Origin of the sequence: Nostoc sp. (assembly GCF_036917675.1) — a bacterium.
Lineage (GTDB): Bacteria > Cyanobacteriota > Cyanobacteriia > Cyanobacteriales > Nostocaceae > Nostoc.
This window is the reverse complement of the sequence record NZ_JBALCT010000041.1, coordinates 1-48,396: the sequence shown is the minus strand read 5'-3', so window position 1 is coordinate 48,396 and position 48,396 is coordinate 1. Positions and strand designations below refer to the sequence as shown.

The following is a 48,396-nucleotide window of genomic DNA, read 5'->3' as shown; positions in this document are numbered from 1 at the left end:
GAGTGAGGAGTGAGGAGTGAGGAGTGAGGAGTGAGGAGTGAGGAGTGAGGAGTGAGGAGTGAGGAGTGAGGAGTGAGGAGTGAGGAGTGAGGAGTTAAAAGTTAAGAATTATTAATCGCGTCTCTCCTGTACAGACGCGATTAATCGCGTCTCCTCATTTTTTCAGCGCCACAGCACCTTAAAATTGTGACTTATAAGACAAAAATCCCAAAATGTCAGGAATTAAAGAATGGTAGCAACTGATAACGTTCAAAAGACACCACCAGAGGAAGCCACGTTTAACTTAGCAGTCTATCTGAAAGAGCGACAAAAGCTTTGTGATACTGCTTTAGATCAGGCTATCCCGATCATTTATCCAGAAAAGATTTATGAGGCGATGCGCTACTCGTTATTGGCTGGAGGCAAGCGTGTACGTCCCATTCTTTGCCTTGCTACCTGTGAAATGATGGGTGGAACTATCGAAATGGCCATGCCAACGGCTTGTGCTGTGGAGATGATCCACACAATGTCGTTGATTCATGACGACCTCCCAGCGATGGATAATGACGATTACCGTCGTGGCAAGCTGACGAATCATAAAGTCTATGGCGAAGATGTGGCGATTTTGGCTGGGGATGGCTTGTTGGCTCTCGCTTTTGAGTTTGTTGCCATTCAAACCCCCGAAAGCGTTAAGAGAGAGCTAGTCTTGCAGGTAATTGCCCGTCTTGGTCGGGCACTGGGGGCAGCTGGTTTGGTCGGCGGTCAAGTTGTCGATTTAGAATCGGAAGGTAAATCAGATATTTCCCTAGAAACGCTAAATTTCATTCATAAACACAAAACAGCCGCTCTTTTGGAAGCTTGCGTAGTTTGTGGCGGGATCATAACTGGAGCATCACCTGAAGATGTGCAGCGACTGACCCGTTATGCTGAAAATATTGGGCTAGCATTCCAAATCATCGATGATATTCTGGATATCACTGCTACTCAAGAGCAATTAGGCAAAACAGCTGGTAAAGACCAAAAAGCGAAGAAAGTGACCTATCCCAGCCTTTGGGGGCTTGAGGAATCACGCTCAAAAGCCCAAGAGCTAGTTAAAACAGCTTGCGGGGAATTAGAACCATTTGGAGACAGAGCCAAACCACTCCAAGCGATCGCTCATTTTATTACCAGCCGCAGTAACTAGTACCGCTTTGCGGAATTCGTAAATCGTAATTCCTATACTGTAAGCGTTTGATTTGGAATGGGTGGTTTATTCACGCTATGCTGTACTACACCGGCCAGAGGAATTCACTCATTCAAAATTAAAAAAGCTTATCAAATAAGCTTTTTGGCTGTTTGAATAATTGATCTTTTTCCGCCGTGATGTACTAGGTTAATTTTGGATTTTGGGTTGAATCTAAATGTTTCCTCAACCAACAACTGCTGCTAATATTTACTAACCTAACCAAAATACCATGCAGGACATAGGCAACATTTTAGACAACCGGGTGCTGCTGGTTGCTCTGGTCGCTTGTTTAATTGCTCAAGCACTAAAGCTCGTAATCGAGATCATCAAACATCGCAAACTGAATGTACGTGTTTTGGTGACAACCGGAGGGATGCCCAGTGCCCATTCAGCTTTAGTTACAGCTCTTGCGGCTGGTGTCGGGCAAACACTTGGTTGGGCATCTGGTGATTTTGCCGTTGCGATGATTTTTGCGATCATCGTCATGTATGATGCAGCCGGAGTTCGCCAAGCGGCTGGTAAGCAAGCTCGTATCCTGAATCAAATGATTGATGAATTATTTGATGAAAAACCAGACTTTAGCCAAGACCGTCTGAAGGAATTACTCGGACATACACCAGTTCAGGTAATAGCTGGGTCGGCTTTGGGTATAACTATCTATTGGTTAGCTAGGTCTGCTTATTAAGCTAGGGCAATGAATCTTTGTTTGAGCGGCTATTAATAATTAATAACTGGTAACTTGTCAACCAATTTGGAATTTTGGACTTCGGTTAGTTGACAAATTACCACCCTGGTAGATCGCATCAGTATTCCAGAAAACTTAATATCACTACAACCGCACAGTTGAGCGCAGCAGAATCACCTTACGACTATCTACTATGCTGGCAATAAAACCGCGATCGTTCAGCTTCTGCAATGTGTTGTATGCTTCAGTTTGGTTGGTGGTATAAACTGCCAACAAGTAAGGGCGTTGTCCATAAGAAACAAAACCTACCTTACCTCCCACTAATTGCTGCACACTATTTACTAGTTCTGGACGGTTGTAATAATCTACCAGCACTGCATAACCCTCTCCTAAGGCTTGAGGATTATAGCTGACTGTCTGCTGAGGTGGCTGTAACTGTGGCTGCACATCTGGGGTTGTTGGTCGAGTGGTAATTATGGCAGACAACCCAACAATATTGCTGACATATCTCGCCCAACGATTGGCATCGTCAATTTTATTAAAGCCCCCGACTCGCGTCACAGTTTCGTTGAGATATTTGCAGGTGATGGTCTTAAGTTCAGACGGTAAGGCACTACGCAACTGCTTTTGATTATTTGCTGTGGGACTGACTACTAATAAAAGATACTCACCTGTATTTGGTGGTTGACAAACGGGAATGGCTTGTTGGGCAAAGACAGAACTCATGCCACCAATCAAAAGAGCGTAAGCGAAGCTCGTCGTAGATATCGCTAATCCTAAAACACTTGGTAAAGTCTGAAATCTATGCACAAAAGTTAGATTATGTAAATCAAGGTGTTCTAGAAGATTTTATAAGAAAAAAGCTGAAAACCCAGCTACTTCAGTATGGGGATTAAAGGAGTGTTAAAAAATATATTTTGTTACTGAAAAATAAAATTAGGGAGTGAATACGGTTCGGTTAAGATCCCCCGCCTACTGCGACCCCCTTTTTAAGGGGGTAAAAGATGGTTATAAGCCCCCCCTTTTTAAGGCTACGGTGTACCACAAGTCGAAAAAAGCTCGATTGACCATTGTTCTCTGCTTCTCTTGTTCCCATGCAAAGCTAGGAATGGCTGATTAGGGGCTGCTGCCTCCAGCCAGACATTGAGCCAGAGACTCAATCAATGCATTCCCATACGGAGTATGGGAACGAGGAAAGCCTTATCAAGTTAGGTTTGGTTTTTAGGACTTGTGTGTACACCGTAGCGTTGGTAAGGAGAGGGATGTCCTTTCTTGACAGGCTGGGGTTTTTGTTTTGGGTAATTCGATGACTTGTGTGTATACCGTAGCTTTTTAAGGGGGGGTTGGGGGGATCTTCGAGGAATAAACACCTTAAGCGAACCGTATTGATTAGGGAGTGGGGAAGCCAGGGGGTTAGGTTTTTGATTACTGAATCGATGGTCTAGCGGAGTCAACAGTCCAAAATCCGGAGTTAAAATATTGATTCTTGACTTTTAACCATTATTGTGATCCTGTTTGATGTCGTAGCGTTTTTCTCAGAGTAAATCCATAATGTTTATTTTCTACTGACTTAATAAAACTAGAGACAAAGCAAGCAATGACGCAAAAATTTGCTCAATCGGTGGCTTTGATGGAACAAGCGAGAAATTTGTCCCTTTCGTTCTTATGCGGACACAGCATTGTTCCCTACCGCCTGGGGTTGATTTTTTTCTTGGTGGTGGGGCTTTGTAGTTGTGGTAGTTTGCCTTCGTCTGGCTTGAATGGGGCTAACTTAAAAATTGGCACTAATGTCACCCCAATTAGAGAAATTAAACCAAAACAAGACAATCAGGCTATAGTTTATATCCAAGGTCAGGTAGAAAAGCAAGCTCCTCTGATGAAGCAGTGGGCTTATCAAATTAATGACTCGACGGGCAAAATTTGGGTTGTCACCCATCAAAAGAATCTCGCCGAGGGAGCAGAAGTGGTGATTAAGGGTAAAGTTCGCTACCGAAGTGTCCCCTTAGCTGGTAAAGAATTGGGGGAAGTTTATCTAGAAGAAGAGTAATCAGCAATTAAAAATGAACATATAAAAATGAAGATATGAACAATCAATCGGTGCATGTAGCGATCGCAATTCTCTACCAAAAAAACAAGTTTCTCATGCAACTGCGTGACAACATCCCCGGTATTCTCTACCCTGGTTACTGGGCGCTATTTGGCGGTCATATCGAACCTGGTGAAACGCCAGAGGTAGCAGTGAAGCGAGAAATTTTAGAAGAAATCGGCTATATATTACCACCTTTTGTTGAATTTGGCTATTATCCCGGTGAAAGAGTTGTCCGTCATGTCTTTCATGCACCACTGTTGATGGAATTAAATCAACTGGTTTTGAATGAAGGTTGGGATATGGGATTATTGACCCCAGAAGATATTCGCCAAGGTAACTGTTATTCGCAAAAGGCTGGCGAAGTACGACCTTTAGGGAGTGTGCATCAGCGAATTATGTTGGATTTTATCGAGACAAATCAACAAGCCTAATCAAAGAGAATTACTGTTTGCTAAACGGTTAAAAAATCGACGGTTAGTAGTAGATGTGCCATTTAAGGTGTTAATGCTGGGATAATAGTTAAGCAACGTTGCCTGAGATCGCTGCATTACTCACTGCAATCAATAAAGGTGCAAATGCCACCACTACGATTATTTCCCAGTTCCCAGAAGCCAAAATAAAGTTATAACTCTTGTGGAGTCACCACTAATGCAATCAGCAAACAAACTGCCGCGATGGTTAACTATAGGATTGGCATTTCCCATTGCCATTCTCAACGGCTGGCTATTGCTCCAAGTTGTGCAGTATTTTCAACCGTTGGTGAGTATTATTGCCGCCGCTATCTTACTGGCTTTTGTCTTGAACTATCCAATCCACTTTCTCCAGGAACAAAGGGTAAAACGCAACCTAGCGATCGCCGGAGTGTTGCTTTTGACTGTGGTGGTTTTAGGAGCTTTAGGCATCACCTTGGTTCCCCTGATTATTCAACAGCTCGTAGAGCTAGCTAATATTTTGCCCAGTTGGATTGATTCTGGTACTGTGCAGCTGCAAGCTTTCCAGGATTGGGCGTTAAGTCAACAACAGCTTCCGATTAATTTAAGTGGTTTATTTACCCAAGTTCTGGAACGATTATCTAACCAACTTCAGTCTTTCACTGGTAGAATTCTTGGTTTTGCTGTTGATACCATTGGTATTGTCCTCAACGTGCTGCTGACGGTAGTACTGACTATTTATTTAATATTAAACGGCGAACGTCTTTGGGACGGAATTTTTCTGTGGTTTCCTCCTAACATTGGGTTAAAAGTGCGGGAATTATTGCGAGAGGATTTCCACAATTACTTCATTGGTCAAGCAACACTGGGAGCTGTGTTAGGAGTGACAATTACACTGGCGTTTTTGGCGCTGCAAGTTCCCTTGGCTTTACTTTTTGGCATCGGTATTGGTTTGTTTTCTCTCTTCCCCTTTGGTACAGGAGTAGGTATCGCCATAGTAAGTTTGTTGGTAGCGCTGCAAAACTTTTGGTTAGGAGTTGAAGTCTTAGGTGTAGCTGTTGCCATCGACCAAGTTAATTCTAATTTTATTGCACCTCGAATTCTTGGTAATTTGACTGGTTTAAATCCCGTGTGGGTGGTGATTTCTTTGCTGTTGGGGGCAAAGTTGGGAGGAGTGCTGGGTTTGTTAATCGCTATCCCTATTGCCAGTTTTATCAAGGATATAACAGATAGCTGGCGGGGTGGAGAGTTTAAGAAGCTAGATGATATCGAGTCAGAACCTGTTACGGTGACAACAATTGAGCCAGCAAGAACTTATAGTTAAAGTTCAATATGTAAGTGAACGAAAACTAATAATGTTGACTATTTATTTGTGAATTTTGAATTGTTATTGCTTGGTTTTTCTGAACTTGTTAAGAATTAAGGGGAACTGGAATTCTAATCATAAACTCAGTCCCTTCGCCAACAGCCGATATACATTGCAGTTGACCACCGTGTTTTTCCACAACAATTTGATGGCTGATAGATAGACCTAATCCAGTTCCTTTACCAACGGCTTTAGTGGTGAAAAATGGATCAAACAACTGCTTTTGGAAACTCTCTGGAATTCCTGGTCCATTATCGGAAATGCGAATAATTACTTGCTTGTCATTAGTGAGTTCGGTCTGAATGCAAATTTTTCCTTTATCCCTTACTAATGACGTAGGCGCTTCGCCTTCCCGCAGGGTATGATTAATGACTAATGACTCTTCTAGAGCATCAATAGCATTCGCCAAAATATTCATAAATACCTGATTGAGTAACCCAGCGTAGCACTGAATTTTGGGAAGATCACCGTATTCCTTAATTATGTTGATGCTTTCACCGATTTGGGGATTTTTGAGACGGCTTTGTAAAATTACCAAAGTACTATCAATACCTTCATGGATATCAACTGATTTTTTCTCAGATTCATCGAGACGAGAAAAATTTCGTAAGGAAAGAATGATTTGCTCGATTCGCTTGGTGCCAACCTCCATAGAGGTGAGAAGACGGGGGAGATCAGTAGTTAAAAAATCTAGTTCAATTTCTGCGATCGCAGTTTCAATTTCCGCTTTTGGTTCAGGATAACATTGTTGATACAATCTAATCAGATCGAGTAAATTTTGACTGTATTTGATGGCGTGGACAAGGTTGCCAGCAATAAAGTTGATGGGGTTATTGATTTCGTGGGCAATACCAGCAACGAGTTGTCCTAATGCAGCCATTTTTTCATTCTGAACTAATCGCGTATAGTTATGTTGAAGATCGTTAAAACCTGCTTTAGCGACTTTAGATTGTTCCTCTACCTGCTGTAGATCAATAAGTGTTAAAACATGAATTTTGGAGTAGGCTAAGAGTAATTGATGAAAATCAACCAGCTTATATTTTCCAGACATGGTTTTAACTAAAATCGGCTCATAAGCAACTTCAGGCGATCTTTCCAAAGTTGCCTGAGTCGCATTGACAATGAGCGTATCCTCAGAAAAGGCTAATATCTTTGGCTCGAAAAACTTGTAAAGAATTCTAATCGGTCTTTTAGAAAATAGTGCCAAACTATAAGGGTGGGTCATCTGCTCAAAAAATTTCCGCCGCGAAATTATCCCCACATACTGTTGATTATTATTTAGGATAATTCCCGGTAGTAAAGGCTGTTGGTTAAAGAGTATAGCTAAATCATTGCTCGGACACTCTACTTCGATGTCAACCTGCCAAAATGGTAATTCTTGCAAAGTTGACTTTAATCGCAGGTTGGATTCATTACCATTTGTCATGCCATCCATAGTCAGCATACTCTCAAGCCTTGGGTGCTGAGATAATATTTCTGGTAACATCTTGGATATCCGTGCCTATAATTTCAAAGTTTATCAATCGTTACAAACTTATCTTTCCCAGATTTCTAGGCAAAATTCACAGTGTAGATGTGGGAATATAGAGTATTTTAGCGAATCGAATATTTTAATTTTTTATTAACCGTTAGATAACTTACTCTTTACTTATTTTGCTAACAGAATGTGTTAAACACTTATCCTGTAACACTTCTGGTTATTGCCATTATTTAGTTAGTATGGAATCTAATCACTCATTGAAGCTAAACCGCCGCCAGTTTTTGATGCGTTCTACGATCGCAGCAGGTGGAATTATTGCCACAAATCTTGTATCCAAATCACAAGTTTTTGCTCAAGCACCTGGAATTATCACCTCTGATAAAATGCGTCCTGCCATACCTTATGGGGTAGCTAGCGGAGATATCTGCAATGATAGCATTGTCATTTGGAGTCGGAGCGATCGCCCTGCCAAAATGATCGTAGAATATTCTACCAGCGAATCTTTTAAAAATGTGCAGCGAGTTGTGGGGCCGAATGCTTTAAAAAATAGCGACTTTACAGCCCGACTTTATCTGAGGAACCTCCCACCAGACCAAAAATTATTTTTTCGGGTGATTTTCCAAGATTTAGATTATCAAGGCACCTACAGCGCTCCTGTTCATGGCACTTTCCGAACTCCCTCCAAATCTGGGCGAGATGTATTCTTTGTTTGGGGTGGAGACACTGCTGGTCAGGGATGGGGGATTAATCCTGAGTTCGGTGGGATGAAAATTTACGAAAGTATGCGTCAACTTAATCCTGACTTTTTCATCCATTCTGGCGATAATATTTATGCTGATGGCCCCATTCAAGCAGAAGTAACTTTAGACGACGGCACTATTTGGAAAAACATCACTACACCAGAAAAATCCAAAGTAGCAGAGACTCTAAGAGAATTCCGTGGCAACTATATTTACAATTTGCTTGATGAAAACATCAAGCGTTTCAACGCTGAAGTTCCCATATTGGCACAGTGGGACGACCACGAAACAAGAAACAACTGGTATCCTGGGCAAATTATCCTCAACGATGACCGTTATACAGTTAAGGATCTTAACTTGCTAGCCGAAAGGTCAAGACAAGCGTTTTTAGAATATCTGCCTATTGGGTATACAACCAATGAGCCAGACAAAACGAAAATTTATCGCTCCTTTAAGCATGGGCCATTACTAGACATTTTCATGCTAGATGAGCGCACCTATCGGGGGCCAAATAGCCCTAATAATCAGCCAGTACCAAGTAAAAAAACAGATTTTGCGGGCAGAACACAAATACAATGGTTAAAAAGGCAATTGCTGTCATCAAAGGCAACATGGAAAGTAATTGCTAGTGATATGCCTTTGGGGCTGATAGTTAGAGATGGTACTACAGACTTTGAAGCTTGGGCTAATGGAGACGGCCCGCCTTTAGGAAGAGAACTAGAACTTGCAGATTTACTGCGATATATCAAAAACAAGAACATCCAGAATGTTGTTTGGTTAACTGCTGATGTACATTATGCAGCAGCCCACTATTACGACCCCAGCAAAGCGCAGTTTAACGACTTTAAGCCTTTTTGGGAGTTCGTTGCTGGGCCTCTTAACTCTGGCACATTTGGGCCAAACGAGTTGAATAATACCTTTGGCCCACAATTAATATTTCAAAGTCTTCCTCCAGGTACAAAAGCAAATCGACCGCCAAGTGAAGGTTTGCAATTCTTTGGAGGAATCAAGATTGATGCTAATACAAAGGTGATGACGGTAACACTACGTAACTTGGTAGGGAAAACTCTTTACAGTGTAGATTTGCCACCAGAAGCATAAATCTCTAAAAGCACAAGGAAATTGAGCCAGTTAGATAGGGTAATTACGCAATTTTTTACTCTATCTGCTGGCTTTGTTGTTTTTTGCTGAGATATTGAAGGATGAAAAACCTTGTGCGATCGCCGAATCAAGCTATGATTTAATCACGCAGAGGCATAGAGAGAAGCTTGCAGTTAAGCAATGCCAAAAACCTTATAATAGAAGTAAAATCCTAGTATTTTTGGAGTTGATGATGCTTAAGCAACTCATCCTTGAAAATTGGAAAAGTTTCCGTTACGCAGAGCTTCCACTTGATCCGTTGACTGTTCTCATTGGGACAAATGCGAGTGGTAAGTCTAATGTGGTTGAAGCGCTGGAGTTTTTACAAAGAATAGCTAAAGGTGAGAATATTGAAGCAGCTTTAGCAGGAGATAAAACGCTTACTTCTATTCGCGGTGGTGTAGAATGGGCTGTAAGAAAATCAGAAAATAAGGAATCTGAGTTTACATTAAAGATATTAGTTCAGGGTGAGGATGAACAAACAGATTATTTGTATTTGATTAATATAAGCACATTACAAATAGTCCAAGTTAGAGAAGAATATATTGAATTTAAATCACTTAGTGAAACTCATATCTCTAACTATGTCAAGAAAATTTTTATGAAAAGTTATATTCCCTCTAGTAGAAGTGGATTAAAACAAATAGACTCTCGTATTGATATACATGAATTTCAACAATTTAATAATTTTTTAAATAAAAATGAAATTATTCCAGTATTAGAAATTAAAAGTGAAGAAGTTGAAAAAAGATATAATAAATATTTACCAATAAGGCAGCAGTTCAAAGATTGTATAATACACAATCTAGAAAATATTCTAATATTTAATCCCATTCCTTCTAAAATGCGTGATTATTCACGTCTTTCTGAAAATCTAGAGAGTGATGGTTCAAATATTGCTGGTGTAATAGCAGCATTGGATAGTGAACAAAAAACCAAAGTTGAATTAACTCTATCATCATATATTAAAGATTTACCAGAAGGCGATATTAAAAAAGTATTTGCAGAACCAGTTGGAAGACTTAAAACTGATGCGATGCTTTACTGTGAAGAAGAATGGAAACCTGGGGAAATAACACTAATAGATGCTAAAACTATGTCCGATGGAACCTTACGTTTTATAGCAATTCTCACAGCCCTGCTTACCCGACCAGAAGGTAGTCAACTAGTAATTGAAGAAATAGATAACGCGCTTCATCCCTCGCGTGCAGAATTACTGGTAAGAATACTACGAGAAATTGGCAGCAAAAGAAAAATTGATATTTTACTTACTACCCATAACCCCGCTTTACTTGATGCTTTAGGCCCAGAGATAGTTCCTTTTGTGGTTGTTGCACACCGCGATTCTGAAACTGGAGAAAGCAAACTTACTCTTTTAGAAGATATTGAAAATCTTCCTCTTTTATTAGCATCAGGGACTTTAGGCAGACTAGCAACTAAAGGTGCAATTGAAAAGAGTCTTTCTGATAAGAAGTAAAGTGAAATATGAGAAAGGTTCTGATTATTGACACATCAATACTCTGCGTCTACTTGGGTGTTCCTGGTAAAGAAACTTGTGGCTCTGATAATGATAAATGGGATCAGAAAAGAGTTAAAACCCGTTTTAAAGAAGAAGAAAAACAAAGTGCAAAGTTTATACTACCACTAGCTACAATTATAGAAACTGGTAATCACATTGCACAAGCTAACTCTAGGCGATATGAAATTGCTCAAGCTTTCGCTGATATTTTAGTGAAAGTAGCAGATGGAGTTATACCTTGGGGAATTTTTGAAACCCAAGTGGGTGAACTTTGGAATTCAGCACAATTGAAACAGTTGGCTACTGAATGGCCGACTCTAGCATCTAGAAAGTTTTCCATCGGAGATACCACAATTAAGATTGTGGCTGAATATTACGCTAAAACCAGTAGCACATTTCAAGTAGAAATTTTCACAGGTGATGGAGGAATGAAGGCTTATGAACCAGCTACCCCAGCACCTAAACGCCGAAGCAGCCGGACAAAAGCGTAAAATATCCTTGAGCGATGTTTAACTCTTCCGTAAATCAGTTGTTGCTGATTGCGTTATTTGCTTAATTGCCTCTAAATCAAGTGGTGGTGTTTCACTTTCCATTCCCAACCACAAAAGATATTCAATATTCCCAGCCGGTCCAGTGAGAGGCGACCAAGTTAAGCCTTTGTATTTCCATCCTAATTCGTGGGCTGCTTGCAACACCTGGAAAATAGCATCAGCTTGGTCGTTTGGATCTCGCACAACGCCTTTTTTACCCACACGCGATCTACCGACTTCAAACTGTGGTTTGACTAACAACACAGCTTCGCGATTAGCTTGAGTTAGTTGCCACAAAGCAGGCAGAATCTTGGTTAAAGAAATAAACGATACATCGACCACCGCCAAATCAGGAATCGGGTCATCCTCGCCATATAACTCATCTGGTCGTAGTTGTCGTAAATTGGTGCGTTCTCGCAAAATCACCCGCGAATCATTTCGCAACCGCCAGTCAACTTGTCCGTAACCGACATCAATACCATAAACTTGTTTTGCTCCAGCTTGCAAGAGACAATCAGTAAAACCACCAGTAGAAATGCCACCATCTAAACAAATACGCTCTGCTACGGGGATGGCAAATACTGACAAAGCTTTGGAGAGTTTTTCACCCCCTCTAGAAACAAAAGGCGATCGCACCTTAATATTTATTTGGGCTGAAATATCAACTTCTGTACCCGCTTTATCAACTAACTGCTGATTAACAGTGACTTCCCCCGCCTGAATTAGCCGTTGTGCTAAGGCGCGAGAAGAACATAAATTTAACTCTACTAATAGTGTGTCGAGTCGCTGTTTAGCCAATTAATTAGACTCTCCTGGTAAAATTAAACCCAAAGCACGATTGTTAATTTCTTCTTGGTTAACAACTTTTTCTAATTCTTCAGGCTCATAACGACCTTCTTCTACTTCTAAGGAAGCCTCATCAATGGCATTTAAATAGGCTTCTGCTAATATTTCTAACAATTCTTCTGGCGTGAGATAATAACCCCCCGCTTTACGCCGCTTATTTTCCCTCTGAATTTCCCGAACCGAATTCCGAATAGAGACTTCCCAAGAACGAGTCGTGCGATTTTCAGCTTGTTGTTTAATCAGATGCAACAATAGAATCACTGCATAGCTACGAATCGTTTTGATGATGTCATTTCGGCTCATTTCCTCTAATTCTTCCACGATAAGCAATGCTCCTTGAACATCGCCCTTAACAAGCAAGCCTTTCAAAGTTAATAATTCTTCCATAATCAGCGCCTCAAACATCGGCAACTTCTATTGTGGCTTATGGCGGTTCTAGTCCACTCTAGTAATTTATGAGCGATCGCATTCCTTAGCCAGTCTAATTCAACTGTCCAGCTTACAATAAACGCTAAAGGAGTTTTTCCTTCCTAACCAGTCGTCTAAGACTACGGAGGAAATATTATGGTATTACGGCAACTTCGTTACAGTAAAGAAGAATTTGCTCGTCGCGGTGATGAAATCTACGAATCTCAAGTGCGCCCACAAGTCGAAGCAGGTAATTATGGCAAGATTGTTGCAATCGACATTGAGACAGGTGCATGGGAAATGGATACTGATGAAATTAATGCCTCGAAGGGCCTTGAGACTCATTACCCAGATGCACAAATCTGGTTTGTGCGTGTTGGCTCTCGCTATGTCCGTCGGTTTGGGGCTGGTCGCATCTACAAACTAATTCGAGCAATTTAATAATTAAATAAACAATTCAAAGCGAAGGTCAAGTAATTACTATTAAGACATTAATCGGTTTCTTTTTTAAAAGCATCTATCAAAGGTTATCTTTAAAAACTTAATAGCTATTAGCATTTGCTAGTCTAAAACTCTAAAAAGAGTTTTGTTAAACATTATAATGTTTTAAATAAGTAAGTGGGTCAAATTAAATATAAAACCTCACCCTGCCTCCGGCTTCCCTCTCCGAACTCACGGAGAGGGATTGAGGGTGAGGTTTGATCTTATATTTAATTACGCTTACCTACTTATTTATATAGAAGTCCCATTGAATTTTTGCATAAATCTCAGTACACCTTTATTACTTCTTCGCCATTCTTGTCTCTGAAAGTGATTCAGGAATTAAATCCGATTGCTATATTGGCAAAAAAATAAACTTTTTTATTCACTATTATGGTGCGGTTAGCTCAAAGTCTGTGATTCTTGTCTACCTAGAATTTGTTTTTGAAGCAAATGAATTTTTCCTGTTAATTCTTGCCGAGTGGAATCTTTGAGCAAATAGCGGAAAGTAAACCAAATTGTGTAACCAAGTCCAATTAACTCTAGAATTAGATAAACTAGTGGAATATGATTGATTGCGTTCAGTACCGCTAGAAAAATTCTCAGTGCCGTAACCGTTATCACAAGCAAAGCAAAGCTGATAGTCGGTAGTTTATATTCTTGGTAGAACCTACCTATAGGAATCCGGTTTGATTTCTGAAAATATGCGTAGGATGTGTTAGCACGGAGAGTACGGCATCAAACCTGTGATAATAGTGCGTTACGAACTCCGTTCTAACACACTCTACAATACCTAATTTCGTTCAAAAATCAAATAGTAATCCTATATGTACTCAAGTAGTTTTGCCAAAAATATAGAAATCTGCCAAAAAGGCTAGAAACTAGTCACAAAAACAATAAAGCTGTTGGTAAAAATTAGTCTAGAAAAAGAGGTACGATAGTACTATAAATATCTGGAAGTAATATTTTTATCCTTATTGAACTATATTTAAATACTACTTTCGATACACATCCAAATAAATTAAATTAAATCTTTAGAGGGAAGATTTATCTAACTTGGATTGGCTAAAGTTAATTGCATAATTTAAAGAGTAAAAAAGATAAGATAATGCCACTCCAAAAAATAAGTGAATTTGATACAGATTACCATAATACTCTTGGCAAAGACATCAAAGGGATGGGTGTGTATGTTCAGGGAACTGATGAAAAGATTGGCACAGTAAGTGATGCTGTAGTAGATGATCAAGGAGCATTCCGGTATTTAATTCTTGACTTAGGATTTTTGATTTTTGGTAAGAAAGTATTGCTACCAATAGGTAAATCGCGTATTGACTCTACAGCAGACCGAATATATGTCGTTAGTATGACAAGAGAGCAAGCGGAAAATTTACCTGAATATCAAGAGAATACAGCGCTTGATTATGACTATGAAGAAAGGGTGCGCGGAGTATATCGCACGCCATCTGTAGAAAGTTCAGCGCCTCTTGATGCAATATCTACAGGTGCGGTAGCATCGACAGCTGGGCTTACGACTCCCACTTACGATCGCAACGCCTACAACTACGGGCAAGAGCCGGATCTTTACGATGTCAACGCTCACGAAGACCAAACGTTCAAACTCTACGAAGAAAGACTGGTTGCTAATAAACAGCGCCGGAAAACTGGAGAAGTAGCAATTGGTAAGCACGTTGAAACTGAAACAGTAACTGTTGCTGTTCCAGTGGAAAGAGAGCGAGTTGTGATTGAGCGAGTTACTCCTAAAGATGCAGGTAAAGTTGTGTCTGCTCAAACAGCTAACTTCGGTGAGGGCGAAGTAGTCCATGTGGAACTCTATGAAGAAGTTGCTGATGTCCACAAAGAAGCTTTTTTACGGGAAGAAGTTAGAGTGCAGAAAGTTGTAGACAGAGAAACCGTTGAAGTTGAAGAGACTATTCGACGTGAAGAGTTAGATGTTGATGCTGAGGGTCGTACTATTGAGGAAAAAACTGGTAAGTTGCCCAAAGACCGTATTTAAGAAGACTACTTTTAGCCTTCATCTATTGGGATCTTTCACTTATCATAGCCATCCTGACATTTTCCAAGAAGTGACGGCTGAACAACCAGTGTTGATTAAGTTTCTCAGTAATCCAGTAGTGGGAGCAGCTTTAGGAGCGATCGCGGCTAAATGGTTTGGTGGTCATAAATAAGGGATCATCTTAAGCATATACCCCCTAAATGGATACTCAACAGATTAAGGACAATTCTCAAAAAGTCATACTTTGAGGAATTGTCCTTATCAAGCTCTTTGTATTCCAATTTTGAGAGAAACTCAACACCAATTTAAGTGACTTTGATTAGGAATGCGAGAGCTTACGGACAAAGATTGTAAACAGAGCTCAAAGTGAGAAAAATCTTATGTTTCATAACGTGATTACTGCAATTAAATTGTGGAATTTACCGGAAATAGCACAAATTCCAGTAACAAGTGATGTTTTAACACCAGAACAAGCATCACTTGTTTTTTCTGGGCCGAAATTTTTGGTAGCATTGCTTGCTGGTGTATTGATGGCATTTGCCTTTCAATTACTATTAACAAACTTCTCAGTCGCTGTCGGAATTTCAGCTTTAGGCGGTAGCTCAAGTTCTGATGAATCTGAAAGCTTGGGCGGAACGATTCGCAAAGTTGAAACAGCCGTTGGCCTTTGGGTGCTTGTTACCGCAACTATTGCATTATTTAGCGCCAGCTTCTTAGCAGTGAAACTCAGCTTAATTGAAAGTGCGTTTTTAGGAGCAATTATTGGTGTAGTTATCTGGTCTGCCTTTTTCACAGTCATCATGTGGCTAGGTTCGAGTGCAGTCGGTTCCTTAATTGGTTCTGTTGCTAGTACCGTTACTACCGGTATGCAAGGAATCATGGGTACAGCAAGCGCGGCTTTAGGTGCGAATGCTGCTAAAAATCAATTGGTTTCTACAGCTGAAGAAATTACCGCCGCTGTCCGTAACGAACTCACATCAGGTTTTGACCCAGATAGTATCAAAAATACATTACAAAGTTCTTTATCTGCTGTACAGTTACCCCAACTCGATACCAAACAAATTCGCTCTCAATTTGAAAAACTGCTCAAAGAGGGAGACTTACAATCGATCGCTGATAGTGATTTACTAAAAAATGTTAATCGTCAGACTTTTGTCGATTTAATTAGCTCTCGTACAGACTTCTCAAAAGCAGATATCAATGGGATCGCCGAACAGTTAGAAGGTGCTTGGAACCAAGTTACTAAAGGGCAAAATTCTACTGAGCAAGTAATTAATTTGCTGCAACAAGCCTCTCCAGAAGAATTGCAACCCGAAAAATTAGTTGAAAAAATTCAACAATTGGCGGCAGTCGGGGGTGGAAATGGTAAGCAAGGCAATAGCATAATTAACCAAGCTATTGAAGTTGGCTTAGGTGCGGCTTTACCTGCGGCGTTGAAGCGGATAAACTTTGCAGAAATAGATGTAGAAAAAGTTACCCAACAGCTACAACAATTGTCTGGAAAAGTTCAGCAAGTAGATGTTGATAAAATTACACAGCAGTTGCAACAATTTAAAGATCAAGCAACACAACAAGCTAATAAGCTTGGTAGTTCTGTAGCTGAAAAATTGCCTGCGCTTCCGAATAATACTGTCAAGGCAGATATAGAAGAATACATTCTGAATTCCTTCCCTTGGCATTTTAATCGCATCACAATTAAAGATGAATTCCCAGAAGTTCTATATGATCCGAATGCTAACGCCGGAACTGTCAAACGGCAATTGGAGGAATTAAACTTAGAATATTTCACCAACTTACTCAAGCAACGGGGAGATATCAACGAAGCAAAAGTCAAAGAGATTTCTGAGCAGATGGAAAGCATTCGCACGGAAGTTTTAGAAACTGTTAAGCAGGCGAATGCAACAGAAAAATCACAAGACCTCCGCACCCGCCTAGAAGACTACCTGCGTTCAACTGGAAAAGCAGAACTCAACCCAGAAGGTATTGAGCAGGACTTGACAAAATTGCTGGAAGATCCAGAAGCTGGCGTTGAAGATTTGAGTCAGCGATTTTCGGAAGTTGACCGCGATACTTTAGTTAAGCTACTAGCCTCACGCGAAGATATTAACGAAGAAGAAGCTAACAACATTGTTGGTCAATTTGAACGTACTCGTGATAACGTCTTAAATCGGACACAAGAACTTCAAGAGCAAGCAAAAGCTAAAGCTGATGAAGTGCGGCAAAGGGTAGAAGAATATCTGCGAAATACCAACAAAGATGAACTCAATCCTGAAGGTATCAAGCGCGATTTTAAGACTTTGCTGGAAGACCCGCAAGCAGGACTTTCTGCTTTAGGAGGAAGATTATCACAATTTGATCGTGATACTTTGGTTAAATTATTAAGTCAGCGCCAAGATTTGAGCGAGGAACAGATTAATCAAAGCATCGACTCTTTGTTATCAGTCCGGGATAATGTTTTGCAAGCTCCGCAAAAAGCCGCCGAGACAGCGAAACAGCAGTACGAAAAAACCACGAGTACGATTAGTGAATATCTCCGTAATACCAACCTGGAAGAACTCAATCCAGAAGGTATTCAACAAGATTTGCAAAAATTACTAGCTGACCCCAAAGAGGGTGCTGATGCACTCAGAGAGCGTCTCTCACAAGTAGATAGGGAAACTTTAGTTAAGCTGCTGACGCAACGGGGAGACTTGAGCGAGGAGCAAGTCAACCGCACCATTGACTCAACACAACAAGCCATTAATAACATTGTCAAAGCACCACAACGCTTGGCAAACCGTGCTACTGAGAAAGCGCAGGAGTTTGAAGCTTATCTAGAAAACTATCTGCGGAATACCAATAAAGAAGAACTTAACCCGGATAGTATCAAACGCGATTTGCAATTGTTGCTGTCTTCTCCCCGCGCTGGTGTGTCTTCTTTAAGTGAGCGTGTTTCTAAATTTGACCGTTCTACACTTGTGGCTTTGCTGTCCCAGCGTGAAGATATCTCAGAAGAGGAAGCTAACCGCATTGTGGATCAAATCGATTCTGTGCGAAACTCGATTGTTGAACAATATCAGCAGATTCAGCAAAGAGTACAATCGGTGCTTGATGGTGTTTTTGCGAACATTCGCAACTCTCTCAACTCACTCGATCGTCCTGAACTCAATTATGAAGGCATCCAGCAAGATTTTGCTCAATTGTTTGATGATCCACAAACAGGATTTGAGGCTTTGCGCGATCGCCTTTCTTCTTTTGACCGTGATACTCTAGTTGCTGTCCTCAGTTCGCGTGAGGATATTTCCGAAGCTCAAGCTAACAAGATTATCGACAAAATCGAAGGCGCACGGGATAATGTACTACACCGAGCCGAACGCATTCAGAAAGAAACTCAAAAACGCCTGACTGCAATCAAAGAGCAAGCACAAAAACAAGCAGTTGAAACTAAAAAAGCTGTTGCAGGTGCTGCTTGGTGGCTGTTTAACACAGCTTTTGTCTCTTTGGCGGCTTCAGCAATAGCTGGAGCTTTGGCTGTATCAGGTTTTGACCTATTTGGTTAAAAGTTCTACGAGTTCATAGTTAAGCCTCTCAATAGAGAGGCTTTTTTATCTAATAACATGAACCACATTTTTGTTCATCTATTATTAAATTGCAGTTTAAATCAACACACTACTAATGTTAAAAACATTCTTTAGCCGAACTGGATAATTTAGAGCAGAGCATTAAAACCAATTAATTCGCTCCTGCTTTGAAGTTTTGGAGTCAGAAGCTTAAGAGCAAAAACTTTTCTGACTCCTCCCGGCTGGCTACCCAATTCTTAGGCAGTTAGCTTACTCTTTCACTTCTGTACACTTCGCTCCTATGTACGCGGGGGCTACGAGCTCCAACAGCAGCTCCAATCATTGAGGCGACTAAGCCTAATAAGGAACCGAATACAAACGACCACAATCCTTGACGTACATTTGATGCAATATCACGAGTTTCTTGGGCAGATACATTCGGTGTGTTTTGCGGTATATTCAGACCACCTGACTGTTGCACCTGGTTAATAACTTGCCCAGCATTTGAAGCAGCAATCCCAAAAGCACCTGATACACCACTTGCTAAAAGCCAAGAGCTTAAAGCCAAAGTTGTCGCCCAAAGAATTGCCCCATTGAGAAGAGCTGTGTTGCGATTCATTGGACCACAAGCACGGGCTGTTACCCAGCCCCCAGTTAATAGAGAAATCAATAAACCAATAATTGACCAAATTCCCACATGACCAGCAACGTCAGATGCAATTGTTCTAGGTCTACCTGATTCGGCTACAGAACCTGCACCGATTGCACCAAACAACGCGCTCAAAACTAACTGAGTTGCTACAGCAATTAATAGTCCAGATATTATGGGTCCCCAACGAACACGGTCATGATAATCGACTAATTGATTAGTAAGAACTGGTTCAGTAACGATATTATCTCCAGTTCGATCTACGTATGACATAGCCTATCCGTCCTTTACTTTTTTGCTTGTTTTTAAAGTTTCTTTATCAAACATTCTTCAGTGAAGTATACCAATTAAGTATTTCTGATTTCATCTCCACTGTTACTTTTAATCATGATCAGAAGCTTTCGTTTTTATTATATATCTTTCAAGATTGAATCAATCATCAAAATTTTAAGTTTTTCTGTAGCTTTTGGGTAAAGTTTAGATAATCTCCAATTTCATATTCATAAACTTTCTGTAATTTAGCTTGTAATTATTCCAAAGAAGTGAACCCTCTTATTGAAATTAATAATTGTTTTTGGAAGTGATAAACTAGATTTAATTAGAAATTTTCCTCTTGATGTTTAGTGGGTTATGAATTGAAAGTTTGTAATCCACCAAACAGCAAATATTAGGTAAGTCACCCCTTGATTGACTAGATTACGGGGTTGGATTTTTAGGACAGGGATAGCAATGATATTTCTGGGTGCTGGAGCAATGTTTGGATTTTTGATTTTAGGGATTCCCTCAGCCCTGCCATTAAGAATTATTGCACTTTGGTTTACAGCTATTTTCAGTTAATTGAACCACAGATTTTTGTAGGGACACGGCATTGCTATATCCCTAGTCTGTGGTTTACTTGAAAAATGCTGTCAGTTATTTTTTCTCAACTATCAGATTTTCTGTGTTAATTTTTAATGATTTTTAGGAGTATAATCTGGAAAGTGAGCAGATTTGGATTACAAAGTTTTAACTGATGTAGTTTTTGTTTTTCTGAAAAGATTGTCTTCTTATTATTCATTTCATCAATACCGTCGCCATGAAAAACTTGTTTCCACTATTATTGAGTGCGATTTTCTTGAGTAGCACAGTCGCTTGTAATAAAACTAGTAGCCAGAGCAACAGCACTCCTACTAATAATAAAACTGCAATAACTGACAGTATATCTAATCAGTCTAACAATCAAATATCCGTACCAGCTGGAACAAGTTTTGATACTGTTCTTCAAGAAAATATATCTACAGGAAAAAATAAAAATAATGACAGTTTTATCTTACAAATTAAGAATTCATTGAAAGGAGGAAATCAAGTTCTTAAAGATGGTCAAATTCAAGGACATCTGGAAGATTTAGTTAAAGCTGCGAAAGGTAAAAAAGCGAGTTTACATTTGGTTTTTGATGATATTTCGCTAAAAAATGGAGCATCTTATCCCATTGATGCTACTTTAACAAATACTCTCTTAGAAACAAAAACCAAAGGTAAGTTCATTCAAAATGCAGGCATTGTTTTAGGCGGTACAGTTGCCGGACATTTTCTTGGTAATCAAGCCAAATTCAAGCATGGTGGACTAGCAGGTGGTACAGCTGCGGCTGCTTTTGTTTTATCTAGCCCTGGTGGAGAAGTTGCTCTCAAAAAAGGTACAAACATTAAACTTAAACTTAATTCTCCTATTGGTAATACTCAATAAACCATGTATCCTGGTTCTGAGCAGATTGAAGCGTTGGGCGAGAAATTATTACCGGAATTTCATCAAGTGTTTGTGCTATTCTATCTCGCTGTTCACAAATCAAAATCCATCGGAACTTACCAACTTATGCATCTGCAGCAGTGCAGATAAATGTTATGAATCAGCCATCTAAAAAGTGCAAAAAAAACTAACTTTTGCGGGACTAGCTTCGCTGATCGCAGCCGGATTTCTTTTAACATTGCTAAGAGTCCGGCTGCTTAATAGCTGCGGCAAAGGTAATCAAAATACTGGGCTATCTCCGATTGACGATAGTCTTGGTATAAATAGCGAATTACTAGCTAGTTAGAGCATAAATCATGAATCGTTACTCATTAGCAAAACGATGTTTGGCGGAAGCTTTAGGTACAGCTTGGTTAGTTCTGATGGGCGTGGGTACTGCGGTGATCTCTGGTGCAGTACCTTGGGTTGGAGTTACTGGGGTAGCGATCGCTTTTGGCTTAAGTTTGTTGACTGCGGCCTATACTTTTGGTTCTATAAGCGGATGTCACATCAACCCCGCAGTCACAATTGGTTTTTGGGTAGCCAAGCAATTTTCTTCCAAAGACGTTTTGCCCTATATAGGAAGTCAGGTTCTCGGCGGAATTTGGGGGACTACTATCCTGTTTTTGATTTGTATGGGGAAGCCTGAGTTTACAACAGCTAACTTTGGTTCTAATGGAGTGGGAATTCACTCTCCTGGTAACTATAGCTGGTGGGCTTGTGCGTTAGCTGAATTCATTGTTACCTGTGGCTTTGTGCTGCTGATCTTGAGCGTCACATCTTCTGCCGCTTTCAAGCAGTCTGCACCCATCCCCATCGGTTTAGGGCTGACCTTGGCGCATCTTATCCTCATTCCGGTGACAAATGCCAGTGTCAATCCCGTGCGATCGCTAGCCACAGCTATCTTTACTCGCGGTTGGGCATTGGCTGACCTTTGGATTTTCATAGTGTTCCCAATTTTCGGTGGAGTTTTGGCAGGTATGGTTGCTCGATGGCTGCAAAAACCAGATATCTAGCCGTAAATTAAGCGAGGGCGCGAATTTGGCGCATCAGTATATAACCATCCATTTCTGGCATCCCTTTTCAACGCCTGGTAGCGGTTATAAAAAAGCGATCGCTCCATAAAACCAAAGTGCGATCGCTATATTTTATACTTGTTGTTGAATAACTAAATATCCTGTTCGCTCAACTCGCGTGTAATGTGATCAAACGGTTCATCCACAAAAGCAGTATTAACTACACCTGCTGCTGCTACTTGTTCCTTAATCAGATCCTTGAGAATCTGGATACCGCGAACCGTAGGCCCAATCGGTACTCCTAGAGAATTATAAGTTTCCCGCAGCCCTTGTAGGACACGCTCATCCAACACATTCGTGTTTCCAGCAACCAGCGCATAGGTGGCGTAGCGCAGGTAGTAGTCCATATCCCGCAGACAAGCCGCATAACGACGAGTCGTATAGGAATTTCCACCAGGACGAATCAATTCTGGCAGTTCTTCATATAACTTCAAACCAGCTTGCTTGACAAGTGCAGCCGCGTTAGAATTTATCGCCGCCGCCGCTTGTACTCTTGCTGTACCACTGTCAAAGTAAGATTTCAGGCTATCGATCGCATTCCGATCAAAATACCGACCAGCTAGATCATAATTCTTAATTAAACTTGTTACCGCATCGCGCATTCCTTTTTCTCCCAATCCTTGCTATTTATGGTTTGATATTTATTTGGCTGCACTTATGCACCACTAAATTTTTGTGCTATTTAAAATAGATTTGGCACAAAAACAATTTATCCGCTATTTAAGGATTTTATGCCAAAGTTGACCCCTATATGATGAACTTTCCAGTTTTGTACACATGATCGCTGAAAGGTTAATATAACCTGATAATCCAGATATCTGTAACATAGACTACAAAATCTGTTAATGTCTAGTATTTAAGATATTTCAGGTGTGTCACGATTTGATTGAGATCAGCAGGGTTAGGATGCTTTGGAAGATTCTGGTATTACTTTAGGAAATTGGTAGAGAAGGAGTAACAATGACAACAGCACAAGAAGTCTTGAAGAGAATTCAAGATGAAAAAATTCAGCTGATTGATCTCAAATTCATCGATACAGTAGGGACTTGGCAGCACCTCACACTGTACCAAAACCAAATCGATGAGACTGCATTCACTGATGGCGTACCTTTTGACGGTTCCAGCATCCGGGGTTGGAAAGCGATCAACGAATCGGACATGACGATGGTACTCGACCCCAACACTGCTTGGATCGACCCATTCATGGAAGTCCCAACGCTAAGTATAATTTGTAGCATCAAAGAACCCCGCACTGGTGAATGGTACAACCGTTGCCCAAGGGTTATTGCCCAAAAAGCAGTAGACTACTTAGTTTCCACTGGTCTTGGCGATACAGCCTTCTTTGGCCCTGAAGCTGAGTTCTTCATCTTTGACAGTGCTAGGTTTGCACAAACCGCTAACGAAGGCTATTACTTCTTAGACTCCGCAGAAGGTGCTTGGGATTCCGGTAAAGCCGGTACTGATGAAAAACCCAACTTGGCTTACAAACCACGCTTTAAAGAAGGTTATTTCCCAGTTTCACCGACGGATTCTTTTCAAGATATCCGTACAGAAATGCTGTTGACGATGGCACAATTAGGTGTACCCATTGAAAAGCATCACCATGAAGTTGCTACTGGTGGTCAGTGTGAACTGGGTTTCCAGTTTGGGAAGTTGATCGAAGCGGCTGACTGGTTGATGATTTATAAATATGTCATCAAGAACGTTGCCAAAAAACATGGCAAAACCGTTACCTTCATGCCAAAACCGATTTTTGGCGATAACGGTTCGGGAATGCACTGTCACCAGTCTATCTGGAAAGACGGCAAACCTCTGTTTGCAGGTGATAAGTATGCTGGTTTGAGTGAAATGGCGTTGTACTACATTGGTGGTCTTCTCAAACACGCACCAGCGCTATTGGCAATTACCAACCCCAGTACCAACTCATACAAGCGCTTAGTACCTGGTTATGAAGCTCCTGTGAACTTGGCTTACTCCCAAGGAAACCGTTCTGCTTCTATCCGTATTCCTCTATCTGGCACTAATCCCAAAGCCAAGCGTTTAGAATTCCGTTGTCCAGATGCGACTTCTAACCCCTACTTGGCATTTGCTGCAATGCTTTGTGCTGGTATCGATGGCATCAAGAACAAAATCCATCCTGGTGAACCCTTAGATAAAAATATCTATGAACTCTCTCCAGAAGAACTTGCAAAGGTTCCTTCAACTCCAGGGTCTTTAGAATTGGCGTTGCAAGCACTGGAAAAAGATCACGCCTTCTTAACCGAATCAGGCGTCTTCACGGAAGACTTTATCGGAAATTGGATTGATTACAAACTAAGTAACGAAGTTAAGCAGTTACAGCTACGTCCTCATCCCTACGAGTTTTACCTCTACTACGATGCTTAATTAAGTACCGTATCTATCTAAATGTATAAGTTTTGCCACCCTAGAGTAGAGGGTGGCTTTTTTTTCTAGAGTTGTTAGTTGAGACATTCACTCAAAAATCAACCTTAAAACTATTGAAACTTAGCTCATGGAAGCATGGCTGGAAGCATAAATCATCCGAGCGCTAGCATCTACCTTCCCTTGAATCGGGTTCCAGTAGTAGGATGCTTCTTCAGGAAGACCAAGTTCTTGTGCAGCCCGCATCAGCATTGATTGTTGGCGATTCTTGACTTGCTGATGTTCACGCACCATTAACGCACGAGATTTATCTGCAATAGACATAACCATAGTCCTCTCTATTTTGTGAATATATAATTTTTGATTTCCTTATAAACAAATATAGCAAAAATTCTGTAACAATAGCTACTTTTTACAAAAATTTATATTTTATCCACAGTCCAAATATTTTTGACAGAAGCCCCTGACTTGATTGCTATGAGTCAATCTAAGGAATAAGAATTAAATAACGTACATACAATTTATGTCCTTGGCTTACCTCACCCTCAATCCCTCTCCGATATATTGGAGAGGGAGGCTAGAGAATAAAGGAGAGGGAGGCTAGAGACAGGATGAAGTTTTGCATTTTATTTAATCCACGTTCCTAAAATCCAAAATTGTGTGACCTCGCAGCCTGTAGCTTTGCCAACAATAGATAATTTATTCGTTACAATTATTTACATAAAATAACTATAAATAGTCAAACCTGAAGCTATTTTTATGACTGACAATTTAACGAAGCTGACTTATCAGACCTTTCAACAAAGCAAAAATTACTTTGGTCTGGCACACAGAATATTAACCTCACGGTTGAGGAACCTGGTGTATCCGACGCTTAAACAAAAGACCAAACCAATCCCAAAGGAGGTTGTACTTAAACTTCAAGAGAGATTCAATCAGTTGCTGGAAACAGATTGGCAAGATGTCCAAAAAGGTGTATATCCCGAAAGTTTGCTGTTTGACAACCCTTGGAAAGACTTTTTCCGCTACTATCCGCTAGTATGGCTAGATTTACCTCAAAGTTGGGAGCGGACTAAACGAGGGAATTATCAAGATTTTTCGCCGGAGATAGACACAGATGGTTATCCCGGCTACTACGTACAGAATTTCCATGACCAAAGCAATGGCTATTTGAGTGATCTGTCAGCCAATTTATACGACTTACAGGTGGAAGTTGTTTTTGGAGGGGCAGCTGATGCAATGCGGCGGCGAATTCTCGCTCCTCTCAAGCAAGGGCTGAAAGTTTTTGAGTCCGTTTCACCAGGGCAGGTTCGGATTTTGGATGTAGCTTGTGGAACTGGGCGAACTCTGAAGTTGATTCGGGCTGCATTGCCTCAAGCATCACTGTTTGGCACGGATTTGTCACCAGCTTATTTGCGGAAAGCAAACGAACTATTATCCCAAATTCCGGGAGAATTGCCGCAACTTTTACAAGCGAATGCCGAAGAGTTACCCTATCTAGATGACTATTTTCATGCAGTAACTTCTGTTTTTGTCTTCCATGAGTTACCAGCGATCGCACGTCAAAGTATCATTGAGCAATGCTTCCGGGTGACAAAACCAGGAGGAGTCTTTATTATTTGTGACTCAATTCAATTGAGTGATTCACCTGAGTTTGAACAGATGATAGATTCTTTCCCCGAAGCTTACCATGAACCCTATTACAAGCATTACACCACTGATGACTTGGTAGAACGCTTGCAGAGAGCAGGCTTTGAGAATATTGAAATGCAAGTCCATTTTATGAGCAAGTATTTCATTGCTCATAAGCCATCTTGAGATGTCCCATTCCCTTTTATTTACAATAATAGGACTTACGCACAAGTTACGGAATAACGAACCACAGAGGCGCAGAGAAGCCAGTGCGTTGCGGGGGTTCCCCCCGTTGTAGCAACTGGCGCGACACAGAGAAATCAGAGTTTGAGAGATATTTTGCGTAAGTCCTAAATAATTTCAGATATTAGGATCAGCTAGATTTGCAATCATACTTTGTATGGTAGTTCTACATCCACTTTCAGATTTCATCGACAGCGATTTTGCTGTCAGCGATTTATCTTGTAGTTATTACTACGAAGGGCGTTGTCTCCAAAATGGCAATCGCCTGAAATTACCCCGCACCTTAATGTCTGAAGCGATCGCCCACGGACTAATGCAACATCTGATCAACAATGACTGTTATTCTCGTGAAGGCAAGATGTATGGAATACTATTGGTTGAACTGCCTAATGGCGAACAAAGGGTACTCAAAGCCTTCTCCGGTCTTTTGAATGGTTGCAGTGTAGTTGAGGGCTGGGTGCCGCCAATTCCAGGACGAGACGAAGTTGCTTTAGAGGAAGCCCGCACTTTGGCACAGTTGGACGCGCTCAAGCAAGAACTCATTAGCTTGAAGCAACTGAGCGAACGTCAGGAGTACCAAACCCTGTTTGATGAGTTTGAGCAACAATTGCAAGTAATGAGCGATCGCCATCGCCATTGCAAACATCAACGACTGCAAAAACGTCAGCAAATCTGCAATACACTCACTCCAGAAGCACTGACTATTGCCCTGGAACAACTCGACGAAGAGAGTCGTCAGCAGGGAATTGAACGACGACAACTGAAACGCCAGCAAAATGCAGTATTACAGCCCCTTCAGGAGTTAATTGCAGCGACAGATGCGCGAATTAGCGAACTCAAACAACAGCGTAAAGCCCTGTCCCGTCAATTACAAGCTCAGATGCACGCTAGTTACAGCCTGACTAATTTTTCCGGGCGATCGCGATCATTGCAAGAATTGATGCCAGGAGGCTCGCCCACTGGCACAGGAGACTGTTGTGCCCCAAAGCTGCTCCATTATGCGGCAACACATAATCTAAAACCATTGGCAATGGCGGAATTTTGGTGGGGTGCGTCTTTGGTAAATCAGGATAAAATCCAGGGAGAATTTTATGGCGCATGTGCCGAGCGATGTCAGCCATTGATGGGGTTTTTGCTCTCTGGCTTAAGACCTATTTCAATCCCTAATAGGGATTTTTACACAACAGCCCCACTTTTGCTAAATACATTAACAGATTTGCGTAGCTCCAATGAAAAACGTTGTAATTTTCCAGCCTTTTCTATTAAGGGAGAGATACCCATTCTTTATGAAGACGAATGGCTGATTGCTGTAAACAAACCTGCTGGGCTACTTTCGGTACCTGGTCGTTATCGCGATCGCCAAGATAGTGTTTTGAGTCGTTTACGTCATCTGTTAGCTGATGGCATGGCACTTGTATCTGTGCATCGTCTAGATCAGGAAACATCTGGTATTCTATTGTTGGCACGCGATCGCCAAACCCATCGCCAACTCAGCCAGCAGTTTCAGCAACGGCAGGTTCATAAGGTTTATGAAGCCATGCTTTCTGGTGCTGTGACAGTTGAGCAAGGTGTGATTGAACTGCCACTGTGGGGAGATCCCCAAAATCGCCCTGAGCAAAAAGTTGATTGGCAGCAGGGTAAACCTAGCTTGACACACTTCCAGGTAATGGCGAGAGAAGGAGACTACACCCGCGTAGAATTTACGCCGCTAACAGGACGCACTCATCAGTTGAGAGTTCATGCGGCTGATGCGCGAGGACTTGGGGTAACTATTTTAGGCGATCGCCTTTATGGATGCTGTGCAGTTAGCAGTCGGTTACATCTGCACGCCAGAGAACTTCGCTTCGAGCATCCGCAGTTAGAAAAAACCCTGCATTTACAAGCAATTACGCCCTTTTGACATCAAGCATTTTAATAACCGCGTTGTAAGGCAGACTTAGAGGGAGTGACAGCAGTAAACAATGGCAGAAGAGTTGACAAAATCAACAGAAAATGCAAGGGATAGACATGGGTGGAAGTGGCATCGGAGGCGATCGTTAACTACTTTTCTTGAGATGAGGAATCAGAGTGGAGAAGTTTCCAGCTAGCAGCAATATCGTGTAATCGTTACAACCCACGCCAATATGCATCACTTTCTGAGTTTTACCTTGTGGAGCAATTCATCTTTAATCCGGTTGAGAATTGAAGTCTCATCCAGGTTTGCCAAAATCCGATTAATCACTGCTTTCGGCCCATCAGGCCCCCAAGTCGCGCCATTAGCTAAATAAACTTTGGTAATTTGTCCAATACCGTAAGAAGAAACACCAGCTACTCCCGCTTGGGTGATTGCCACTGATATATAAGGGCCAAGGGCAATGCCACCGGTAGCGGTTGCAGAGATCCCAAGTAAAGTTTTTAATCCACTCAAGCCCAAGTTTGCCAACAATTCACTCGCACCAATGCCGCCCATACTCAGGGCGATTTTTTGTAGCAATTGTACAGCCCCAGCTTCGGTCATGGAGAAGCCATAGAGTTTAGATAAACCCAAAATCAGAGCAATATCAATAACCACACTACTGAGAATATCTACCACAGTTACGGGATTGAGTGCGATCGCTAATGCCTTAGTCATCACAGCCTTCCAAATCAACTGATTGGCATTCTGTTCCCGAATCATCAGTTTTCGCTCAACCAATTGCTCATTTACAATATCGGCATAAAGCATGGTATTGAGAGCAACCAAAGCTTTACCTTCACGGTGCAGAATCTCCAAAATTTTCAGCTTCAGTTCCTCGACTTTCGCATTCCCTGTACGCAACTGTATGCCCCTAGTACCATCAGGGCGACGAATCGCCGTCTTCACCAATGGCGATGCCGCAGCCATAACAATTTCTAAAGGTGTCAGTAATTCCCGCACCCTTTCATCTCTGATTTTGTGATAAATTGCCATCCGGTCTGCTTCAGGATACTGGTCTACTTTGTTAAACACCAGAATGATCGGTTTACCTGCTTCTCGCAATTGAGAAAGAGCCATGTATTCCAGCTTTGTCATGTCGCCAGATATCACAAACAGGATCAGATCCGCAAGTTTTGCAATCTGTTCAGCTAACGCGGCACGGGTTGCACCATCTACTTCGTCTAACCCAGGAGTATCAATTAATTCCACCTGCGATTGACCTACACCAGGAAGAGTGACTCGCAAAGCCCGTTCAGTTTCCCCAATCGCTTCCTCACTAATACTCCAATTAACTGTTTGTGCCGCACGGGTGACACCGTGCAGCGGCCCAGTTTCAAATACTGTTTGCCCAACCAAAGCATTGAGTAGCGAAGATTTCCCACGTCCCACCATCCCAAAAGCTGCAATCTGCACCACCATGCGATCTAACTTCCCCAGCATGGTTTCCAAGTCAGCAATTTCTGTTTCCAATCCGGTTTTTTCTTGGGGTGTGAGGTCAAGATTGGCTACCAAGTTTCGCAGCGCCGTTTGTGCTTGTTTATAATTCAGTTCAGTCTGAATGTCTTCAAAACTGAAAATGGCACTATTGAGTTCTTCCTCCCAACTGAGAGAATTTGAGTCAGTGTTGGCGGAATCGCTTTGATGAGGTTCAGGCACGGGCAATGTCGAAGTCATATCAATTTGAGATTTGAAATTTGGGATTTTTAAATTAGCCCTATCTCTTATCCTAGTTATTTTTAACAGAGGTTTAGGGAGATGAGGAGAATAACTCTTGACCAATGACCAATGACCAATGACTAACAAAAAGTCATAAACTGAAAAATGCATCTAAATAACTCGTTAGGATCTTGACTAAATTACCTGTGCGGAAAATCGTTATTGCCGGCAACTGGAAAATGTTCAAAACCCAGGCAGAGACCCAGGAGTTTTTACAAGGATTTCTGCCCCACTTAGAGGAAACCCCCCAAGGGCGAGAAGTGATATTGTGCCCTCCGTTCACTGATTTAAGCCTTTTGTCCAAGAGTTTGCACGGTAGCCTCATCCAACTGGGGGCGCAAAATGTCCACTGGGAAGAATTTGGAGCCTATACGGGTGAGATTTCTGCCCCAATGCTGACAGAAAGTGGTGTGCGCTTTGTGATTGTCGGTCATAGCGAACGACGGCAATACTTTGGTGAAACGGACGCCACCGTTAATCTACGCCTCCGAACTGCTCAAAGGTTTGGTTTAACCCCAATTCTCTGTGTTGGCGAAACTAAACAACAACGAGATGCGGGAAAAACTGAATCACTGATTACTCTCCAACTCGATAAAGGCTTGCTAGATATTGATCAAAATAATTTGGTGATTGCCTACGAACCGATTTGGGCCATTGGCACGGGTGAAACTTGTGAAGTGACGGAAGCAAATCGAATAATTGGCTTAATTCGTAGCCAGTTGAGTAATCCCAATGTATCAATTCAATATGGTGGCTCAGTCAAGCCGAATAATATTGATGAGATCATGGCTCAACCAGAAATTGATGGTGTTTTAGTGGGAGGAGCAAGTCTAGAAGCTGATAGTTTCGCTCGAATTGTGAATTTTAAGTCAGTGTGATGTGCCTTCTTCTCGTTCCCATGCTCTGCATGGGAATGCCTAATGTAGATTTATGCCAAGGAACTTGATAATTCGAGGACGCTGTTTCGATTGGGGACAGCGAACTTATTTGATGGGCATTTTGAATGTGACACCTGATAGCTTTAGTGATGGGGGTGAGTTTAACACTACCTCTGCCGCTTTAGTACAGGCGCAAGCACTGGTAGCTGCTGGTGCCGACATAATCGATGTGGGCGGTCAATCAACTCGACCAGGGGCAAAGCAAATAACTCTGGCGGAGGAACTTGATCGGGTAGTATCAGTATTACTTGTAATAAGACCAGAAATTTCAGTCCCGATTTCTGTAGATACTACCCGTGCTGCTGTAGCCAGGGCATCTGTAGAAGTTGGAGCGGATATTATTAATGATATTTCTGGTGGCACTTTTGACTCAGAAATGTTGCCAACAGTGGCAGAGTTAGATGTGCCGATTATCTTAATGCACATCCGGGGAACATCACAGACAATGCAACAACAGACTGATTATCAAGATTTGCTGGGAGAGATTTATAGTTTTTTGGCTAGGCAAATTGGGGTAGCAACTGCTGTGGGCATTGACCTGGATAAAATTATTATTGATCCTGGTATTGGCTTTGCTAAGAACTATGAACAAAATTTAGAAATTTTTCGCGGCTTGCGATCGCTAACAACACTCAACTGTCCTATCTTAGTAGGAGCATCTCGTAAAAGTTTCATTGGTCGCATTTTAAATCAACCAGATCCCAAAGCACGAGTTTGGGGAACGGCAGCAGCTTGTTGTGCTGCTATTTTTAATGGCGCTGATATCCTCCGAGTTCACGATGTTCAAGAAATGCGCGAGGTTTCACTAGTAGCTGATGCACTATTGAGACAAACCGTACAGCGTGATTGTTAGGTATTACCGTTTTCGTGTTTTTTGCCGTTACCTTCTTTATTTACTGACTCACTGATCAACTCATGAAACATTTCAGTTGAGTTGGCTGGGTCTATAAAGACAATTTTGGCATTATTGCTCTCACCAAGTTTTTGGCTAGCATCTACGTAATCTTGAGCCACAAGATACCGCAGAATGTCCCTAGTATCTGGATTGGAACGTAGAGCTTGAGAAATGATTTGCACTGAAGCCATAGTGCCTTCTGCTTTTTTAATTGCAGCTTCCTTTTCCCCTTCTGCTTCGGTAATCAGCGCCCGTTTTTTGATTACAGAGGCTTGCTCTTCTTCCCTGGACTTCCGTACACTTTCAGGTAGGGTAATTTTCTGAATATCTAACCGGACAATATCAACTCCCCAATCTATCGTTATACTATTCAACTCGAATAAGAGGGCTGAGTGCATCTCCAGTCTAGAGACATTGGTCTGCTCCAGGGTGTTCTGGGCAATGATTTCCCGGAGCGTTGTTGTAGTCACCTCTGTCAGTGCCTTTTGCAGATCGTCAATAGCATAAAAGCTTTTCTCAATATCTTTGAGTCGCCAGTATACAATAGCGTCCACTTCCACAGAAATATTATCTTGGGTGATCACATCCTGAGGCTTGATGTCTAAAATTTGCTCTCGTGTAGTATCTTCCATTACAACCTGATCGACTAAGGGAACAATAAAGTTCAGCCCAGGCTTAAGTTTGCGATGAAACCGCCCCAGGCGTTCCACTAGGGCTTCATTACCTTGATTAATCAGTTTTGCAGAACCTAAGGCATAACCTATAAGCACTAAAACTATAAAAATGATTGGCTCCATGTATACTCCTATTCAGCTTTGGGGAGAATTTAGTGTCAAGAATATGCTACTAGCTTGTCATATCTTTGAGTTTAATGTTTTGAGTAAAACTGTTTTGGGGAATGCGATCGCTATTAAAGCACCTTGATAAAACGCTGGCAAGGACTACTTTATGTAATCAACATTACTTGTACTGACATCTTCCAACGTTCGGGAGGTTTATCCAGTATATTCACTTAGTCTGAGATATTTAACGTAAAACATAGCACAATATAAAAAGCTCCAGTATGATCGGATTAAAATTAGCTTCAGCCATTAAAAATGTAAAAATATTATGAGCGGGCTGTTAATCAGACTTATTGGTTTAATCTTACTTATTACAGGCTTATACTTTTTTGGTCAAGACATCATATTTGTTAGCGGTTACTATTCATATTTTTACCGTAGCTTACCTGCTACAGCTTCCGTTATCGCAACTATGATAGGTGTATTTGCATTAGTCTTCTTTCGTAGAGAAACTGGTAACTTGGGATGGATTTTTCTAGGCATTGGCATAGTACTAGTTTTCTTAAGCGGTGGAGTTATTTTAAAGCCAACTAGCTTATGGGATTTCATAATTGCTTTTGCTGCATTAGCATCTGGATATAAATTATTAAATGAGGGCAGAATCAGCTTTTAAATAAGTGTAGGTTGGGTTCAGGAACGAAACCCAACATTTGTTGTGGTTTGTTGGGTTTCACTTCGTACCCCTATGGGGATCTTGCTATAACCCAACCTACAATTATCCTTAACCCAAGCGTATTGGGCTTTATCTTGGTTGGATAGAGCAAGCTAAAATCGCTACCCATCAACCAAAATAAACGCCTTTAAACATCGGTTAGCTTCCTTTCTTCTAGCTGATAGGGCAGTATTCATCCAACCCTAAGACTCAGAATTATTAATAGTGCGGCTATTACAAACATTCATCGCCTTTTCTACTCCATGCTTGAGGCTTAGTTCAATACACTCAACCACGAACTGAAGTACAAAAGACATCAGCTGATTTTCGGCAGCAGAAAATCGCCCCAGCACATAGGAGACAGTATCTGAATCATCGTTATTAGCTGCACCTTTGGGTTTACCAATACCGATTCGTAAACGGGGAAAGTTTTGGGTACCAAGATGTGCGATCGCACTTTTCATGCCGTTATGTCCCCCAGCCGAACCAGATAAGCGCAGCCGAGTTTTTCCCAAGGGCAAATCCATATCGTCATAAATCACCAACACCGACTCAGGCGGCAATTTATACCAACTTGTCACCGCTTGTATTGCTTGTCCTGAGCGATTCATATAAGTCAACGGCTTCAGTAAGCGAATCTTACCTCCACCTGGGGCTATACCCTCGCCATACTCACCCTGAAACTTACGATTTTCTGCTAAGGGAATGCGCCAAGAACGGGAGAGAGTTTCCATAGCAGCAAAGCCGATATTATGGCGTGTTTGGTTGTACTTAGCTTCTGGATTCCCCAACCCGACAATTAGCTGGGGAATCACCAAAGCTGGTTGCGTAACTGCTTCTGTCATTTTGCCTAGAGTCAATTGATATGAAGCTCTCTCCTAGCTAGGTTGGGAAGAACTAGCGGTATCCTGCTCAGATTTAGCAGGGTGGATTTGCTTAGGTTCCAATTCCGCAGTAGTCTTCACAGCTTCTTCTAACTGTTCTGCTTCTTTTTGAAACTCATTTTGAAAATCCTTGGAAGCTTCTTGGAAACTACGAATTGTTTTGCCTACACTCCGACCAATTTCCGGCAGCTTCTTTGGACCAAAGATTAACAGCGCTACTACCATAATTACAGCCATTTCCGGCAGACCAATACCAAATATATTCATTTTTTGTCTCCTGTAAACTATAAAACCATTACATAAACTCACATATTATAAGAATACTCAATGGTTAGTGTGGACTGACCATTGACAAAAAAACCCGGAAGAACCGGGTGTAACTTAACTTGTGATCCAAACTTGATAGCTGTGTATCCGTTAGCGTCCTAAACTCCGCCAATCGACAAATACATCCTGAATCAACAGTGATTTATTGTAAAGTTGCAGAATAATCAGCAGAAACACGAAAAATAGCAAAATAAAAACAGCCATTACAGGGGTAGTACCCCATCCTGGAGCCACCTTTCCATACTCAGAGTTCAGGGGTTTCAGGATATCTCCCAACCAAGTCCTTTGTGCCATAGTTCACCCAAGATTACTAACCAAAGCTTTTTTTAATGTTCTGTAATATTCTATAAGAATAGCACTCATAATCTATCTCTCAATTATGGAACCCGCAATAGTTCTTAGCATTTCTGTGGCTGTCGTGGTGGTTGCCATCACCGGACTGTCGATTTATACCTCCTTTGGCCCTCCTAGCAAGCAGTTGAACGATCCGTTTGATGACCATGAAGATTAAAAGAGTTAGGAGTTAGGAGTTAGGAGTCAAAAGCTCAAAATTAGTGGTCTGTGTGAATAATTTTAAGAGGTTCGTAGTTTGCCCTTTAGCGCTAAAGCGCAAACTACGAACAACACTTACCTGGGATTAGTCGCTGGTATTACCTTGAAACTGGCGATTTTCCAAGGCTGTATTGTCAAGATTTGTTGCTGAGATGAGAATTCAGTGGTAGAGGAACGCTCTAACAAATCTACTCTATCTCCTAGACTCAACCCTAAATCACTTTGCAAAGCTAACTCGGCTGTTTCTCCGTGACATTCATAACACCGTAGAATTAACTGCTGTGGGTCATCCTCAGATGGCTTCAAGGCCATTAAAATTAAATTTTTAGCTGATAAATCTAGGAACCTCCCCCCTTTAATAGTGTGGAGTGCTGTTAGCGGATAGCTATGGTTTACCCCGTTGTGAATGCTGGGTGGATTCAATATCACTTGTAGGGATATATTCAATTCATAGCCACGCCGTACTGTATGGGCTGATTCCCAGCTACCACCATGAGGATATAAGGTATATGTGAACTGGTGAAAACCTCTGTCTGCCTCTGAGTCTGGCCAATTAGGACTGCGTAACAGTGTCAGGCGGAGTTTATTTGGTTTGCTGTCGTAACCGTATTTACAATCATTCAGCAAACTGACACCATAATGATTTTGGATTGCGGTATTTTTCTGTGTGTCTTCTGCTGTCAAATCAGCCCAACGCAAAGCGGGAACTTCCCATTTTGCTTGTTCTGCGGGGGTTTGTGGTTTAGTTGTCCGGCGAATCGCGCCACAGGGAATTTCATAGGTAGCAAAGTCTGCTTCAACATTCAGAGGAAAAGCAGCTTTCACTAATACATGATTTTCTTGCCAATTGACGGTAGTAGCTATCTTCAGCAGAGGTGAACCAGCTTCGAGAATATAGTCTTGGCAAAATTCTGATTCACCCAACTGACGCACCACGCGCACACGACTTTGCACTGGACCTTGTTCTAACCACTGAATAGATTGAAGATTTGTTGCGGGTAAGGGATGTTGGGCGTAATTGGGGTCTATATTCCAAGCATCCCAATATTGACCACTATCTTTAAAAGCTTGCAGTTGATTTCCCGCCCCACTCAAAACTTCTCGATGATAAGTTTTATCAAAAACACTTGATAAATCTCCAGTATCAGGATCTATAACAACTCGCAGGAATTCATTTTCTAAAATCCAGTCTGGGAGGAGTGAGGGAGATGAGGGGGATGAGGGGGATGAGGGAGAAAGCCAAAATATGCGGTAGCCAACGGGTGGAATTTCGGTGGCCAGAAATAGTAGCGTTGATGGTTCAGATAATTGGGAGACAAGCTGCTTTCCAGAAGCATCGTAAATTTGCCATTCCTCTGGCGTGGGTAAAGTTACAGAGACTACCTCAGAACGCTGCCAATTGAGAGAATTGAAAACGAAAATAGGCAAACTATCGGGTTTTGGTGGTTCTGATAAGGTAATGTGAGATGCGATCGCTAAAAGTGATGACTGTAATATCTTCATTCCTACTTGTTCCACTTGCTGCCACTGGGGCAACGCATCTGTGTAAACTTGGGTAATTGAAGAACCAGGCAAAATATCGTGAAACTGTTGAAATAACACCAGCTTCCAAGCTGCTTCGATTTCTGCTTTGGGATATGTCACACCACAGCTTACAGTTGCCAAGGTAGCAAATAATTCAGCTTCATACAATAAATTTTCACAACGACGATTCCAACGTTTTTGATCTGCGTGGGTAGTGTAGCAACCGCGATGGAATTCTAAGTATAGTTCGTCATTCCAGATCGGGAATGAGGGAGAAGCAGGGGAGGATGGGGGAGAATCATAACTATTGACAGACGCGGTGAATCGCGTCTCTACGATTTGGTGTAAATACTTTTCAGCCGTCGTAAATTCTAAGTCTGGGAAGAAAGGCGACTTTTGCCAGCGTTGGGCGGTTTCTAACATATCACGGGTGGGTCCGCCGCCGTGGTCGCCGACACCGGGAAGCCAGAGGGATTCTGGTAAACCAGTTTGGGTTTGCCATTCCAGAGCATAGGATGCCATTTTAACTGGGTCAATGCTTTCACCGATGGGTGCAGACATCAAACTAAAGATTTCGCTACCGTCAGGCGATCGCCACCAAAAAGCCCCATAATCAAATTTAGTAGTATCATTCCACCGTAACTTCTGGGTGACAAAATACTCAATTCCGGCATTAGCGAAAAACTGCGGTAAAGTTGCACAGAAACCAAAAGAATCTGGAACCCATACCACTGTTGAAAGCTTGCCAAATTTCTCCTGGATGTAGCGCTGGCCATACAATAGCTGACGGACTATTGATTCACCAGCAATCAAGTTTAGTTCTGGTTCCACCCACATTCCGCCGACAACTTCCCAACGTCCAGCAGCTACCTGTGCTTGAATCGCCCCAAACAAATCCGGGCGATGTTCTTCAATCCAAGCATAAAGTGCGGGAGTCGAATGACAAAAAATTAACTCAGGAAAATCTTCTTGTAACTTCAGAACCGACTCAAAAGTGTTTTGCGCCGCATTCCAGGTTTCACTCACAGGCCATAGCCATGCTAAATCTAAATGAGCATGACCCAACAGGAAAATTTTAGATTTTGGGTCGCAGCTTTGGTGCGCTTCCAGCCCAACTTGGATTTTGGATTGAATTAAATTTTGGCGTAGGGACAAAAACGACTTTACCAACTCTTCCTTCTCTCCCTCCGTATCCTCTGCGCCTCTGCGGTTCGTAACCTCCCGCACCATCGCCGCCAAAACATCCAACTTTTCCGGTGTAAACTTTTCCAAATAAAGTTGTACCACAGCTAACTCATCAGCCACAAAACCCGGATCGGGATTATTATCAACAGTAGACTGATAAACTAGGAGCGATCGCACTAAAGCACCATCACAATGTCCCGGACTCACTAACCGCAAAGCCACAGTAAACTCTTCCCCTGGCGTCACCCCTTGACTGATAAGCACTCTCGGCGAACAATCAAATAAATCACCCTCCAGCACTAACTCCCCATTCACATAAATTTCAGCAGAATCTGCCCACCAAAGCAGCGCCAGCCGCAAAGATAACCCAGCTAAGGGATAACCTTGTAAATCTTGGGGAACCACCAACCTTTGCACTAGCCATAGCACTTTTTTCCCGCCTGTCCAAGCAATATGTTCTTTAGCATTCAACTGGACAGGTTGCCAATGAGACAAATCAGCAGCGACAACATCAGTAATAATCAGGTCAGATTCCTGGTATAGCCACGTAGACTGAAGATTAACTTGACAAAAAGAGCGCAGTTGCTCAATAACTTGTGAGATTAATTTGGTCTGAGATTGAGAGATAGTCGGGGTCATATTTTCGCTAAGATAAGGTTACTTACGATAATTAACAGTTAGTCGTTTTTATTGTTTGGCGGGAGTCTCACAACTCAACAAGACTTGAACTAAAAAATTACTACTATGTCTTCTGGTTCCTCTGGTCGTTATCAAAGCAGACTATTTAACTTTGTCCACCAGCAATCTCGGCGGGTGACACAACAGTGGGAACACACCTTTCGGCATTTGCAAGTTGCTACTAAGTGGGGTGTGGAAGTACTACTTTACCCAGTGTATCTACTGTTTCAGTCATCGGAATCATCTGGGAAAACGCTACACACCAAAGAACCACAAACTAGACTAAAGTTACAACCAAATGATCCCAATTTCCAGCCCGAAACTCTCCCAAATGTTGATACTCCCATTCAAAATGCACTAGAGGCAGTCCATTATCTGTCATGTGATGAACTCGCCTCTACTCCGGCAAAAACGTCTGAATTTTTCAATCCCTTGTCCTTATTGGGAGTTTTTCGGCTGAAATTCGTTGATAATAACTCTACAAATAACGCTAATCTTACTCAATCATCAAATATTACAGAGAATAAAGCGGAAAATCTCAACCGTTTACACTTGGAAAATGTCCTTCGACAGCATCTTCCAATAGTGCGGGGAATTGCCACAAATTTGATGAATCGGAATTTAGTACTCGTTACTGCCGATAATGAAATTCTAGATATTTTGACACTACAACAGCAGGCAAAATTAGAAGACCGGATTATTAACGAAGTTGCTAAATACTGGCAGTCTTCTCTACGAGACGCTGCGCGAAGGCGGTTGATTATAGCTAAAAAAGAAACGGAGTTATTACCACAAATTGACCGTTTATTAGCAAAACTTACTGACGTAAATACAGCCAAAATTACCGTTATAACTGACGATATACCAAAAGATTTACTTAATACAGATAGATTATTAGTATTTTTAGATATAGCCGTTGCTAAGTTGGAATTAAATGCTTTAGTGCCTGTGCAAGAACGTAGCCAGGAAATTGTCCAAGTTGCCCAAACTCAGTTAAATATATTTCTTTATGGCAAAGAGCAATTAGCTGCTAGGGGAGAAATGGCAACCACATCTCATAGTTTGGAAACTCAGAAACTGAATCTTCAGGCTTTGATTGAGGCGGCGCTTAATTACTTTTTTGGTGTTGGTAGTAGAAAAACAGTTGAGCCATCAACGAGTAATGAAAGATTGCCAGGTAAACTATTATCATCACGCCTTAGAAAACCCTTGTCTAAAAGCCCTCAGTTAGAGAACATGGATTTAACAGATGATCTTTGGCTAAGGTGGGGTGATTTATTTGGTGACACCGAAACCGTTGCTGATAGGCCAGTTAGACTTTCTCAAAGTAAAAATCCTGCTTTAACCCCAAGTTTATCAGTAGGGCATTTTCCACAAAAGAATTTGAGTGTAAAACAACCTAAACTCAAATCTGATTTGGTAGGAAGGAAACAAGCAACTAGTAATCTCGCCCCAAGTCAAAAAACATCTGGAAAATTCGCCTCTGCGAAACAAACCCAAGCCCGCATTTCCAAAACTAAAAGCGAGAGTCGTAAAGGGGAAATTTTGCAACAGCAATTTCACCAAAGCAGTCAAGTTGAGGCACAACCAGACTGGATAGAAACTAAAGCAACTTCAACAGGCTATGAGAAGCACCCGTTAGAGCAACTTCTGGAATGGCTTGATTATGTTATGGTCTGGCTAGAAGAGAGATTTGTAAAGATTTTTCAGTCGTTGCGGCAACTATGGCTGGGAAAATAATACTAATTCGTAATTAAGAAGCGTTTAAATTCATCAGCTAATCATAATTATTGAGGTCATATAGGACTCCGGTTTGATTTCTGAAAATATACGTAGGATGTGTTAGCACGGAGAGTACGGCATCAAACCCATGATAATAGTGCGTTACGAACTCCGTTCTAACACACTCTACAATACCTAATTTCGTTCAAAACTCAGTACACCTTTATAGCTGAATTCTTCTTTATTGCTTCTTCCCAGTTAAGAGTTCCCTCTCTCTACGAGTGATTCAGGAATCAAATCGGATTCCTATATTATTAACCAACCTACGGTTAGAAGCCCTTGTCATTATAAATCTTGGGCTTCGTTGCCATCCCGCCTTGGAATAAATTCCGAGGCTAATAGCTAAAGTCCTCTCAAGAGGACTAAATATAAGATTTTAAGTGATGTAAATATAGCAGTCCTAAATCATTTGTGAAAATTTTTGTAGATTCCTCTCTCTGCGCTCTCTGCGCCTCTGCGGTTCGTTAAAACAGTAATTTTCACAACTCAGATAGGATTGCTATAGCTATACTCTGTAGAAGCGAAAATTTCAGTCCACTTAAGTGGACTTGAGCTATTAGCCCCGAACTTTAGTTCTGGGCGGGATGTTGGTTAGCACTACACTTTGACTGTTACAAAAATGTGGGTAACGACAAGGGTTAGAATCTAGGGAATTATCTTCTCGATATTTTAAATACGCAAGGGTAACTCAATTCCCTGTAATTCTTCCATAGCTAGAAGCTATTTTTATTACAATGGATGTTGACATTATTAGTAGCTTGCTGAGAAAATACGTAAAAAATTAACCCTATGATTGACCATAGCGATCGCATAGCGTCTCGTAGAGAAGGCACATTCCAAGGTGTTGGAGGACTTGACCTATATTACCAAAGCTGGCATCCAGAGGCTAAAGTACGGGCAATATTAGCCATTGTGCATGGACTTGGAGGACACAGCGATCGCTACACTAATGTGGTTCAGCATTTGATACCCAAAGAATATACTGTCTACGGCTTAGAGTTGCGTGGCCATGGACGCTCACCAGGTCAGCGAGGCTATATCAACGCTTGGAGTGAGTTTCGTGAAGACTTGGGAGCCTTTTTAGAGTTAATTCAGACTCAGCAGCCAGGATGCCCAATTTTTATCTTGGGTCATAGTTTAGGCGCAGTGATTGTTTTAGATTATATTCTGCGCTATCCCCAACAAGCATCATTATTGCAGGGTGCGATCGCTTTAGCGCCAACCTTGGGGAAAGTTGGGATTTCACCTGTTCGTCTGCTTTTAGGAAAAATGCTCTCACGGGTATGGCCGCGTTTCACCCTGAATACAGGTATTGACATCAGCGCTGGTTCACGAGATGAGCAGGTTTTAGCCGCCTATGCCCAAGATACACTCCGACATACCCGTGCTACTGCCCGTCTAGCTACAGAATTTTTTGCAACAGTTGATTGGATTAATGCTCACGCTACTGATTGGCAATTACCATTGTTGATTCTCCACGGTGGCGCAGACCGAATTGCTTTACCAGGGGGAAGCAACATCTTTTACCAACGCGTAAATTGCAAAGATAAGCTGAGAATTGAGTATCCAGGAGCCTATCACGATATTCAGAATGACCTCAATTACCCTGAGGTAATGGTTGATTTGGAAGATTGGTTGGAGCGACACCTACCATCTGAGGTGGTGCAGTTAGGGCGGGGAAATGCTGAGTTAGAGTTTCCTAGTTCTTAGCCTTCAGTGCATGAAGCTTGATTACTTTATCGTAAACTAATGCGTAGGCGTAGCCTGTTGTAGACATCGCCTCTGGATTCCTTGATGATAGAATTCTTGCATCATTATTACTTTTTTAAATTTGAGATGTAATGGAAATCACAAAATTGTCGAGTCAAGGGCAAGTGATTATTCCCAAGTCTTTGCGGGAGACGCATCGGTGGGAAGTTGGTCAAGAACTGATTGCTATTGATATAGGTGATGGGATTCTTTTAAAGCCAAAAAACCTTTTCTAGAAACCACATTAGATGATGTAGCATGTTGCTTAAAATATCAAGCTAATTGCTAAAGCCTTGAGGATATGGATAATACAATACGCCCAGGTGTAGACGATTTATGGCATGGTCGCAGTTGATACGAATATTGTTACAAGACTGTTGACCCAAGATGATGAATTACAGTTCAACAAGAGTATCTCATTAAGTTACATACCAGATTCTTTTTTAAATGCATATGCATACTAGACCTCCCAAACTCCGTTGTCAGGGTGTCGTTAGCCCATTCGATCTCAGTGGGAGTTTTGCCCTTCTTGTGGAATAACTCTTATAGACAAAGATAGCGAATTTCACCGTTGTATTTGGGTAGATGTATCGGGAATGAACGAATTCATTGAAACCTTGCACTACCACAACTTCAAGCCGTCGTAATGTCAATAATTCGCAGTCCCATAATTACTAAATCGCATTCAACGCTATCAATTTCGCCAACTTTAGGTAAATGTCCCCAGTGTTGAAAACCAAATGTTTCAAAAAGTTTTAAACTGGGTTGATTGTGGGCAAAAATAAAGCATAGTAGGGTCTTTAAACCCAAACTAGAACTTTCGCTAATTGCTTGTGCTAATAGTTGTCGTCCCAAACCACACCGATGAAAGTGAGGGGCTATGTAAATACTAATTTCGGCAGTCGTACTATAGGCAGGCCGCCCATAAAAGGATTGGAAACTAAGCCATCCAGCAATTACTCCCTCTACTTCGATTACCCAAATTGGGCGTTGTGAAGGCGATCGCTCTTTAAACCAAGAAAGGCGACTTTCCAAAGATACTGGCTCTAAATCAGCAGTTGCCATGCGGCTAGGAATTGCAGCATTATAAATTGCTACAATTGCAGGCAAGTCAGTTTCAGTCGCATGGCGAATAGTCATTGCTGGGTCTTGGAGAAAATCTTGAGAAAATATTCAAAAATAATACAGCGTTACGGATAAATATGGGGTTCGCTTTCCCCTTTCCCCTCTTTTTCATTTTATATCCAATTTTCGTTTATTGCGTTTATGTAATACAATTAAAATAAAATATCAAGCTAACCCTCTTTATGAATACCTTCCTATCTAACCAAAATCTGCCTACAGATTCCAGTATTATTACAGAAGCCGAAGCTGAGGCTATAAAGCAACTTGAATATATACTCAATCAGGAAAATAGTCAACTGAAATTAGCAGCAGCAAACGGCGAAGAAATGACTATTCCTGATTCTGTATGTCTTGTATTACGTCAAGTAGTGCAGGCAATGGCATCAGGCAAAAATGTATCTATAGTTACACATAATCCAGAGCTAACAACACAACAAGCTGCTGACTTGTTGAATGTATCACGTCCCTATCTGATTAAATTGTTAGAGCAGGGTGAGCTTCCTTATATTATGGTAGGAACTCATAGACGGGTGAAATTTGAGGATTTAATCAAATATAAACAGCAAAGGGATACTAAACGTACACAACTACTAGATGAATTAATAGCCGAAAGCCAAGAGTTAGGATTTTATGAGTAGGGTGTTCTCATTATTTACTGAGTATTATGTATCGTGCTGTGCTAGATTCTTGTGTACTATTCCCTATGTACTTACGAGATACCCTATTGTGTATGTCTGAGGCTGGTTTATATGTATCACATTGGTCGCAAGAAATACTTGATGGTGCAACTCGTAATCTAGTAAATACAGGTAGACTCACAACTACCCAAGCGATGAGACTGGAAGGGAGAATTAAAGAAGCCTTTCCTACAGCACTAATCGTAGTTCCTGACAATATTGTTCAATTAATGACAAATCACCCTAACGATCGCCATGTTCTGGCTGCTGCTGTGGTAGCTAAGGCTGATATAATTGTCACCTCAAATCTGAAGCATTTTCAAGATCAAGATTTAGCACCTTGGCAAATCAAAGCCAAATCTCCAGATGAGTTTTTAACTGAATTATATAATCTCTATCCGCAACAAGTGATTGAGGTATTACAGCGACAGTCTCAAAGTCTCAAAAAGCCACCCATAAGTTTTTTTGAGCTTCTAGAATTACTCACTAGAGAGGCACCAAGATTTACAAACAATATTAAATCCCAAACTTGATAACCTAACCTGAACCACTAAATGTTACATCTAGTATCGTTGAGCGGGAAAAACCAACGTGAAAGCACAGGTATTTAGAGGCGTTAATCAACTGTCTTACGAAGATATCCCAGTTCCAACCCTAGAACCAGATGAAGTGCTGGTACAGGTGCGGGTTGTGGGGTTGTGTCAGTCAGATATTAAAAAAATTCGTTATCCACTATATGAACCGCCGCGCATTTTTGGACATGAAACTGCCGGCACGATCGCAGCATTAGGCAATGATGTTAAAGGTTGGCAAGTTGGGCAACGGGTAGCGGTAATGCACCACATCCCTTGTATGCGTTGCGCCTACTGCCTAAATGATAATTTCTCCATGTGCGATGTCTACAAAAACATCTCCACTACCGCAGGCTTTAACGCCAGTGGTGGCGGTTTTGCCGATTATGTCAAGGTTCCCGGACATATTGTCCAAAATGGCGGGCTGATTCCCATCCCCGATCGCATCAGTTTTGAAGAAGCGAGTTTTGTAGAACCAACTAACTGCTGCTTAAAAGCTGTGAAAAAAGCCCAAATTGCTCCAGGACAAACTGTATTAGTTACTGGTGCTGGGCCAATTGGGTTAATGTTCATTATGTTAGTGAAGTATTTCGGAGCAAAAGCAATCGCTACCGATTTACTACCCTCTAGAATCGAAAAAGCCTTGAGTATCGGTGCAGAGGCGGCTTTTGATGCGCGTGACGCCGATTTAACTGCCAAAATCCATGCCCTAACTGGTGGACTGGGTGTTGATGTTACCCTGTTGGCTGTTCCCAGTGAGAAAGCTTTCTTTCAAGCACTTGATTGTACCCGCAAAGGTGGCAAAATCTTGTTTTTCGCCGAATTCCCTGATGAGGTAGAAATTCCCATCAACCCTAATATTCTCTACCGTCGAGAAATTGATTTGATCGGCAGTTATAGCTCATCTTATCGGCTTCAGAATCTCTCAGCTGATATTGTATTTAATCAGCGAATTGATGTAAAAGCGTTGATTAGCGATCGCTATCCATTAAAAGATTTATCAGCAGCTGTGGAAGTTGCGATCGCACCCACACCGGATACTTATAAAATCTTAATTTATCCGTAAAATAACGGTGGCATTGGGACGCAGGGAAATTATTCTTTACGTCCTCGTATCTTCTTCTTTAGCCTGTCCTGACTTTAATCCCTCTCCTTACTAAGGAGAGGGACAGGTTTTGCACAAGCAAAACCAGGGTGAGGTTTCTTTGGGCTATTCGATAAACCGTAAATTGCGTCAACAGAGACTTGTGTGTACACCCCATTAGCCCGAACAAAATGCTTATTACCCAAGTTGCAGTCGCCCTACTAGCTTTCTACGTCGCCTGGAATCTCGGAGCAAACGATGTTGCTAATGCAATGGGAACCTCTGTAGGTTCCAAAGCTGTCACCCTCAAACAGGCACTAATAATTGCTGGGGTATTAGACTTTACGGGTGCTGTATTGTTTGGACATGAGGTAACAGAAACCCTAGCGACGAAAATTGCTAATCCCGCCTTATTTGCTGCTACACCCCCAATATTTGTTACTGGGATGGTAACGGTACTAATATCGTGTGGTGTGTGGTTGCAAATTGCCACATCACGCGGTTTACCAGTCTCATCTTCCCATGCCGTTGTTGGCGCGATCGCTGGATTTAGTTGGGTAGCTTTGGGAGTAGATGCAATTGATTGGTCATCAATTGGCTTAATTACCATTGGCTGGATTTTGACACCGTTAATTAGTGGTGCGATCGCTGCTTTATTCTACAGTCAAATCAAGCACTGGATTTTGGATCAACCCAATCAAGTAGTGCAGTTACAAGAGTGGATTCCCTGGTTAAGTACTCTACTGCTAGGTGTATTCGGCGTGATTGTATTACCATCGCTGACTGAACCGCTAACCAATTTTGTAATTGAGCAAGTTGGTTTTACAATCCCTGCTTACGACATCCCACTATTAACGGGTGCAATAGCAGCAGTTGGACTCACAATCATTAGTTGGCGACAATTGGGAGATTTGGGGACAACAGGGCAAACAAAAGAGTCTACCCAATGCCCCATGCCCAATGCCCCATGCCCAATGCCCAATCCCATAGAAAGATTATTCGCCCGATTCCAATTATTGAGTGCTTGCTTTGTAGCTTTTGCTCATGGTTCTAATGATGTGGGAAATGCGATCGCTCCTTTAGCTGCGATCGTTTACATCAATCGCACTGGTAGCGTACCTACAGATGGGATCACTATCCCCATTTGGATTTTAATCCTTGGTGGTGCTGGTATTGTTGGTGGTTTAGCTGTCTGGGGTAAAAAAGTCATCGCCACTATTGGCGAAAACATTATTTCTTTGCAACCTAGTAGTGGATTTTGTGCCGAACTTGCGACTGCTACCACCATCCTCATCGCCTCGCGGCTAGGTTTACCAGTCTCTACCTCCCACGCTCTCGTCGGTGGTGTAGTCGGTATTGGACTAGTGCAAAATATCAAGTCGATTAAATTCCAAACATTAAAAGGCATTGCCGCCGCATGGCTAATTACAATCCCTGTGAGTGCTGGCCTGAGCGCTGCCATCTTTAGCATCGCCCGGATTTTATTTCTCTAAGAATTATTAATATTTTCCTAACTTTTTCCTCTACTGCATGTACTCAAAGTAGAACCTAGACTGCAACAACGCCAAAAAAGCGTGCTTTTGCAGAATTGCTGCTCATTCATTAGAATGTTGTACAGGGGATAGCGTAACTTTGAATTTCCACAGAAAGATACTTTAATCTCTATTTAGAGATGTAAACTGTCACACAAGTTACATTCCACACGAATTTCCAGCTAGTTTCGCAAGTCAGACAATTTTGTGGCGATGTCTGGCGAAAACTCGGTTTGCGCCTACGCGCACTCATCTGCAAGTCTTTGACAATTACTATTGGCAGCAAAACAATAAATAGTTATTTGGAGTGAGATTTCTTTAAAAGTAAAAATCTCATTGGCAAATAATTGCTGAAAATTAAAACTGACCAAAAACAAAAAAGTCTCAGTTCAAGCGACTTCCAGTCGTGGCGATAATTGCAAAATCGAATGGCCAAATATTTGTCAATGCTGAAGAGAAGACCGTGTAGTAACCAGTGGAGCAAATTTGATGCTTTGCTAACCTGTGTCTAGTATGACAGAATTACGTTGAAATGCGGAAGTGCTGTTAAAATTTTTAATTTATCTGACAAAATACAGGAAATTACTATGAGCGCCAAGCAAGTGTACGGGAAGCAGCTTTATCGTCAAGGTGTTAGAGGTTAGAAGCTAATGGGGCGATTCGAGAAGCAACCAGAAAACCCGCGAGTTAGAGGCGAGCTATCCAGAGCAGCAGAAAATGCTCTTTGGGCTGTAGTTGAAGACTTAGAAAATCTTCAGCAGAATGTCCTCAGAGCGTTGCAGGAAGACGTAAAGCGGCTTCAGTCAGAAAAAAATCGATTATCTGATGAAATTCAAAGCTTGGTAGAGGAAAAAGAGCATTTACAACAAGTGCGCCAAATCACTGAGCAGCAAGTGTTAATTCGTCAATTGGCAGAAGTTCTGGCAAAGCATATATCTTCACAACTGCAATCCTCTCTGGCAACTTTAGCTAACCAAACCATAGAGGGCAAATCTTACGAACAAGCTGCGCTGAAGTCCGCTGAAGTAAGCAGCAATGTAGTCGGTGAAATCAATGAGAAAGTCGAACACATGTTTGACAGCCTAGATGACACCGTTACTGTTACCTTTAACTCGCTGCAACAGGAGCTGAAGAACTATCAAAGTAATCTTTCCCAACAGTTGTCACGGATGTACAGCCAGCAGCAGCAAGGGGAAACGATTTTGGCGGAGTTTGTTAATCGCCTGCATGGAGAACTAGAAAAAACTATAGAAGAAACTTCGCGCAAACCACCAACAGCAGGTAAACCTACTGTTTTGCAGTTTACGGAGCCAGAGAAAAACAGTTCTTTTGAGACATCCCCGCCACAGTCTGGCGAAGTAGCTAGAAATTCCCCTGAGCCAATTTCCCCGATCGCTAATAAATTTTCACAAGGGGAAACGACATTACAGCCGCCGATTGTTAGAGAAAACGCCGCGAACCCAATTTCTGTCCCTAGCCAAGACTTGTCCGAAAGGGAAACGACATCAGAGCCAACCATTGTTAGAGAAAA

At 41.7% G+C, this 48,396-nt stretch carries 44 protein-coding genes and 2 pseudogenes; 31 read left to right on the top strand and 15 right to left on the bottom strand.

Annotated features, from left to right (window positions below; translation table 11 throughout):
• Nucleotides 1-229: 229 nt before the first annotated feature.
• Complete coding sequence (gene crtE, locus V7K31_RS13625) at nucleotides 230-1,162, top strand: geranylgeranyl diphosphate synthase CrtE (protein ID WP_335094862.1); 933 nt, start codon at nucleotides 230-232, stop codon at nucleotides 1,160-1,162.
• A 271-nt stretch (nucleotides 1,163-1,433) separates the two neighbouring features.
• The gene (locus V7K31_RS13620; RefSeq protein ID WP_335094861.1) at nucleotides 1,434-1,889 is read left to right on the top strand and encodes a divergent PAP2 family protein; all 456 of its coding nucleotides are present in this window, start codon (nucleotides 1,434-1,436) and stop codon (nucleotides 1,887-1,889) included.
• A 144-nt stretch (nucleotides 1,890-2,033) separates the two neighbouring features.
• On the opposite strand, the gene V7K31_RS13615 is transcribed toward V7K31_RS13620, so the two are convergent.
• On the bottom strand, nucleotides 2,034-2,699 hold the full coding sequence (locus tag V7K31_RS13615; protein WP_335094860.1) for a hypothetical protein: 666 nt from the start codon (nucleotides 2,697-2,699) through the stop codon (nucleotides 2,034-2,036).
• A 787-nt stretch (nucleotides 2,700-3,486) separates the two neighbouring features.
• Between V7K31_RS13615 and V7K31_RS13610 the strand changes: the two genes are divergently transcribed.
• From V7K31_RS13610 to V7K31_RS13600, 3 genes are all read left to right on the top strand, one after another.
• A complete protein-coding gene (locus V7K31_RS13610; protein ID WP_335094859.1) occupies nucleotides 3,487-3,936 on the top strand; it encodes a hypothetical protein in 450 nt (149 codons plus the stop codon).
• 35 nt (nucleotides 3,937-3,971) lie between these two features.
• On the top strand, nucleotides 3,972-4,409 hold the full coding sequence (locus V7K31_RS13605; RefSeq protein WP_335094858.1) for an NUDIX hydrolase: 438 nt from the start codon (nucleotides 3,972-3,974) through the stop codon (nucleotides 4,407-4,409).
• Between the two features lie 217 nt (nucleotides 4,410-4,626).
• Nucleotides 4,627-5,733 carry an AI-2E family transporter gene (locus V7K31_RS13600; RefSeq protein WP_335094857.1) on the top strand — a complete coding sequence of 369 codons (1,107 nt, stop codon included), beginning with the start codon at nucleotides 4,627-4,629 and terminating at the stop codon, nucleotides 5,731-5,733.
• Between the two features lie 88 nt (nucleotides 5,734-5,821).
• Here V7K31_RS13600 and V7K31_RS13595 read toward each other — a convergent pair whose 3' ends face one another.
• Nucleotides 5,822-7,219 (bottom strand): sensor histidine kinase, encoded by a 1,398-nt coding sequence (locus V7K31_RS13595; RefSeq protein ID WP_335094856.1) that lies wholly within the window; start codon nucleotides 7,217-7,219, stop codon nucleotides 5,822-5,824.
• A 275-nt stretch (nucleotides 7,220-7,494) separates the two neighbouring features.
• Between V7K31_RS13595 and V7K31_RS13590 the strand changes: the two genes are divergently transcribed.
• The 3 genes from V7K31_RS13590 (at nucleotide 7,495) to V7K31_RS13580 (ending at nucleotide 11,145) form a co-directional block, all read left to right on the top strand.
• Complete coding sequence (locus tag V7K31_RS13590) at nucleotides 7,495-9,096, top strand: alkaline phosphatase D family protein (protein WP_335094855.1); 1,602 nt, start codon at nucleotides 7,495-7,497, stop codon at nucleotides 9,094-9,096.
• Nucleotides 9,097-9,328: 232 nt separating this feature from the next.
• Entirely contained in the window at nucleotides 9,329-10,612 is a 1,284-nt protein-coding gene (locus tag V7K31_RS13585; protein WP_442941280.1) for an AAA family ATPase, read from the top strand.
• Between the two features lie 8 nt (nucleotides 10,613-10,620).
• Complete coding sequence (locus V7K31_RS13580; protein WP_335094853.1) at nucleotides 10,621-11,145, top strand: hypothetical protein; 525 nt, start codon at nucleotides 10,621-10,623, stop codon at nucleotides 11,143-11,145.
• 18 nt (nucleotides 11,146-11,163) lie between these two features.
• Here V7K31_RS13580 and V7K31_RS13575 read toward each other — a convergent pair whose 3' ends face one another.
• The gene (locus V7K31_RS13575) at nucleotides 11,164-11,982 is read right to left on the bottom strand and encodes a TlyA family RNA methyltransferase (RefSeq protein WP_335094852.1); all 819 of its coding nucleotides are present in this window, start codon (nucleotides 11,980-11,982) and stop codon (nucleotides 11,164-11,166) included.
• Entirely contained in the window at nucleotides 11,983-12,417 is a 435-nt protein-coding gene (locus V7K31_RS13570) for a DUF29 family protein (protein ID WP_335094851.1), read from the bottom strand.
• Between the two features lie 177 nt (nucleotides 12,418-12,594).
• On the opposite strand from V7K31_RS13570, the gene V7K31_RS13565 reads away from it, so the two are divergent.
• On the top strand, nucleotides 12,595-12,879 hold the full coding sequence (locus V7K31_RS13565) for a hypothetical protein (protein ID WP_335094850.1): 285 nt from the start codon (nucleotides 12,595-12,597) through the stop codon (nucleotides 12,877-12,879).
• 441 nt (nucleotides 12,880-13,320) lie between these two features.
• Here the strand turns inward: V7K31_RS13565 and V7K31_RS13560 are convergent, their stop codons facing one another.
• A complete protein-coding gene (locus V7K31_RS13560; RefSeq protein WP_335094863.1) occupies nucleotides 13,321-13,596 on the bottom strand; it encodes a CAAD domain-containing protein in 276 nt (91 codons plus the stop codon).
• Nucleotides 13,597-14,026: 430 nt separating this feature from the next.
• Between V7K31_RS13560 and V7K31_RS13555 the strand changes: the two genes are divergently transcribed.
• From V7K31_RS13555 to V7K31_RS13545, 3 genes and pseudogenes are all read left to right on the top strand, one after another.
• Nucleotides 14,027-14,932, top strand: coding sequence for a DUF2382 domain-containing protein (locus V7K31_RS13555; protein WP_335094849.1), 906 nt, complete (start codon nucleotides 14,027-14,029; stop codon nucleotides 14,930-14,932).
• A gap of 25 nt (nucleotides 14,933-14,957) precedes the next feature.
• Nucleotides 14,958-15,104 (top strand): annotated as a pseudogene (locus tag V7K31_RS13550) (hypothetical protein); the annotation flags it as partial.
• Between the two features lie 208 nt (nucleotides 15,105-15,312).
• On the top strand, nucleotides 15,313-18,471 hold the full coding sequence (locus tag V7K31_RS13545; RefSeq protein ID WP_335094848.1) for an MFS transporter: 3,159 nt from the start codon (nucleotides 15,313-15,315) through the stop codon (nucleotides 18,469-18,471).
• A gap of 265 nt (nucleotides 18,472-18,736) precedes the next feature.
• On the opposite strand, the gene V7K31_RS13540 is transcribed toward V7K31_RS13545, so the two are convergent.
• The gene (locus tag V7K31_RS13540) at nucleotides 18,737-19,393 is read right to left on the bottom strand and encodes a hypothetical protein (RefSeq protein ID WP_335094847.1); all 657 of its coding nucleotides are present in this window, start codon (nucleotides 19,391-19,393) and stop codon (nucleotides 18,737-18,739) included.
• An 802-nt stretch (nucleotides 19,394-20,195) separates the two neighbouring features.
• Here V7K31_RS13540 and V7K31_RS13535 point away from each other — a divergent pair.
• From V7K31_RS13535 to aqpZ, 3 genes are all read left to right on the top strand, one after another.
• Nucleotides 20,196-20,843 (top strand): hypothetical protein, encoded by a 648-nt coding sequence (locus tag V7K31_RS13535; RefSeq protein ID WP_335094846.1) that lies wholly within the window; start codon nucleotides 20,196-20,198, stop codon nucleotides 20,841-20,843.
• A 175-nt stretch (nucleotides 20,844-21,018) separates the two neighbouring features.
• The gene (locus V7K31_RS13530; RefSeq protein WP_335094845.1) at nucleotides 21,019-21,189 is read left to right on the top strand and encodes a hypothetical protein; all 171 of its coding nucleotides are present in this window, start codon (nucleotides 21,019-21,021) and stop codon (nucleotides 21,187-21,189) included.
• Nucleotides 21,190-21,199: 10 nt separating this feature from the next.
• Complete coding sequence (aqpZ, locus tag V7K31_RS13525; protein ID WP_335094844.1) at nucleotides 21,200-21,898, top strand: aquaporin Z; 699 nt, start codon at nucleotides 21,200-21,202, stop codon at nucleotides 21,896-21,898.
• Between the two features lie 152 nt (nucleotides 21,899-22,050).
• Here the strand turns inward: aqpZ and apcB are convergent, their stop codons facing one another.
• A complete protein-coding gene (gene apcB, locus V7K31_RS13520) occupies nucleotides 22,051-22,560 on the bottom strand; it encodes an allophycocyanin subunit beta (RefSeq protein WP_292764195.1) in 510 nt (169 codons plus the stop codon).
• Nucleotides 22,561-22,918: 358 nt separating this feature from the next.
• On the opposite strand from apcB, the gene glnA reads away from it, so the two are divergent.
• Nucleotides 22,919-24,343, top strand: coding sequence for a type I glutamate--ammonia ligase (gene glnA, locus V7K31_RS13515; RefSeq protein WP_335094843.1), 1,425 nt, complete (start codon nucleotides 22,919-22,921; stop codon nucleotides 24,341-24,343).
• 120 nt (nucleotides 24,344-24,463) lie between these two features.
• Here the strand turns inward: glnA and V7K31_RS13510 are convergent, their stop codons facing one another.
• On the bottom strand, nucleotides 24,464-24,664 hold the full coding sequence (locus V7K31_RS13510) for a hypothetical protein (RefSeq protein ID WP_334825686.1): 201 nt from the start codon (nucleotides 24,662-24,664) through the stop codon (nucleotides 24,464-24,466).
• A gap of 435 nt (nucleotides 24,665-25,099) precedes the next feature.
• Here V7K31_RS13510 and V7K31_RS13505 point away from each other — a divergent pair, with 435 nt between their 5' ends.
• Both V7K31_RS13505 and V7K31_RS13500 read left to right on the top strand, forming a co-directional pair.
• Nucleotides 25,100-26,158, top strand: a complete 1,059-nt coding sequence (locus V7K31_RS13505) for a class I SAM-dependent methyltransferase (protein WP_335094842.1) — start codon at nucleotides 25,100-25,102, stop codon at nucleotides 26,156-26,158.
• Nucleotides 26,159-26,372: 214 nt separating this feature from the next.
• Nucleotides 26,373-28,115: an RluA family pseudouridine synthase gene (locus tag V7K31_RS13500; RefSeq protein ID WP_335094841.1), complete on the top strand. Its 1,743-nt coding sequence runs from the start codon at nucleotides 26,373-26,375 to the stop codon at nucleotides 28,113-28,115.
• Between the two features lie 228 nt (nucleotides 28,116-28,343).
• Here V7K31_RS13500 and V7K31_RS13495 read toward each other — a convergent pair whose 3' ends face one another.
• Entirely contained in the window at nucleotides 28,344-29,825 is a 1,482-nt protein-coding gene (locus V7K31_RS13495; RefSeq protein WP_335094840.1) for a GTP-binding protein, read from the bottom strand.
• 188 nt (nucleotides 29,826-30,013) lie between these two features.
• On the opposite strand from V7K31_RS13495, the gene tpiA reads away from it, so the two are divergent.
• Nucleotides 30,014-30,745 (top strand): triose-phosphate isomerase, encoded by a 732-nt coding sequence (gene tpiA / locus V7K31_RS13490; RefSeq protein ID WP_335094839.1) that lies wholly within the window; start codon nucleotides 30,014-30,016, stop codon nucleotides 30,743-30,745.
• Nucleotides 30,746-30,797: 52 nt separating this feature from the next.
• Nucleotides 30,798-31,658 carry a dihydropteroate synthase gene (folP, locus tag V7K31_RS13485; protein ID WP_335094838.1) on the top strand — a complete coding sequence of 287 codons (861 nt, stop codon included), beginning with the start codon at nucleotides 30,798-30,800 and terminating at the stop codon, nucleotides 31,656-31,658.
• Here the strand turns inward: folP and V7K31_RS13480 are convergent.
• Nucleotides 31,655-32,497: an SPFH domain-containing protein gene (locus V7K31_RS13480; RefSeq protein WP_335094837.1), complete on the bottom strand. Its 843-nt coding sequence runs from the start codon at nucleotides 32,495-32,497 to the stop codon at nucleotides 31,655-31,657. The two genes, folP and V7K31_RS13480, sit on opposite strands and share 4 nt — an antisense overlap.
• Here V7K31_RS13480 and V7K31_RS13475 point away from each other — a divergent pair.
• Together V7K31_RS13475 and V7K31_RS13470 are read left to right on the top strand one after the other, a co-directional pair.
• On the top strand, nucleotides 32,496-32,624 hold the full coding sequence (locus V7K31_RS13475; RefSeq protein WP_335094836.1) for a hypothetical protein: 129 nt from the start codon (nucleotides 32,496-32,498) through the stop codon (nucleotides 32,622-32,624). The genes V7K31_RS13480 and V7K31_RS13475 overlap by 2 nt on opposite strands.
• Nucleotides 32,625-32,810: 186 nt before the next feature.
• Nucleotides 32,811-33,155 carry a hypothetical protein gene (locus tag V7K31_RS13470; RefSeq protein ID WP_335094835.1) on the top strand — a complete coding sequence of 115 codons (345 nt, stop codon included), beginning with the start codon at nucleotides 32,811-32,813 and terminating at the stop codon, nucleotides 33,153-33,155.
• Nucleotides 33,156-33,397: 242 nt separating this feature from the next.
• Here V7K31_RS13470 and pth read toward each other — a convergent pair whose 3' ends face one another.
• From pth to psbH, 3 genes are all read right to left on the bottom strand, one after another.
• Nucleotides 33,398-34,039 (bottom strand): aminoacyl-tRNA hydrolase, encoded by a 642-nt coding sequence (gene pth, locus V7K31_RS13465; protein WP_335094834.1) that lies wholly within the window; start codon nucleotides 34,037-34,039, stop codon nucleotides 33,398-33,400.
• Nucleotides 34,040-34,072: 33 nt separating this feature from the next.
• Entirely contained in the window at nucleotides 34,073-34,345 is a 273-nt protein-coding gene (locus V7K31_RS13460) for a TatA/E family twin arginine-targeting protein translocase (RefSeq protein WP_298917780.1), read from the bottom strand.
• A gap of 150 nt (nucleotides 34,346-34,495) precedes the next feature.
• Nucleotides 34,496-34,699, bottom strand: coding sequence for a photosystem II reaction center phosphoprotein PsbH (gene psbH / locus V7K31_RS13455; RefSeq protein ID WP_292760391.1), 204 nt, complete (start codon nucleotides 34,697-34,699; stop codon nucleotides 34,496-34,498).
• A gap of 85 nt (nucleotides 34,700-34,784) precedes the next feature.
• Between psbH and psbN the strand changes: the two genes are divergently transcribed.
• Complete coding sequence (gene psbN / locus V7K31_RS13450) at nucleotides 34,785-34,916, top strand: photosystem II reaction center protein PsbN (RefSeq protein WP_196525836.1); 132 nt, start codon at nucleotides 34,785-34,787, stop codon at nucleotides 34,914-34,916.
• A gap of 116 nt (nucleotides 34,917-35,032) precedes the next feature.
• On the opposite strand, the gene V7K31_RS13445 is transcribed toward psbN, so the two are convergent.
• Nucleotides 35,033-38,305 (bottom strand): alpha-mannosidase, encoded by a 3,273-nt coding sequence (locus V7K31_RS13445; RefSeq protein ID WP_335094833.1) that lies wholly within the window; start codon nucleotides 38,303-38,305, stop codon nucleotides 35,033-35,035.
• Nucleotides 38,306-38,410: 105 nt separating this feature from the next.
• Between V7K31_RS13445 and V7K31_RS13440 the strand changes: the two genes are divergently transcribed.
• From V7K31_RS13440 to V7K31_RS13430, 3 genes are all read left to right on the top strand, one after another.
• The gene (locus V7K31_RS13440) at nucleotides 38,411-40,084 is read left to right on the top strand and encodes a hypothetical protein (RefSeq protein ID WP_335094832.1); all 1,674 of its coding nucleotides are present in this window, start codon (nucleotides 38,411-38,413) and stop codon (nucleotides 40,082-40,084) included.
• An 831-nt stretch (nucleotides 40,085-40,915) separates the two neighbouring features.
• The gene (locus tag V7K31_RS13435; protein WP_335094831.1) at nucleotides 40,916-41,836 is read left to right on the top strand and encodes an alpha/beta hydrolase; all 921 of its coding nucleotides are present in this window, start codon (nucleotides 40,916-40,918) and stop codon (nucleotides 41,834-41,836) included.
• A 131-nt stretch (nucleotides 41,837-41,967) separates the two neighbouring features.
• On the top strand, nucleotides 41,968-42,111 hold the full coding sequence (locus V7K31_RS13430; protein ID WP_335094830.1) for an AbrB/MazE/SpoVT family DNA-binding domain-containing protein: 144 nt from the start codon (nucleotides 41,968-41,970) through the stop codon (nucleotides 42,109-42,111).
• A gap of 397 nt (nucleotides 42,112-42,508) precedes the next feature.
• Here the strand turns inward: V7K31_RS13430 and V7K31_RS13425 are convergent, their stop codons facing one another.
• Entirely contained in the window at nucleotides 42,509-43,015 is a 507-nt protein-coding gene (locus V7K31_RS13425) for a GNAT family N-acetyltransferase (protein WP_335094829.1), read from the bottom strand.
• 167 nt (nucleotides 43,016-43,182) lie between these two features.
• Between V7K31_RS13425 and V7K31_RS13420 the strand changes: the two genes are divergently transcribed.
• The 5 genes and pseudogenes from V7K31_RS13420 to V7K31_RS13400 all read left to right on the top strand — a co-directional run.
• Nucleotides 43,183-43,638 (top strand): helix-turn-helix domain-containing protein, encoded by a 456-nt coding sequence (locus tag V7K31_RS13420; RefSeq protein WP_335094828.1) that lies wholly within the window; start codon nucleotides 43,183-43,185, stop codon nucleotides 43,636-43,638.
• Between the two features lie 65 nt (nucleotides 43,639-43,703).
• The gene (locus tag V7K31_RS13415; RefSeq protein WP_442941277.1) at nucleotides 43,704-44,210 is read left to right on the top strand and encodes a PIN domain-containing protein; all 507 of its coding nucleotides are present in this window, start codon (nucleotides 43,704-43,706) and stop codon (nucleotides 44,208-44,210) included.
• 58 nt (nucleotides 44,211-44,268) lie between these two features.
• Nucleotides 44,269-45,315, top strand: coding sequence for a zinc-dependent dehydrogenase (locus tag V7K31_RS13410; RefSeq protein WP_335094826.1), 1,047 nt, complete (start codon nucleotides 44,269-44,271; stop codon nucleotides 45,313-45,315).
• A gap of 209 nt (nucleotides 45,316-45,524) precedes the next feature.
• The gene (locus V7K31_RS13405) at nucleotides 45,525-46,826 is read left to right on the top strand and encodes an inorganic phosphate transporter (RefSeq protein WP_335094825.1); all 1,302 of its coding nucleotides are present in this window, start codon (nucleotides 45,525-45,527) and stop codon (nucleotides 46,824-46,826) included.
• Between the two features lie 689 nt (nucleotides 46,827-47,515).
• A pseudogene (locus V7K31_RS13400) lies at nucleotides 47,516-48,396 on the top strand (hypothetical protein); the annotation flags it as partial.

Coding starts and splice junctions, on each gene's coding strand:
- V7K31_RS13555 (WP_335094849.1), top strand. CDS start 14,027: ATGCCACTCCAAAAAATAAGTGAATTTGATACAGATTACCATAATACT.
- V7K31_RS13545 (WP_335094848.1), top strand. CDS start 15,313: ATGTTTCATAACGTGATTACTGCAATTAAATTGTGGAATTTACCGGAA.
- psbN (WP_196525836.1), top strand. CDS start 34,785: ATGGAACCCGCAATAGTTCTTAGCATTTCTGTGGCTGTCGTGGTGGTT.
- V7K31_RS13535 (WP_335094846.1), top strand. CDS start 20,196: ATGAAAAACTTGTTTCCACTATTATTGAGTGCGATTTTCTTGAGTAGC.
- V7K31_RS13430 (WP_335094830.1), top strand. CDS start 41,968: ATGGAAATCACAAAATTGTCGAGTCAAGGGCAAGTGATTATTCCCAAG.
- glnA (WP_335094843.1), top strand. CDS start 22,919: ATGACAACAGCACAAGAAGTCTTGAAGAGAATTCAAGATGAAAAAATT.
- V7K31_RS13460 (WP_298917780.1), bottom strand. CDS start 34,345: ATGAATATATTTGGTATTGGTCTGCCGGAAATGGCTGTAATTATGGTA.
- V7K31_RS13565 (WP_335094850.1), top strand. CDS start 12,595: ATGGTATTACGGCAACTTCGTTACAGTAAAGAAGAATTTGCTCGTCGC.
- V7K31_RS13435 (WP_335094831.1), top strand. CDS start 40,916: ATGATTGACCATAGCGATCGCATAGCGTCTCGTAGAGAAGGCACATTC.
- aqpZ (WP_335094844.1), top strand. CDS start 21,200: ATGAATCGTTACTCATTAGCAAAACGATGTTTGGCGGAAGCTTTAGGT.
- V7K31_RS13610 (WP_335094859.1), top strand. CDS start 3,487: ATGACGCAAAAATTTGCTCAATCGGTGGCTTTGATGGAACAAGCGAGA.
- V7K31_RS13440 (WP_335094832.1), top strand. CDS start 38,411: ATGTCTTCTGGTTCCTCTGGTCGTTATCAAAGCAGACTATTTAACTTT.
- V7K31_RS13405 (WP_335094825.1), top strand. CDS start 45,525: ATGCTTATTACCCAAGTTGCAGTCGCCCTACTAGCTTTCTACGTCGCC.
- V7K31_RS13445 (WP_335094833.1), bottom strand. CDS start 38,305: ATGACCCCGACTATCTCTCAATCTCAGACCAAATTAATCTCACAAGTT.
- V7K31_RS13605 (WP_335094858.1), top strand. CDS start 3,972: ATGAACAATCAATCGGTGCATGTAGCGATCGCAATTCTCTACCAAAAA.
- V7K31_RS13580 (WP_335094853.1), top strand. CDS start 10,621: ATGAGAAAGGTTCTGATTATTGACACATCAATACTCTGCGTCTACTTG.
- crtE (WP_335094862.1), top strand. CDS start 230: ATGGTAGCAACTGATAACGTTCAAAAGACACCACCAGAGGAAGCCACG.
- V7K31_RS13420 (WP_335094828.1), top strand. CDS start 43,183: ATGAATACCTTCCTATCTAACCAAAATCTGCCTACAGATTCCAGTATT.
- V7K31_RS13475 (WP_335094836.1), top strand. CDS start 32,496: ATGTATACTCCTATTCAGCTTTGGGGAGAATTTAGTGTCAAGAATATG.
- V7K31_RS13500 (WP_335094841.1), top strand. CDS start 26,373: ATGGTAGTTCTACATCCACTTTCAGATTTCATCGACAGCGATTTTGCT.
- V7K31_RS13505 (WP_335094842.1), top strand. CDS start 25,100: ATGACTGACAATTTAACGAAGCTGACTTATCAGACCTTTCAACAAAGC.
- V7K31_RS13425 (WP_335094829.1), bottom strand. CDS start 43,015: ATGACTATTCGCCATGCGACTGAAACTGACTTGCCTGCAATTGTAGCA.
- V7K31_RS13495 (WP_335094840.1), bottom strand. CDS start 29,825: ATGACTTCGACATTGCCCGTGCCTGAACCTCATCAAAGCGATTCCGCC.
- V7K31_RS13570 (WP_335094851.1), bottom strand. CDS start 12,417: ATGGAAGAATTATTAACTTTGAAAGGCTTGCTTGTTAAGGGCGATGTT.
- V7K31_RS13620 (WP_335094861.1), top strand. CDS start 1,434: ATGCAGGACATAGGCAACATTTTAGACAACCGGGTGCTGCTGGTTGCT.
- folP (WP_335094838.1), top strand. CDS start 30,798: ATGCCAAGGAACTTGATAATTCGAGGACGCTGTTTCGATTGGGGACAG.
- V7K31_RS13480 (WP_335094837.1), bottom strand. CDS start 32,497: ATGGAGCCAATCATTTTTATAGTTTTAGTGCTTATAGGTTATGCCTTA.
- V7K31_RS13600 (WP_335094857.1), top strand. CDS start 4,627: ATGCAATCAGCAAACAAACTGCCGCGATGGTTAACTATAGGATTGGCA.
- V7K31_RS13470 (WP_335094835.1), top strand. CDS start 32,811: ATGAGCGGGCTGTTAATCAGACTTATTGGTTTAATCTTACTTATTACA.
- V7K31_RS13595 (WP_335094856.1), bottom strand. CDS start 7,219: ATGCTGACTATGGATGGCATGACAAATGGTAATGAATCCAACCTGCGA.
- pth (WP_335094834.1), bottom strand. CDS start 34,039: ATGACAGAAGCAGTTACGCAACCAGCTTTGGTGATTCCCCAGCTAATT.
- apcB (WP_292764195.1), bottom strand. CDS start 22,560: ATGCGCGATGCGGTAACAAGTTTAATTAAGAATTATGATCTAGCTGGT.
- psbH (WP_292760391.1), bottom strand. CDS start 34,699: ATGGCACAAAGGACTTGGTTGGGAGATATCCTGAAACCCCTGAACTCT.
- V7K31_RS13585 (WP_442941280.1), top strand. CDS start 9,329: ATGCTTAAGCAACTCATCCTTGAAAATTGGAAAAGTTTCCGTTACGCA.
- V7K31_RS13590 (WP_335094855.1), top strand. CDS start 7,495: ATGGAATCTAATCACTCATTGAAGCTAAACCGCCGCCAGTTTTTGATG.
- V7K31_RS13510 (WP_334825686.1), bottom strand. CDS start 24,664: ATGTCTATTGCAGATAAATCTCGTGCGTTAATGGTGCGTGAACATCAG.
- V7K31_RS13415 (WP_442941277.1), top strand. CDS start 43,704: ATGTACTTACGAGATACCCTATTGTGTATGTCTGAGGCTGGTTTATAT.
- V7K31_RS13540 (WP_335094847.1), bottom strand. CDS start 19,393: ATGTCATACGTAGATCGAACTGGAGATAATATCGTTACTGAACCAGTT.